This window comes from Methanomassiliicoccus sp. (assembly GCA_012719175.1).
GTDB lineage: Archaea > Thermoplasmatota > Thermoplasmata > Methanomassiliicoccales > Methanomassiliicoccaceae > UBA6.
The window spans coordinates 1-57671 of the sequence record JAAYAX010000008.1; the positions used below are offsets into that span (position 1 = coordinate 1).

The window sequence follows — 57671 nt, forward strand, 5'->3', positions numbered from 1 at the left end:
CCGAGATTTCCACTCGTGACCACAAGTGTCGCATCTGAGCATAACAGAGTCTTGAGCGGTCATTTCTCTGAGCCCCCTAGAAGGGGTTCAAACCTGTAGGCTAGGCCATAGGGATAATATGCGGACCGGCAAAGGGTACTTTGTAAACTGAGAGTATGGGCATGAGATAAGCGAGTTGAACTCGCGTTATGCTCGATATATTCACGCTTGCCTCGTACGTTAAGCTCGTCATACGCTCGTTCTAAGCTCAATACGACCAGTTTTTCGACCATGCTATGCTCACCTCATATTTTCAATCCATGTGCGAATACGTGGCTGCGAGGGAACGCGCTTCTCTCTTCGTTGGATAGGGTGATTCGTCGAAAGGAAGGCATACCCCTCTTCAAGCTACCAATCGGCCACAAGCAAGTCAAGGACCGGGTGAAAATTCGTCATCAAAAATTAGCACGATTGACCTGACCTAAAGCTGAGCGATGCCCCATCGGTCCCGTTTTTCTCCAGAGGTTGCCTTTCATGCCTATCCTCTTCAAATCGTCGGCGCTTATGGTCCCCAGTGATTCCAGCATATCGATCCGCGACTGAATCTCTGACAGTAATCGATCGTAAAAAATCATCACTTGCATCCTGGCCGCAGGATCGGCCAGCTCGGAGGAGAATTCGAAGTATCTTTGGCCGACGATCCCAACATCCTGGGCACACTTGATGAGCCGCTTGTGTTTGGTCTTATCATTCAGCACCTGATATCTGAAAGCATATTGAGTGATGTTCTCGGAGGTCTGGCGGAAGAATCTACCAAAGTTTTCGGCAATCTCTGGTCCCTGGTCGCTGTACGCGATGGATCGTGAAAAATTATTCACATTCCAGTATACCTTGAGGAGTTCGATCGCAGCGAGGCGGTCCTTGATTATTTCATCGAGAAGGCTGCTACTCCTGAAATCGTCGAACGCGCCGTTGTGGAACCTGATGACCTCCGGCAATGGCCCCGAAAGCGGCTGGAAGCGCTTGGGCTTCGAGCGTTTGTTCACGCTGTTCACGGGCACGAGCATCTGTTTGCCGTTGAGGTCGATCGCGTCGACGGCGTTCTCCTCCTTTTCATGAAATAAGATGATGTTGATCCACTTCTCCCCATCAGCTTCATTTTTAGTGATATTGACTAAGTCTTTGACGATCTGCTTTTTGAATGCGTATCTCAGCTCCGCTTTGCCCTCGCCGGTGATGAGCTGCAATTCTTCGATTGTAAGCCCTCTTCCTATACTGTTGCACAAGGTGCGCAAGTATCCGTTGGAAAGAATGAAGATCTTGGTGGTCGCGTCCAAATCATCAACGAGGCGCCTTCTGTCCCTGGCTGCCAGGGGCTTTATTCCCACCAGCATCCCAGAGATACTGAACATCTCGCGCTTGACCGCTTCGAGGGCGTCCTCTTGCCCTATTTTGGCCTGAGGATTTGATATTTTAAGGTTTGTGCAATTTTTCGCTGCCATTTCTACCGTTGATCACTTTTCAAGGTCTTCTTGTTTCTCCTTCGTAGATCAGAATCGTCCGAAATGGCGACGACAATCCAGCAGGTCAAGCTGACGAGGAGGCGAGGATGCCAGGCGGAGCGGGGCGGGGGGGTCGAGCGGTCGGAAAGGGTCGCTCGGACGACGAAACCTTAACGAAGCGGCAGCCCCCTCTCCGCTCCGAGGGCGCTAATGCTACGCACGGTCGCAGCGGCAGCAGCTCCTCCGTCAGCAGAAAGAAGGGCAGACCGGGCAGAAAGAGGGGGGCGAGGTCAACGGGCCGCTATCCCTTCGTAGCCTGGATCAACAAATATCTTAGAAACTGTGGATTGGCCGACGAGACGATAAAAGAAAGGAGAAGAAGATTGACGCGAATATTTCACGATCTCCAGCTCCTGGAATCGGACGGCAAGATTGGCACGACCAATCCGGAGAAGATGACCGAGAATGAAGTGGGTGCTTTCGTGGACTCATTGATAGCGAGGGGGAAGAAGGGCAAGGACTTCGAACATGATGTCACCGCCCTGAACGGCCTCTTGAAAAACGCCAATAATTTGGCGATCGAGTCCCTGAAGAACCGGTACCCGGCCAAGTTCCGCAAATCGATCAAGACCGGAAGATATCCTCCCTTGAACGGAGAGGAGTTCAACTTCATCATCCAAGGTGCCGAAAGGGTCGATCCCGCGAACTGGTACAAGATGGAATCCTACGCCATCGTCGTTCTCGGTCTGGCCTCGGGAGCGAGGCACAAGGAACTGAAGGAAGGAAAGGTCCACGACCTCTGCCTCAGGAGCGGGGACGAACATTACCACATCGAGCATCCCAAAGGCGAGGATTCCTACGGGGAAACCAGAGACCCGCCCCTGAGACCCGAGTGCCAACCATTCCTGAGAAAATATCTTCAGAAAAGAAAGGAGATGCTTGTCAAGCGACCGGATAACGAGTTCCTGTTTCCTGCCCTCAGGGACAAAGCCGATGGCAAGCTATCGTCCAACAGCATCACTCGGATGGTGCGGTTCGTAGGTCAAGATGCTCAGGTGGTCAAGCTCGACCTCCACAAGTGCCGGAGAACCTTCGGCCAAATGCTCCTTGACGAGGGAGTGAGCATCGAAGTGGTGAGCGTGCTCATGGGGCATGCGAGCACTGCAATGACGGAGAAGTTCTATTGTCGCCGAAGGCAGCAGCAGGCATCATTTAGCGTTCGGAACATATGGAGCAAGAATGTCCCGGAGCCGACGCCAAAAACGATGCCAGATGTCAAAAACCCTCTGATTGACAAAAATAGTTGGAATGCTGGATACGCTTGATGGTGCGGGGGGAGGGATTTGAACCCACGAACCACTAAGGACGGGATCTTAAGTCCCGCACCGTTGGCCAGGCTTGGTTACCCCCGCGGTGACTGGGGGCACTTATCAGGTCGCTTCATTTAACCTTTTTCCTTCATGGAAATGGATCGTCCAGCTCGCCTAACCAAATCTTTTCATCTTGATCGAACGGATACCTATATCCTATCTCATAGATCGATGCTCGCCCATGAAAGCAATCTCACACATGCTCATCTTACCATCTATCATAGATGAAGGCAAAACCGATTATGCCGATGAATGCGATGACCGGCAGAATGGGAGCCCAGGCGGGTGGTTCAGGATCCTTTGTAATGCCGCCACCTGTCGTGCCTATGTAGTACTGAACACCCGAGGCGTTGGCATATACGCTGTAGAGATACATCGAGCCCTCCCCGCCCGGCTCTACGACCTCGAAAGCCGGCTCGCTCAGCCACAGATACGGGAGGAAGTCGCTACCGTTCACCGAGCGGTAGACGGTGTAGCCAGTTATCTTCGATAGGTCGCTCCCGGCCATCGTGTAATTCATGGAGTTGATGATGGAGCCGTTCGCTGTCGAGCCGCTCGAGCCATAGGATGAGTTCGAATAGATGTTCAGTATCTCCAGGTTGAGCACTCCTACCGCCACGATGCTCGTCCCGTTCAGCGCTTGCACTATGAACTGGTAGGTCCCACTGCTCAGGGCAGGTATGACCGCGACCGAAACGTCGATCGTCGCCCCTTCCGCGTAGCGGACCAGAGTGCCGTTCGGACCCTGATAGAAAACGGAATAGCCCGAGGCAGGGTGGTCCCAGATCAGTTTGACCGTATAGCTCGAAGCGCTAGTTATCTCAACATGATCCACCGTCACCTCGAAGTGTTCCATTTCGCTCATCACCTCATCCGCTGAGACCGGTGGCATTGTTGCTATGCATGCTACCAGCACGGATACGAGCAAAGAGAGAACGGTCACGAAGCTCGACCATCTGCTCATAAATTTCGTTCTTTAGAATGAAAACATTGCATATTTACCACTATTGTCCCAAGTAAGAATGCTCACGAGCAGGCCTGAGGTCCTCTTCAATATGATTGTTGATGAGCATCGGTGCTATCGATGGCAAGATATCACCCAACGCCACACCATCCCTGCTTCCATTGAAATGCTAGGTATCGTCATTTCGGCCGCTGCCGACGATTCTCAATTCTTATTGTCACGTTTGATTTGCAGATGTGCACCTTTTTTAAGGTAGTTCGGTCCGTCAGCGAATACGGTGATGCCTCCCTGTTGACCTACACGCCCCTCATTTGGCTGCCCCTGCTGGCAGCGGCCGGTGCGGTCGCCTTATATGTCTTCAGCCACAGGTATTCTGACGTTCCCGAGACTAGATATTTACAGTTCCTGATAATAATCACCGCCGCGTGGTCGGTGCTGCAGGCGGTGAACCTTTCCTTCACGGACATGGAGAGCAAGGTGTGGCTGACGCGGCTGAGGTTCCTGTTCGCGCCCTTCGTGTGCGTGACCCTGTTCTGCCTCATGATGACCCACTGTGGACGGGGCTCGTGGATCACCCCCCTGCGGTTCGCGCTGCTGTGCGTGGTGCCCCTGCTGACACTGGTACTGGCGGAGACAGGCGACCTGCACGACCTGTTCCTCACCGCTCCAAGCATGGGCGAGGGCGAGAGCATGGTGCGGTTCGAGACCGGTCCGTGGTACTGGGTGTACCTCTCCTACGCCCTGGGCCTGATCTTCGCTTCCGTGGTCCTGGTGATAGATTCCATGCGCGGGGCCAGCAGGCTCTACCGCAAGCAGTCCGTGGTCCTGCTGTTCGCGTTCGTGCCGCCGGCGGTGTACAACTTCACCGACAACTTCCGCCTCCTGCAGCCGATGAGCTTGGACCTGTCCCAGCTGATGCTCATCATCTCCGGCGCCATCCTCGCCTGGGGCCTGTTCCGCTATCGCATCCTGGACGTCAAGCCGATAGCGCGCGGCGAGGTCGTGGAGCACATGACCGACGCCTACCTGGTGCTCTCCCCTGACGGTAAGATAGTCGATTACAACACCATTGCCGGGGACCTCATGGTGCAGCAGGGTAGGGACGCCATCGGGCACAGCATAACAGAGATGCTGCCGTTCGGCACCGATATCGTGAACATGATCACCTTGGGCAAGAGCAAGGGCGACGTCTCCGTCAGCGGTGCCCAGCCGAGGTCCTACGAGGCGTCGATCATGCCCGTATCCGTCAGGAACGAGAATGTGGCGCACGTCGTCCTGCTGCGTGACATAACCGACCGCAAGAACATGGAGGAGGCGCTGCGCACCGCCAACTACCGCCTCGGCCTGCTTTCCACCATAACGAGGCACGACCTGCAGAACAAGCTCACCGCCATCAACGGCTACTCCATGCTGGCCCGCCGGGCCTCCGATTCGGAGAAGACGGACAAGTTCCTGATGCGCCTGGACCAGGTGTCCGCGTCCGCGAGCGAGATGATCCAGGCGACCAAGGAGCAGGAGTCCCTGGGCCTGAAGCCGCCGACGTGGTACGCCGTGGACGATCTCTTCGTCAAAGCGGCGCACCACATGAACATGGAGAACGTGAAGGTCCGTTCCACCGTGGGAAACGTCAGCGTGCTCGCCGACCCCATGATCGAGAAGGTCTTCTACAACCTTCTGGACAACTCCCTGCGGCACGGCGAGAAGGTCACGTCGATATCGCTGGAGCGCCACGAGACCGATGAGGGGCTGCTGATCGAGTATACCGATGACGGCGTGGGAGTGCCCGATGAGAACAAGGAGCGGATATTCGAGAGGGGGTTCGGCTCCAACACCGGGCTGGGCATGTACCTCATACGCGAGATACTCATGATCACTGGCATCACCATAGTGGAGCGCGGTACCCGTGGCGCGCGCTTCGAGCTCCGGGTGCCGCACGGGCGCTACCGCTTCTCCACCTGAGCGTCGTTAGGTCACGCGCATCCATGCTCCGTGGACGGTCATCGGCCGACATTCTCATTTTTCACATTTGATATGTGGAGGTGTGCGATTTTATAGCTAGCTCGAAAATCCGATGACGGGAGAGGGTTCCTGTAGCGTTCACGTTCACACCCTACGTGCTGATACCCGTTCTGGCGGCGATCATCTCCGCGTCCCTGATAGTGTACACCAGGAAGCACGCGGCCCTCGCGGTGACCAAGTACTTCACCGTCATCGCCGTCATCGGACTGGCGCTGTCCCTCCTGGGCGTGGTGGACGTATGCCTCACCGACGTGGGCGAGAAGTTCCTCATCCTGCAGCTGAAGTTCCTGTTCACCCCTTTCCTGTGCGTGGCGGCCTTCTGTATGCTGGCCACGCACAGCGGGCGGCGCTCGTGGCTGTCCCTTCCGCTGATCGTCCTGCTGAGCGTCATACCGGTCATCTCGGTTCTGCTGGCCATGACCGCGCAGTGGCACGACCTGTTCTTCTATGACCCCGTCATCCAGGGCACAGGGCCGTTCACCCTGAGCTACAGCGGCGGGGTGATGTACACCCCCTACATCTACTACTCCAACGTCCTTCTGTTGATCGCCGCCATCCTGCTGATAGACTCCATCCGCAGGGGCGACCGCCTGTACCGCATCCAGGGGCTGGTGATCCTCCTGGCGTTCCTGCCCCCGTTCACCGTGGACATGCTGGACAGCATGAGCACCAATCTGTCGAGCAATATCGACCTGTCCCCGTTTTCCATCGTCCTCACAGGCTCCATCATGTTCTGGGGCCTGTACCGTTACCGCATCCTGGACGTGAAGCCGGTGGCCCGGGAGGAGGTCATCGATAACATGTCCGACGCCCTGGTGGTGGTGGACACGGACGACAGGCTCATCGACTATAACAGCATCACCGCCAAGCTGCTTGTGGGAAAGGAGGGCAAGGCCATAGGGTCCCCTCTCTCGGAGGCGTTGCCGTTCGGGCAGCAGCTGGAGGACATGATCTCGAGGCGGGAGAACAAGGGCGACATCACATTGAACGGGGAGAAGGTCACCAGCTACGAGGCGTCCATAATGCCGGTCAGCGTGCAGGGACAGGACCTGGCGCGGATCATCATGCTGAGGGACATAACCGACCGGAAGCTCATGGAGGAGGAGCTGCGCACCGCCAACGCCCGCCTGAGCATCCTATCCAGCATCACCCGCCATGACCTGGGGAACAAGCTGACGGCCATCGAGGGTTACACCATCCTAGCACGCGAGACCAAGGACCGCGCGCAGTTGGACGAGTACCTGACGAGGCTTAGGCAGGTATGTGCCTCGGCCAACCAGCTCATCCTGTTCGCGCGAGAGTATGAGAAGGTGGGCATCGCCGCCCCGGGGTGGTTCTCCCTTAGAGACCTTTTTTCCCACGCCGTGGCGCAGAACAGCGTCGGCGACGTGAAGGTGGAGTCCAACATCGACGGCATCCGCGTGTACGCGGACGCCATGATCGAGAAGGTGCTGTACAACCTCGTGGACAATTCCTTGAGGCATGGCAGGGACGTCACCACGCTGTCCCTGAACCGCATGATGGACGGCAGCACCCTGGTCATCGAGTACACCGATGACGGGGTAGGAGTGCCGGCAGAGAACAAGGAGCTGATCTTCAAGCGCGGCTTTGGCTCCAACACCGGGCTCGGTCTCTTCCTTACACGAGAGATCCTGGCGATTACGGGCATGGAGATCGCGGAGACCGGCGTCAACGGCGTGCGGTTCGAGATCAGGGTGCCCCCGGGACGTTACCGCATCGACACCTGATTCAGTACGGCACGTGGTCCTGGCGTGCTCGTCTCAGCCAATCGTCCAGTATCTCTTCGAGGTCCGGCCTCCCTATTTCCGCGATCTCGTACCTGGCGCGCACCAGGGGCTTGTTCACCGTGAGCACCCGGCGAAGGTCGATGGGCGTGCCCGTGACCACGACGTCGCAGTCCGTGCTGTTGATGGTCTCCTCCAGCTCCCTGACCTGCTCGGGCGTGTACCCCATGGCCGGTAGTACCCTGGTGAGGTGCGGGTACTTCTCGAAGGTCTCGGCGATGGAGCCCACCGCCGTCGGCCGGGGGTCCACGATGATCGCTCCCTGGTCCTCCGCGGCGATTAGACCAGCGCCGAAGGACATCCCGCCGTGCGTTACCGTGGGACCGTCCTCCACCACCAGGGCACGCTTCCCCCGCACCTCCTCCGGGCGATCGACGCTTATGGTGGACGCCGCCTCCATGATCCTCGCTCCGGGGTTGAGGCGCTTGCAGTTCTCCTTGACGGTGAGTATGTTCTTCCTGTCGGCCGTCTGCACCTTGTTGATGATTATCAGGTCGGCCATGCGCACGTTGACCTCGCCTGGATAGTAGGAGACCTCGTGGCCTGGACGGTGGGGGTCGGCGATGACGATCTTCAGGTCGCTGCGGTAGAACGGTGTGTCGTTGTTCCCCCCGTCCCACACGATGACATCGGCCTCCTTCTCCGCCTCCCGTAGGATGCGCTCGTAGTCGACCCCGGCGTAAACGATTATTCCGTCGTCGATCAGAGGCTCGTACTCCTCCCTCTCCTCGATGGTGGTCTCGTGGCGGTCCAGGTCCTCGTAGGATGCAAATCTCTGTGATATTTGCTGACACAGGTCGCCGTAGGGCATGGGATGCCGTATGGCCACGACCTTCAGGCCCTTGGAGCGCAAGATCCTACAGATCTTTCTGGTGGTGGGGCTCTTTCCCGAACCGGTGCGCACCGCGCACACGCTCACCACCGGAACGACGGAGCGCAGGACGATACGCTCGTTACCCATGAGACGGAGATCGGCGCCGGTGGCCAGGACCAGGGAGGCCTTGTGCATCACCTCATCGTACGACAGGTCGGAGTACGCGAGGACGACCTGCTCCACCCCTCGCTTGCGTATTAGCTCGGGAAGTTCGTCCTCCGACAGGATGGGAATGCCCTCAGGGTAGCGCTCCCCGGCGAGCTGCGCTGGATAGCACCGCCCCTCGATGTCCGGTATCTGCGCGGCGGTGAAGGCCACAACCTCATAGCAGGGGTCGTCCCGGAAGTAGGTGTTGAAGTTATGGAAGTCCCTCCCCGCCGCGCCCATGATGATCACCTTGGCCGTCCTCATTACTGCACCGCCTATCAATTCGCACCAGCGGTTTATCATACCTTTCCCTTGGCCGGTCGAGGAACGGTCCCATGGAACGGCCCAGGGAAAGAATGAATACCGTCAGAGAGAATGCTGATGCGTTTCCGCCATGGCGGCGGTGAGGAGGACCGAGGATGAAGGGGATGGTGGCCTATGACAGCGTTAACGGGAACACTAGGCAGGTGGCCGAGGCCATCGCTGAGGTGCTGAAGGATGGAGGTTTGGACGTGGAGATCTTCTCGGTCAAGGACCGGGCACCGGCAGAGGTCACTGGTGACGTGCTGTTCATCGGCTCCCCCACCCGGGGAGGGAAGATGACCAAGCCCACCAAGGTGTTCGTGGAGGGCCTGAACGCGGAGGTGTGGAGGGGCAAGGAGGTCATCGCTTTCGACACCCTGGGGCCGCTGTCCAAGGATGCGGAGAGGAGGAGGAAGCAGCTTGAGAGCATCGACGTCGGGAAGAACGCGGCCACTACCATCCGGAACGCAGGGGAGGAGCGGGGGATCAACTTCCATCCCCAGCTTCTGCACTTTGCGGTGGTGGGCATGTGGGGCCCCCTGGCCGATGACGCGTTGGATAAGGCGAGGGAAGTCGCTCGCGAGATAATGGTAGGACTGCGGAAGCCTTGATCAATCGCGGGAACGCGTGCAGATAAGGTGTTCCACACCCGCACGGTGCTAGAGGCTAGGAAAAAGGCTATTACGCCCATTGGCGTATTGTGGGTCCATGAGCTATCGCCTTCCGCCGGCAGAAGTGATAGCGATAGCTATTTGCGACGTCCTGCGGGAGCACGGGCCCATTGCCTCGCAGCGCCTGTTCACCGATTTCGTCCGTGAGAAGCTCAGGTACATCAACGATGAGTACACGGTGACCGAGGAACGAGTGCGCAAGATCGCCCTGCAGTCCGGGCTGGTGCGGGTGGAGATCGCCACCAGGGACACGGGCATCAAGATCAAGGGAGGCCGCTGCCCGGTGTGTAACTCCCGCCTGCGCAGGGTAAAGAACGAGACCATCTATGGAGGCACCGTCACGTTAGGGTTCAAGTGCGTGTCCTGCCCCCTCACCATGGGCGCCACCCGCCGCGTGCCTACGAGATACACTTTCCATGAGGCCAAGCCCCGCGGCCCCTGTCGCCAGAGCAGGCACACCCAGCACCGGCTGTGAAGCACGTTCTTTATAGTCCTGGGACCGATGCCCGGTACATGTGCGAGTCCACGGTGTTCCTGGAGGAGGGCGGAAAGGTCAGGGAGATCATGAGGGACGTCACCAGGATCGTCATGAGGGACGGGGACGCGGTCTGCACCGACATATTGGGGGAGCAGATGGTCCTGGAGTCCGTCGTTCTCATGGAGGCCAATCTGCTGAGCCATGGGATCGTGTTCGTCAAGGTGGTCTGAGCACAGCTCGATGTTGCCATTGCCTTGAAAATGTGACATGTCCAAGTGGACGTTTAGCTGTCCTAAAGGGCCTTGTGAACCTAACTGTCCCAAAACGATCCTTAACTCCAGAAAAGGAAAAAAGAGAGCGGGTGGGACCCGCATTTTCTCATAACGCTTCCGAGGTCTCGGCCTCCGACCTCGCCTCTGGGGGGATTTTGATCATTATAGGTGCGACCATCTTCCCAAAGGTGGTGTTCAAGGTTATTGCGCAACCCAGATAGATAGCCATGGCGCCTACGAGAAGACCCCACCATCCGGATACGGTCGCCAAGAACTCGCTGCCGGTCAGGACCTGCAGCCCCACGAGGAGGAACATGACCGATGCGAAGAATATGGTGATCGTCAGCAGCCGGCAGGGGTGCTTCAGGGTGATCACACCGAGAGATAGCACAATGATAGCGAACATCAGCATGAACGTACCGAGCTCGTTCGCCGTGGGCATGTCGGAAAGTCCCACTCTGGGCATCATCATCAGAGCTGAGAAGGCCCATGCGAACACACCTATCGCTCCGAAGGCGAAGAGCGTGAACAGCTCACCTCTCTTCCAGCCCATGTACGCCACGAGGATGAACCCGAAGCCGGAGAAGAATACCATCGCCAGCACCATTCCGCCAAGCGGATATATCTGCAATGAGCTCAGGGACAGGAGGACCGCGAGCCAGCCTAGGAGCAAAGCTCCCAATGCCTCAGGACCCGCTGTTGTTTCCACGATCCGAACCCTAGTTTCCACTACCTTTTCATCAATCATACAGATCCTCTCGAACCGATCTCTGGTCCAAATCGGACCAGTTGGATTATACATCCAATATGGGCGTCAAAGAGAAGGGGGATATATACCGATTGCTCGTGCCTTTATTGATTGGATTAAACATCCAAGTACTTCTGGAGGTTGGTAATCGTTCTGGGGAGGTGCCCTGAGGACACAAGGTGGTCTCGGTCACTACTCTCACTAGTGTGAATTGTATGGACAGAAAGGCAGGTACGACTTCGATATCGTGCTGCGAAGCTTGAGACCCTGGGCCGTCTATGTGATGACGATAGGGAAGAGGGTCCGAAATGGATGGAACCATCGGATCTTACATAAGGGGAACCGGAGCAGGAAAGAAGGTTGCCGATAATGTTCGTACCCGATTGCCAATCTTTATCAATGTCGATGATATTTGGCGTCCCGGTCAGCTCATGAGACTCTGGCAGTTCGGAAGGTTGCACGGGAACAAGATCAAGATCAACGAGGAACTGGGGCAGGCACTGGGATTGGTGAACGGAAGCCAGGTCTTCAGCGCCATGTTCCGGTATGACTACAACGGATCTACATCCTACGAACTGGTGCTCTCCACGTTCGGGCCGGAAAACTACCGGCAGCTGTGCCAGCTCACCATCCAGATGATCGACAAGCCGGGCGCATGCGCTCAGGCCTCGAACTTCCTGGCGGACCGTAACGTGGACATCCTCAACTCTGTATCACTAAGCAACATCTCCGGCGTGTCCATGACCTGGAAGATGCTCGCCGACCTCTCGTACTACGGGGAGCCCAGCGAGCTGAAGGCCGAGTTCGATTCACTGAAGAAGGCGAGGACCTCGGCCGTGGACCTGGTGGATACCATCGACATCGAGGTCTCGCACATCGCGGACCGTTATAACAAGGGCGCTGCCGCCGGCTCCAAGACCGTCAAGACTAAGCCCATAAAGAGGAAGCACAAGACCGCCACCATCATCGCCCATGATGAGTTCGAGGTGCCCCAGGAGTTCCTAGACGAGATAAAAGACCTGAAGGACGGGCAGCCTCTGATGTTCGTGGGAGATATGGAGTCGTACGTCCTCTCGATCACGTTCCTGGAGCCGGAGGCCGAGCTGGTGCGCCTCTCCCTGGTCATACCGGACAAGCCGGGCGCCATCGCCCGGGTGGCCGATACTTTGGGAAGGCATAACATTAACATGGTATCGCTGCAGAGCGAGGTCCTGGTGTTCTATGAGTCCATGACGTTGGACATCATCGCCGATGTCAGCAAGAGCACCGTGGAGGAGGGCAAGCTGCGCTCCTCGCTTGAGGAGGTCCTGGCCCTCCAGAAGGGACGGTACTTCGTGGACGAGATCGAGAACATCGTCCTATAGCCGCGGTCCGGGGTTGCAGGCGAAGGGTTCAAGAGGCCTGGAGGGATGTGAATGTGCTCCCATGGCACATGCGACCGTGAAGAACGCGGCCTGAGCGCATGTGACCGAGAGATCAGGCAGGAAGGACCTTGAGCACCGACACCACCATTCCCAACCAAGACGTATTCGCACTGGCTATCGAAGGCTCGCGCCTCGCACTCGACCTGGCGGAAACGATGGTACGGGAGGCCATAACGAGGTTCGGGGAGGACCGGGCGGTGGAGTTCCCGGAGACCTGCTACGAGCTGCCGGCCATATTCGCCTGGGACGGGCGGGACACGAGCACGCTGGGAAAGCTCCTGCCGATAGTGACATCGTATAAGGAGAAGGTCAGCGGGACCGTGGACATCGCCAACGCCCTGGCCGCGGGGGAGGCCACCATGGTGGCGGCGGAGATAATCGAGGCCGTGAAGTACGTTAACAATCCTGAACCGTACGACGGCACCCCCTATTCTGGCTTCCTGCCGGATCGTATCATAAGGGAGCTGGGCTTCGCCTTCGTGGACGACACCATCCCCGGGGCGGCCGTGATCGTGGGCAGGAGCCCTGATGCCGATGCGCTCGCCCGCACCGTCCGGGACCTGCAGTCCAAGGGGCTGATCATCCTCGCCTGCGGTGATGTCATCGAGCAACTGCTGGCCAGCGGCACGCAGGTGGGGGAGCGCTTCCGACTTTACCCTGTAGGCACGGGCACACAGATCGTGCACGCGCTCAACTTCGCCATCCGCGCCGGCCTGTCCTTCGGCGGCATCCAGAGAGGCGATCGCGAGGGCATCGCCTCCTATCTGGCGAAGCGGCCCAAGATCGTTGTCCTGGAGTATGGTTCGTTGGATCCCGTCCTCGCGGGCGCGGCCATGGCCGCGGTGCTCAATGGTGCCACCATCGTCACCGACCAGCCGGTGGAGGGCGTGCCCGAGAAGCTCATCCACGTCAAGGAACTGGACAAGATGGTGCAGGAGGCCATAGAGGCTAGGGGCATCAAGGTCCGACTGGCCCCGGTGGACATTCCCGTGGCCTACGGTCCCGCGTTCGAGGGTGAGGTGGTGCGCAGGCCGGACACCTATGTCGAGGCGGGGGGCGCGGCCAAGACGCTGACCTTCGAGCTCCTGCGGATGCGCGACGAGGAGGACGTGGAGGACGGCAAGATCACGGTCATCGGTCCCGACGTCGACTCCTTGCCGGAGGGCGGCAGGACCATGCTGGCCATCCTCGTGGACGTGTACGGCAAGAAGATGCAGGAGGACTTCGAGGGCGTGCTGGAGAGGCGCATCCACCTGTTCGTCAACTACGCCGAGGGGGCGTGGCACACCGGGCAGAGGAACGTGCTGTGGGTTCGCCTCAGCAAGCGTTCCGTTGCCGCCGGATTGAGGTTCAAGCACTTCGGGGACATCCTCATCACCAAGCTCAAGGAGGAGTTCGGGAACATCGTGTCCCGGGTGCAGGTGACCATCGTCACCGACGAGGACGAGGTACGGAAGCGTCTTCCGGAGGCGCTCGATGTATATGCGAAGCGCGATGGACGCATGGCCGACCTCACCGACGAGAAGGTGGACACTTACTTTACATGCCTGCTCTGTGCTTCCTTTGCTCCCGATCACGTGTGCATCGTCACCCCCGAGCGCCTGGGGCTGTGCGGGGCGGTGAACTGGCTGGACGCCCAGGCGGCGGTGGAGATCGATCCCCACGGCCCTAACCGGGCCGTCGTCAAAGGCGAGTGCATAGACCCGGTGAAGGGTCAGTGGAAGGGCGTCAACGAGGCGGTGTACGAGAACTCCCATCACAAGGTGGAGAGGTTCAACGCCTACACCATGATGGAAGACCCCATGACCTCGTGCGGGTGCTTCGAGGTCATCGTGGCCATGACCGCGGACATGCAGGGCGTGATCGTCGTGAACCGCGAGTACCTGGGCATGACGCCCATAGGTATGAAGTTCTCCTCCCTCGCCGGTTCCGTGGGCGGGGGGCATCAGACCCCGGGGTTCATCGGCGTGGGGAGAAAATATATTACCAGTCGAAAGTTCATCCCCGCCGACGGAGGCTTCCTGCGCATAGCATGGATGCCCCGCGAGCTGAAGGAGACGCTGCGCGATCGCCTGCAGAAGAGGGCCGAGGAGCTTGGGGAACCAGGCTTCGTGGACAAGATCGCCGACGAGACCGTCACCACCGAGGCCGATGGCCTCACAGAATGGATGGCCAAGGTCGATCACCCCGCGCTGAGGATGCCCCCGCTCATATCATGAAGAAGGAATGGTCCCTATGGTAGAAGTGCCGGTCCCCAAGGAGAAATGGTCAGGTAAGGTCGGAACGGTGACGCTGGGTGCGTCCACCGCCGATAGTGGAGAGAGAAAGGTATTGTCCATCGGCGGGGAGACCGGAATGCCCTTCCTATCGTACGAGGGTCTGGGGAACAGGCAGCTCATCGCCGGAGAGGTCGTCGACGATACCACCGACCTCATAGAGGTGGCGGTCCGCCCGTTCGGCGATGTCATCAACGATCCGGCCGCATGGGCCAGGAAGTGGGTGGACGAGTTCGGCGCGGACCTGGTGTGCCTGCGGCTGCGCTCCACCAACCCCGAAGGGAAGGACTCGTCACCGGAGGACGCGGCCCAGACCGTCCTCAAGGTACTGGCGGCCGTGGACGTTCCCGTCATCGTCTACGGCTGCGGGCACGAGGAGAAGGACGCCAGGACCATGGAGGCGGTGAGCAACGCCTGCGCCCAGGTGCGCTTGCTCCTGGGCCAAGCGGAGGAGAACGCCTACAAGACCATCTCCGCGGCCGCCATGTCCAACCACCACGCCCTCATAGCGTACTCGAACCTGGACATTAACCTCGCCAAGCAGATCAACATCCTGCTGAGCGACTTCGGGGTCAAGGCCGAGAACATCGTGATGGACCCCCTGATGGCCGGCCTGGGCATGGGCTTGGAGTACTCGTACTCGGTCAACGAGAGGATACGTATGGCCGCCCTCATGGGCGACCGCATGCTGCAGGTGCCCATGCTGTGCGACGTGACCTCGGCCTGGGAGGCCCGGGAGGCCTCCGAGGAGAACGCCGCCTGGGGCGACGTGGTGGAGAGAGGGAAGTGGTGGGAGGCGGCGACCGGCCTGGCCGCGCTGCTCTCAGGCGCGGACCTGCTCATCATGCGCAGCCCCCTGGCAGCAGTGGTTCTGAAGGATGCCATCAACGATCTGAGGGGTGAGTAACATGGCCACGGCCATTGAGATCTTCAAGCTCCTGCCCAAGAAGAACTGCGGAAAGTGCAACTTCCCCACGTGCCTGGCCTTCGCCATGCAGCTAGCCAGTTCCAAGGCCAAGCTGGCCGACTGCCCCTACGTGACTGAAGAAGCAAAGGCCAAGCTGGAGGCGTCCTCCGCTCCGCCCATACGGCTCATAACCATCGGAGCGGGTGAGAGAAAGGTGGAGATCGGCGATGAGACCGAGCTGTACCGCCATGACAAGAAGTTCTTCCATGCCACCCGGTATGCCATAACCATCTCCGACCAGGCCTCCGAGAAGGATATCGTGGCCAAGCTCCGCAAGGCTGCGGACCTCAGGTTCGAGAGGGTGGGGCAGATGCTGTCCCTGGACATGCTGGCGGTCCGCAACGATTCCCATGATCCGGTGAAGTTCGCAGAGGTCGTCAAGCGGGTATCGCGCGAGAGCGCCCTGCCGCTGATCCTCATGTCCCACGATCCTGAGGCCATTCGCGCCGCGGCATCGGCCACGAACCTCTCCCGACCCCTCATCTACGCCGCCACGACCGACAATATCGAGGGGATGGCCGCGGCCGCCAAGGAGCTGAAGTATCCTCTAGCCGTGAGGCACGACGACCTCAACGGGCTTGCGGACCTGGTGGAGAAGGTCAAGGCCGCAGGGGTCGAGGACCTGGTCCTGGACCTGGGCGCGGAGAATCTGCAGGAGACGCTGGAGAGGAACACCATCGTCCGCAAGAACTCCATCAAGAAGACGTTCCGCGGGCTAGGCTATCCCATACTGACGAACGTCATCGGGAGGGAGCGGGGCCTGGCCATGGCGCTTATTTCCACCATGAAGTACGGCGGCATCGTGCTCATGGAGGACCTGGACCCGGCGCATGCGTTGCCCCTGTTCGTGATCCGGCAGAACATCTACACCGATCCCCAGGTGCCGATACAGGTCAAGGCCGGACTGTACCCCATCAACAATCCGGGGAAGGACGCGCCCATCCTGTTCACGGTGAACTTCTCCCTGACGTACTTCACCGTGGCCGGGGACATCGAGAAGAGCCGCATGCCCGCCTGGTTGCTGGTGGTGGATACCGAAGGACTGTCCGTGCTGACCGCGTTCTCCGCCGGTAAGCTTACCGCAGAGAGCGTGGCCGAGGCGCTGAGGTCCACCGAGACCATGGCCAAGAGCGAGAAGGGCGTGCTCATAATCCCCGGTATGCTTTCCCGCATGTCCGGGAAGCTGCAGGAGGCCACCGGCCTCAAGGTCATCGTCGGTCCGAAGGAATCGTCCGGCATCCCCAAGCTGCTGAAATCGCAGTAAGGTCTGAGAAGAGGTGTGATTATCGTCCCGCCCTCATCTAAGGTCATGGGCCGAAGAATGATAGCCATTCGACGATGAAGGCTGATCTCTTACAGCACGGGTGGTAGCCCTTTGGATGGTGATCAACGCCACGATCCGCTAGCTGGACGGCGCTGTGCTGGTAATGTAGGCATACAAAGCCAGGACGAACACATCACTGCCTGGATCACTTCAGCTCAGAGATGAGACGCTGCACCGCTTCCCGCAGCATGCTGTCCTGGGGGAGCGACGTGAGCTGCGAACTGCCCATGGCCAGTTCCTCCAAGGCAGCGTCGTGCGGCAATAGGAACGTCTTGGAGAAGCCTGGCGGAACGACGTCCTTGACCTTCGCCGGTAGCTCCCCGCGGATGCGGTTGATGATCAGAACGCTCTTCCCGATGTCGATCTCCATGTCCTTGGATAAGGACAGTATCCGGGAGGCGGTCTCCAGTCCCATCTTGGTGGCGTCCGATACCACCATGAGGACGTCCATGCGCTGGCATGTCCTCCGGGAGAGGTGCTCCATCCCTGCCTCGTTATCTATCACCACGTGACCGTACTGGCTCATGATCTCGTCGAGGAAGGTGCGCAGGAGGTTGTTCACGTAGCAGTAGCAGCCTCGGCCCTCGGAGCGGCCCATGGTCACCAGGTCGAAGTCCGTACCTTCCTCCATCGCCAGCCGAAGCTGGTACATCGCCTCCTGGTGCTTGGAGCCTGTTACGTCCTCGGACCGCCTTACCAGTTCCTCGCGAAGGTCGCCGATGGTCCTCTCCACAGTGATCCCAAGCTTCTCGCCCAGGTTGGAGTTGGGATCGGCGTCCACGGCCAGTATTACTTTCCCGGTTCGCGCGGCGAGCTCCTGCACCATAAGGGCAGATAGGGTCGATTTGCCGACCCCTCCCTTTCCTGCCACGGCGATGATGAACGTCATGTCACTCCAGGGAGTGCCGTGTCCGAAGCTCCGCCGATGTCTCCACCAACAGGTCCAGGACCTTCGCTCCGACCTCGGCGTCAAGGCCGCCCAGACCGCACTGCGGCGTGAGCAGCGACTGCCGCAGGAGCATCTCGCGGTCCAACCCCTTGTTGACCAGGGATGTCATGAGCTCCTCGACCTTATCTGCCAATGATGACGCGTTCTCCTGGAGGAACGGCTCCTCATGGTTGGGCACGATGCCCCAGGCGAGGCTCCCACCGTTCTGGAGGAAACGGTCCACCTCCTCCGGGTAGAGGGATATGGTGTAGCCGTAATCGTAGGCGTCGAACGACAGGACGTCGATGCCCATGCTCATCACGAACGGCCAGTCGGTATTGGCGCAGCAGTGGATGCCCGTCATCCCCTCCAGGCCGGTGGTGACCTCCGCTATCCACGAGGTCACGTCCGCCTGCGAGACGGAGGCGAAGGGCGTGCCGATGATCGAGAGGTACGGCTCATCTATGAACAGGATGGTCTCCGGGCACTTCCTGCGCAGCTCCCTCTCCTGCCATCTGGCCATGAGGTTCAGGCTCTTGCGTATAATCTCCGCGTACGCCTCGTCGTAGATTACCGGCTTGTCGTCCAGGTCCGTTACCTGTAGGCCCAGGGACACTGGTCCAGTGATCTGTCCTTTGACCGCACGCGCCGATGACGGCAGCTCCCGGGACATGAACTCATGGAAGCCGGAGAAGCCGTACTGGGGGAACGCGAACAGGTCCACGTTGTCCTCCAGGATCTTGGTGTAGATGGCCTCGGGATCGTAGTCCGCAAGGTTCACCCGGATCTTCTTCTTGTCATTGTCCACCTGCACGCCGGGCAGCCCGCTCATGAACTGGACGTACATGTTCTCCTGGAACCCCACCTGCGGAAGCTGGGGCCACGTGGGCACGGTGACGAGCTTCTCCAGGACGAGGTCCACGGCTTTCGCTGGATCGGTGCAGGGAAGGGATCCGATAACGGTGGGAGCGCAGTTCCAGGCCACGCTCTTTCAATATACCGAGCTTAGATAAAGTTTCTGTGAGGCGGAGGATGGCACCTTTACGCGAGGGATACGATCCGCTGGAACAGGGGGAGCAGCTCGTCCAAGGCCTGGAAGATCCTCTCCTTGATCTCAGGAGTGATGCTGCCCTCCGGCCATACCTTGGTCAGGGTGGCGTCCATGCCCCAGTGGTATTCCCCGCCGTGGGAGCGGAAGGAGGGGTTGAGGAAGCCGTTACTGGACAGCGCCCAGGCCATGGACTTGGTCCTCTGGTCCTCGAGCACGCCCTGCACGAACTGGCTGCGGTCGCCCTCGGGAGAGGAAAGGTAGTGGAAGCCGCAGCACACACCTGGGCTCAGGTTCCCCTGCCGGTCGCGAACCATGCCGACCTCAAGGAACATCTCCGGCTCCACGCGGGCCTCGCCCCTGTAGAAGTCCTTCCTGAGCATGACCGCGGAGCAGCTGGCCCCCACCGCGCCGTGATAGTTGAAGGGGGAGCCCTTGATCACGAAGCGCTCCTCCAGACCGCGGGAGCGGACATATTCGTTCAGGGTCGCTTTGAGGTAGCCCCAGTAGCTCGCCTCATGCTCCGACGTGAACGCCTGGTCGGCAGCGCCGATGATCTCCTTTACGGCCCTCTCCGCCTCTTCCTTGGAGGATTTGGGACCGGTGCGGCCGGATTCCAGGATCTGCTTGGCCATGACGATGATGGAGTTAAAAGGGGATGTGTGAGGGGACATGGATGACACCTTTTCTCGATTTTGATTATACTATGTTTTGTGGACCTTTGAACGATATTTCAATCCTTTTACTCTTCAGATTAATATTGGAATCAACGATGCTAAATTGACCTGAAGAATGTAAGAAAATGGCGCGTGATGGACCTAACGGTCTAATCCCTTACTTGCAGCCCCCGGGCGGCCTCGATCCTCTTCCGCACCTCGGGGAACAGGTCCATATCGGTGTGTGGCAGGAACAGCGCTGAGGAGTACTGGTCGAAGAACGCTTGCGAGGAGGACAGGTCCACGTAGGTCGTGGCGCGGTATATGTCCAGGGCCTCGGCCCTCATCCTCTCGGAGAGGAGGCACAGCTTGGAGCCTCCCAGGGAGGCGTTGCCTAGGAACTGGAAGCGATCGCGCGGCACGTCCGGAAGGAGGCCGATGACCTGGGCGTTGTCGATGTCGATGTGCTGACCGAAGCCGCCGGCGATGTACAGCCGGTCAACGTCGCTAAAGGCCTTGTCCACGCTCTGAAGAAGCACGGAACACCCGGCGTAGATGGCCGCTTTTGTTCGGATGACGTTGGCGATGTCATCGTCGCTTACGGCGATGTCCCTCTTTCCCGCCTCATGGTGGACGACGAACTCCATGCCCCGTCCGGAGGACCGCACCCTCTCCGAAGCGGCGGTCTCGATCCTCCCCTTCTTATCGATGTACCCTCGCAGGAACATCTGGGCGATGAGGTCGATGAGGCCCGAGCCGCATATTCCCCGTGGGCGCTTCTTCCCTATGATGGTGATGTCGATGTCCGTCTCTGTTATCTTGATAGTGTCTATGGCCCCGCCCATGGCGCGCATGCCGCAGGAGACCTCCCCGCCCTCGAAGGCCGGCCCCGCGGAGGTGGAGCATCCCACCATCCACTCCTTGTTCCCCAGCACCACCTCGCCGTTGGTGCCCACGTCGATCAGGAGGGACAGCTCGTCCCGGAGGTGCATGCCCGAGAGCAGTATGTCCGCGGTGATGTCACCGCCCACGTAGGACGCTCGGCCGGGCACGCAGTACAGCGGAGCTCCGGGAAGGGAGCGGATGCCGATGTCCGATGCAGGCAGGACAGGCGGCACGTTGGTGGTGGATATGTATGGAGCGTAGCGGATGCTCGTGGGGTCCAGGCCCAGCAGCATGTGCACCATGGCGGTGTTGCCCCCCACGGCGATGGAGGCGATGTCGGTGTCGCAGGTCCCGGAGTGGAAGCGCCTCCTCTTGTCCCTCTCCGCGCACAACTGGGTGATGAGCCCGTTGACGGTGTCTAGCACCAGCTCGTTGAGCCTCCCCACTCCCTTCTCCTCGGCGTACGCGATTCGGGACAGCACGTCCTCGCCGCATACCAGCTGGCGGTTGTAGTCGGACGCCTGCGCCACCGTCTTCCCGGTGTTGAGGTCCACCAGCTCCGCCACCACCGTGGTGGTGCCGATGTCCACGGCGATGCCGTAGTTGGCCAGGGTCTTGGACCCTTTCTCGATGGCCATGAGCCTGTGGATTTCGTCCCATCGGGACATCATCAGGGAGAGCTGCCAGCCGCCCTCCCGCAGTACCTGGGGCAGCTCCCGCAGCAATGTAAGGGGCACCTCCAGGGAGGGGGTCTCCAGGGCGTCGATTACCCTCTCCAGGTCGCCGCGGTTGTCCTCCATGCTGGGGTCGGAGAGGTCCAGGCGGCGGCACACCGTGAGGGGTGTCAGCTCCCCGGCCTCCCGGCCGTTGTACGCGGCGAGGATCTGGTGCTCGCTGATCTGTGATTCCTCGGGGATGAACACCGACACCTCGCCCCTTATCTTGGTCTGGCAGGCAAGACGGTACCCCAGATCGTACTCCTCCCTGCTGAGCTTGCCCAACTCCGATTCGCTGGGACCGTCCACTATGACCAGGCACTTGTTGCAGGTCCCCTTCCCCCCACATACGCTGTTGATCTGCGCGCCCATCGCCACCGCGGCGTCCAGGACCGTTTCCCCATCCTCGACCTCGGTCATCATCCCGCCCGGAAAGAAGGTCACCCTGTGGGACATGCGCTCAGGACCTCCTCAGGGAATGATGTAGGTTTTGGTCGATCGACAGCATCGGAGGAAGTTCGAGGGAGGGAGCGCCTGCCATGGTCATGCCCTCATCCCAGGAACCCACGGAGATGGGCGGCCCGGAGCACGAACTCTCCCATGCCCTTGCCCGTGCTGTTCTTGAGGTTGTTCATGATCTGCGAGGTTATCTGGCGGTGCATCTCGTCCACCTCGTAATCGATCTCCAGATTGTCCACGGCCATGCGCACCTTGAGGGGCAGCATCTTCATGGAATCGGGGTTCATGTACCGCAGGGCGTCGCGCATGTTGTCATCGAAGTGGGGGCTGAGCTGCCGCAGGTAATCCAGGTCGGTGTCGTCCAGGGCGTCCAGGCCCAGGACCTCGGGCGGTATGCCCAGGGAGTAGAAGGCACAGCAGAAGCTGATGGCCCGCGGCAGCTTGATGCCCTCGAGGCTGCGGGAGTACCCGAACAGACCGATGTGCAGCTTCCTCTTGCGGCGTGCCGGCACATAGTTGGCGGCCTCGTTGACCAATGGTGCGAGCTTTATGATCTGCTCCCGGTAGGAGTTGGCACACCTCTCGACGATATCCTTGCACCTCCCCACGTCTACTTCGACGGCCGGAGAGCGTGTCCCCTCGTTGATCCTCTGGATCCCGCTGCGAACCTCGTCGTGGGAGTAATCGTACTTGAAGGCGGACTGTACCGTGAACGTCTGCACGGAGGGGTACTCCTTCATGAGGGCCTCCACGTTGGTAGGCTTGAGATTTCCGCGGAAGGGGGCGGAGCCCACCCCGATGATCGGCTGAATGCTTACCCCTGTCTCCTCCTCCAGGAGCTGGAGGTTGTACAGCGCGGCCTTGTTCATGAGGATGGCGCCCGCCTGGCCATAGTTCATGGCCGGGTCCGACCGTGCCAGGAACACCCTCTGGTACTCCAGGTCCTTGTCCTGCATGTACTTGCGGGTGATGTGGTGCGCGTCCAGCATGTGCTCCAAATCCTCGAAGAGAGGTATGACATTGATCTCGTCGGGTTCGAAGGTGCCTATCCACTTGGAGAGCTCTACGCTGTCCTTGCTGAAGGTCATGTGCTGCTTCCCCACCACGAAGTCCTTGTAGTAGTGGTACACGCGGTCCAGGGAGGCGGCGGAGGCGGTCATGGGGAGGATGACCTCGAAGATCGGAGGGACCTCGTTCTGGTAGAACAGCTTGGCGGTATCGAACGATCGAGGTATGGACTCCAGCGTCTCCAGGAGGATCTTGGCGTCGTCCTTCTCCACGCTGGGGTTGGGGACCCTCAGGGTGAGGAAGACGTCCTTCCCCAGCTGCTTGTCCCGGAAGTACCAGTCGTACTTCGACAGCAGCTTCTTGATGACATAGTTGTCCACCTCCTTCCCCTCACAGTCCCACATCTGCTCCTCGCAGTCAAGGTGCGAGAACACATAGTAGGCCTCCTGGATCTCGTCCTCGCCTCCCAGCTCCGAGCTCTCGGAGAAGAATGGAGCGTTTACGTTGTCCGGATGTTGGGTGCTCATGCATCGGGGGATTTTTCGTTTCATGATATCACTTTCTCTCTGGTGCGAACTAACCTATGTACCCTGTTCTTCATTGGACTATCTCCTCATTTCTGAGATCTGATAGCACAGCCTTTCCCTTCTCCGTCAATATGTACCGTTTCCAGGTCTGTTTCTCCGGGGTCAGGCACTTCAACAGGCCTTTCTCCTCGAGCTCATGGATTGCACGACTGACGTTCTGAATGGAGCGCCCGGTTCGCTGGGATATCTCCGTCGCACTGAACGGCCCTACTCCTTCCAATGCCCTCATGACGTCCAGCCTTCTATCTATGCTCAGTATCCATTGGGTAAGATCCTTCAAGGCGCTCCCTCACCTCTGTCATATCGCTTAATTTCTTTGATGCTCTCCACCGAATAACCGGTTCAAATCATCCGCTCTTGATCTTCGGTACATGGATGCGAGCTCGATGTTCATCTCCCGCACGGACTCGGCGAACCGACGATAGTGCACCGGTACTTCTGGAAGATCCTCCCCCGCCGGAGCGCCATCGAGGATGGCACCATTGCAGACGAGGCGGGAGCGGGGAACGTTCGTGTTGATGACCAGTGCACGGTGCAGGACCACGCAGCCATCCATCAGGATGCAATCGAAAGCTATCGATCCAAAGCCGATGAAGCAACCCTTCCCGATCGTGCACGGCCCGTGGACGATGCAGCCATGGGCGAGAGTGCTGCCGGCGCCGATATGCACGGTGGAGCCGCTCAATGCATGGACGATGACATTGTCCTGAATGTTGCACTCATCCTCGATAACTATCTTTGAACCGGGCTCATCCGCGCGGATCGATGAGTTGGGAGCTATGTAGACCCCCCGGCCTATGGTCACGTCTCCCAGTATGGAGGAGGACGGATCGACGTATGCTCCCTGATCAATTTTCGACTCCTTCAGCATCAGCATGCGTACTTACCTTGTAACAGGTATCGATTCTAACTATATGAAACAATATGAAAGATTATGAGAAATTATCAGGATGTTCCATCTCCATGCTTCCATCGTGCCTCACGTGGCGCATGGTTGCTCCTCCTTATGGAGAGGTATCGGTCTTTGATGTGATCCTGCACCGATCGTCTCTCGCTGCTACTCACGATCATCACTGGATCGGTTGGACCGACGTCATGATCTTAGAGTACAGGATTATCTTGCCATCGACTATCTCTGGAGTCCTGGTGTAGATCTCGATCATGGGGCCCAGTGCTCGGTGCCCTTGGACCTGGATGAACTCCGACAGCACCATATGGGCACTGCCCAGTTCGCTGCCCGTGCCCTTGAAGGAGAGGGTGGCCACCTTCATTGCCGGCAATGTCCTGGTCTTGATGCCACCGGAGGCCTTCCCCGGTCCCCTGAAGGTGATGGCGATCTCACTTCGGCACTGCTCCCGGGGGACTCTCTGGGGATCATCAAGGTAAATGCCCATGGGGCAGTAGCCAGGCTTCACCCCGTTCTCCTTGGCCCAGGCGAACAGCTCTCCCATATGGTCGCCCCAGGGTATGTCATCGTAGGGTCCCCGGTGCTCGATGTAGGCGATCTGGGCCTCCTTCCTATCCTCGAACTTGGGTTTCACGGTCCGTTCTCCGGGCCTACCGTAACCCGAACATGGGGATAACGGTTGCCTGCCTGCCTCTGTGTTTCGACTTCATAATGGATAAATAGGGACTCTTGAACCACGCCCCAGCCACCGAAGACATGATCGTCGGTCCTTCTCGCGAGACCTGTGTGCATGGAGCTGAGATGCCCGAACACCCTATGACGGCGCTGAATGTCCGATGTGGGCAAAACTGGCATGGTCTGGATGAAACTTACTCCTCGTGAGGGGACGTCTGCTGATCAGCGAGATCCTCCACATCCCGCCTCTTCCGTCGGATCAGCACGAACGCCGCCACGATGGCCCCTACCACCACGGCGATGGCGAGGATGACTGGGACGACATCTCCGATGTCCAGGGTGTTGAGGACATCATGTGCGGCCGCGCTCCCCTCATGGGGATAGGGGCTCTCCGACGACCAGTCGCTCCATTCATTGCCCTGTCCCTCATAGGTCCAGGCGTTCACGCCTTGATCGAAGGCCTGGGGGTGCTCGGTATGGTAGCTTGCGCCTGCCCCATTGTTGTCGATGAAGGTGTTTTCAAAGATGGTGTTCCCATCGCTGCTGGAAAGGTAGAGGCCGTAGTCCCCGGACCTCCCCACCGTGTTGCCGGAGATGGTGTTGCCAGGGGACGTGCACAGCTCCATCCCATTATACAGGGAATCGGTGATGGTATTTCCGGCGATCGCGATGTCGCACGACGATATCAGCAGCAACCCCGTCTGGCAGGAGGAGATGGTGTTGTCGGAGATGGTGCAGTTCCTGGATGTGTACATGAAGAAGGCGCAGAAGCAGCCATCCATCGTTGAGCTCCGGATGGTCACGTTGGACGCTCCGGTCACCTCGATCGCATAACTGGATGTGCTACTGATGGTGCAGTTCTCGATGACAACATGCTTGCTCGTCCCCGAAATGAAGATCCCCAGCCCGTTCGGTGGGTTGTCGATCACAATATCAGATATGACGTACGGGTTCGAAGGTGTTCCATCCCCCGGCCAGCCCCTTGCGGTCGCCTGCGTTGCCAGCTCGGAATCGCTGATTATTGATATCTGGCTGGTCGTGGACGCGTTGACCGTGGCCACGCTCATCGTCGATGCTAGAAGAGCGACTGACAGCAGCAGCAAGGTCAGGGAAAACGCAGAAGCTGTGATCTTCATGGCGGTCCTTCGGGCACGCACGGCCCCATTCCCCATTTTTTCTTGGAGGTACGGGCGCCGTGCTTAGGACCCATAACGTCCAGGTATAAGATTTGGGTTTTCCTCGTTATCAATTCCAGTAATGACGTATGGGTCTTGCGCTCCTTTATGCTCTCCAGGGGCACATAACGGTTCGAGGTGACGTGAACATGGGCCGCAGGGATAGCACAGGAAAGGATCACCGCAAGAAGTTGCGAAGAAAGCTGGGGAAGCGCGTGGACATATTGGAGGCGAGGGTCGAGCGCCTGGAGGCAGCAGTGGGGCTGCGGGACAGCGTCGAGGATGGGCGTTCGTGCTGCGATGACCTCATCGGGTGCCTGGACGATTGTGTGACCGACGTCAAGGAGCTGCGCCAGAGGGTGAGAGATGCCCGCTCCTAGGGTCGTGGTCATCGATACCAACGTCATCATCGATGCGTTCGTCCGCTCGGGTGACGGCCGCAGCCTGGGCTCCATCGAGCTGCTGAGGAGGGTGGAGAAGGGAGATCTCATTGGTGTCCTCCCCACCCCCGTCCTCGTGGAGATATACTATGTGGTGCTGGACACGACCAAGGACCCCGGCCGCGCCCAGAGGACGCTGAGAACGCTGCTGCAGCTTCCGAACATCATGGTCCAGGCGGTGGAGGGACACCATGCGATGGCGGCCGCTGAGATAATCCAGGAGAGCAACTATGTTCGCTTGGGGAAGGGGGACAAGCTCGGCCGCAGGTCCCAGGGGCTCTCCACGGTCGACGCCCTGGTACTGGCAATCGGTCGCAGTATCCCGGACGCAGTGGTTTGTTCCAACGAGGGGCGCTTCTCCCAGGTGCGATCGGTCCGCACCATGCGGCCGCGGGAGATCGCCGGAGTGCAGGATCGGGGATACCCGCTCAATGGCGGAAGACCCTGACGCCAGTGAACACCATGGCCATCCCGTGCTCGTCGGCGGCGTCGATCACTTCCTGATCACGTATGCTTCCTCCAGGCTGGATGATGGCGGTGGCCCCGGCCTTGGCGGCCTCGTCGACCCCGTCGCGGAAGGGGAAGAAGGCGTCCGAGGCCATGACCGATCCCTGGGCATTCTCCCCGGCCTTGTGGGCCGCGATGAAGGAGGAGTCTACCCGGGACATCTGACCGGCCCCTATGCCCACGACCCTCTCTCCCTTCGCCAGGATGACGGTGTTGGACCAGATGTGCTTGCAAACGCGGTTCGCGAACAGCATGGTCTTGATCTCCTCCTCGGTGGGGGCGCGCTTGCTCACCACCTTTAGGTTCTCCGCCGTGACCTGCCCATTGTCCGCGGTCTGCACCAGCATGCCTCCCTTGATGTACTTCATCTTGACCTTGGGAGCATCCTCGAGGGTGATGGGTCCGGGCGTGGTCATCAGACGGATGTTCTTCTTCTTGCTGAGCAGTTCCAGAGCTTGAGGGTCGAAGGAGGGGGCGAAGACTATCTCCACGAAGTGCTTGGATATCTCCTCCGCGGTCCTGAGGTCGCACTCACGGTTCAGCCCGATGATGCAGCCGTAAGCGGCCAGGGGGTCGACGTTATAGGCCACCATGAACGCATCGTAGATGTGGTCATCGCAGGCTATGCCGCAGGGATTGGTATGCTTGATGACGGCGGCGCATGCGCGGTCCTCGAACTCCCGCAAAAGGGAAAGCGCGGACTCTATGTCCAGTATGTTGTTGAACGACAGCTCCTTGCCGTGCAGCTGCTTCATGCGTGCCACGGCCACCCCGGTCGCGAACGGGTCCCCGTAGAACGCCGCCTGCTGGCTGGGATTCTCCCCGTAGCGGAGGTCCTGCACCTTATCCATCCCCACGTTGAGGGTCTGGGGGAACATGGGGCCCGGGAAGGTCCCACCCAGGTGCTGGGCGATGAGCGCGTCGTAGTTTGCCGTCGCCCGGAAGGCCTCCAGCATCAGCCCCTGCAGCGTCCCCTCGCCCAGATGGCCCTGGGAGGCGCTCATCTCTTCCAAGAGGGGTACGTACCGGGAGGGGTCGGTGACCACCGCCACTGACCTGTAGTTCTTGGAGGCCGCGCGAATGAGGGAGGGACCGCCGATGTCGATGTTCTCTATCACCTCCTCCAGGGAGACGCCGGGCTTGAGGACCGTCTCCTTGAAGGGGTAGAGGTTCACCACCACCATGTCGATCTTCTTGATCTTCATTCTCTCCAGCTGATGCATGTGCTCGGGCAGGTCCCTGCGTGCCAACAGCCCCGCGTGTATGTTGGGATGGAGGGTCTTCACGCGCCCATCGAGCATCTCCGGGAAACCAGTGACGTCGGAGATGCTCACCGTCCTCACCCCGTTCCTCTCCAGTAGCAGTGCCGTGCCGCCAGTGGAGATTATCTCCACACCGTGCTCCTTAAGTCCGCGTGCGAAATCGATTATGCCGTCCTTGTTGGAAACGCTGATCAGGGCGCGTTCGATCTTGACCAAAGTCTTGCCTCCAGATTCACGAAGGGCCAACTGAGAGAACAGTTGCCGAGGCTATATGTTGCGGTGGTTCATAAACATAACTTCAAGACGCCTCCTCCATGGACGCCGGTGATGACCGGTCCAGCGATGGACGTGTAATTACCAGAACTGATTTATTAATAATAACATTTTAAAATGACTGGTCCGGTTGGTGTCATGATGTCACTGAGGTTGTTGGAGTGGCTCATCCTGGGCATCCTGATCCTGACATGCCTGCTCTTGGCGGCCAAGACGTTCAGGAAGGAGAAGGGACGGCTGCGGTCGCTTTTCATCATCCTCATGCTCACCTTCTGCGGCCTTTTTTCCACGCTGGCCCTGGACCTGTGGGTGGAGAGCATGGATGTCAGGGTCTTCCTTGGGGGCTTGCAGGTCCTGCTGTTCTCCATCGCCTGCATACTGCTGCTCTTCTTCGACCTGGAGTATGCTGGAAAGGGCAGATGGCTCACGGTCAGGAACGTTATCCTGGTATCCCTGGTCCCGGCCGCGTCCATGGCGCTGTACTGGACGAACGATCACCATCACCTCTTCTATAACTGGGTGAGCTTCAACGTCGTGCAGGACACCGTGGAGATGTATACTGACTATGCTACCGTGTTCTTCCTCCTTTATCTGTACATCCATGCGCTCACCATCGTAGGCAGCCTGTTCGTCTTCTACCTGTTCAGCAACACCCCCAGGACGCAGAAGAAGCAGACCGGCATTGTGCTGGCGGCCTCCTGTCTCCCTTGGCTCGTGAGCACTGGAGAGGTCACTTTCTACATGTCAGGGTCTTACATCGACGTACTGATGAACTTCTCATCCCTCACGCTGGCAGCAGTCCTTTATTATATCGGGACCTTCACCTTCAAGCACTCCGACGTAACCCCCCTAAGCTATGACGCGGTGGTGGAGAACATGGACGACGGGGTCATAATCATAGACTCCGACGGCGCCCTGGGCTATGCCAACTCCACGGGCCGTGAGGTCCTGGGCCTCGGCCCTGAGGTCATGGGCAGACCGGCCGAGAACGTGCTGGTACCTCTTGGCTTGGGGCCGTTCTGTGGAGGCCACGCGGCCTCATCCCACGAGAAATGGTTGAACGACAGGATGTTCAACGTGAAGACCCGCCACATCCCCGGGTCCAGCGGTGTGGTCCAGGGTCATCTCATAGTGATACGGGATGTTACCGAGGAGCGCAGGGCCAAGGACTCCCTACGCCTGGCGAACGATAAGCTGGGCCTGCTGTCGATGGTGGCCAGGCATGACATGATGAACAAATTGGTGGTCCAGCGAGGATACCTGGAGCTGGCCGGGTACAACAACGGGGGCAGGCTGACGGAGGAGCGGCGCCAGATAATGCTTTCCAACGTCGAGGACATGGAGAACATCATGATCTTCACCCGCGACTACCAGTGCCTCGGCCTGAAGAGCCCGGAGTGGCAGCCCCTCGGCCCCATGGTTTTGGTCGCAGAGAGGACGGTGCACCCCCCGGGCATCGACGTCCTCATCGATGCCCAGAAAGTGGAGCTGTACGCCGATCTCATGCTGCAGAAGGTGTTCACCAACCTCCTGGACAACTCCGCCCGCCACGGGGAGAGGGTTAGCGTCATCCACGTATGGACGGAGGAGAACCAGGACCTCAGCCTTTCGGTCCTCTACGAGGACAACGGAGTGGGCGTGCCCATGGAGGAGAAGGAGAAGATATTCGAGCTAGGCCACGGCCGCAACACCGGCCTGGGCATGTACCTCTCGCGGCAGATATTGGGCATCACGGGATCGACCATCACGGAGAAGGGACGGCCCGGCCAGGGCTGCACCTTCGAGATCCTGGTGCCCCCTGGTAAATGGAGAAAGGCATCGTGATAGCCCATGCTGACGATGACAACGCATGCCACAGGCGAACAAGGTCAGGGTACGAGCCCTTAGATCTCTTCGTTGTCGGAGATGGCACCGGCGCTCTCGAGCAGGCGGAACAGCTCCATCATGGGCAGGACCACGGTCATCTTATCCATCATGATGTACACCTCGCCGTCGGATAGGAACAGGTCGGCCACCTGACGCTGGAACTCGCCGGGCTTGAAGCTGGAGACCCAGTCGAGCACCCTCTCCTCCTCGTCCCAACCGTCCTCCGGCTCTCCGAAGGCCACGTCGATGACGGCGTTCTCGGACATCACTGGCTCGAGGCCTTCCTCCTCCATCTCCTCCTCGTCGTCCTCTTCGTCGGCCCCTTCTTCTTCCCAATCCTCGTCCTTCTCACGTGCCATGATAGCTCACTCCGGAACGATCTTCCTTCAACCTATAGGCCGTAGGTGCTACTTCTAACCTGCAGGGACCCTCCCGCTCATGGCCTCTCCCTTCTCGAGACGTGCAAAAGCCTTTTATCAGGAGGCGGCCCTCAATGGCCGATACCATGCTGATCATCTCAGAGAGGATAAACGGGTTGTTCACTTCCGTGGGGAAGGCCATCGACAAACGGGACGCCAAGTTCATCCAGGACCTGGCCCTCCGGCAGGTGGAGTGCGGGGCCCAGGCGCTGGACGTAAATGTAGGTCCCGGTCGCGATGATGGCCCCGCGGCAATGGAGTGGCTGGTATCCACGGTGCAGGAGGTGTCCTCTCTGCCGCTGTCCCTGGACACATCCGGTCCCAAGACCATGGAGGCAGGCCTCAGGGCCGCCAAGAACCATGTCATCATGAACTCCACCACCGCCGAGGAGAAGAAGATGGCCAAGTTCTTCCCTCTGTGCAAGGAGTTCGATGCGGAGATCATCTGCCTTTGCATGGACGAGAAGGGCGTTCCCAACTCTGCTGAGGCCAGGGCGGAGATGGCCATGCTCATGATAACTAAGGCCATGGAGTACGATATCATGCCCGAGAGGCTCTACCTCGATCCCTTGGTGCTTCCGACCAGCGCGGCCCAGGACCAGGGAAGGAAGATAATCCAGGCAGTGCAGATGTTCCAGACCCTAAATGAGCCGGCCCCCCGCACGGTGGTGGGCCTCAGCAACGTGTCCAACGGTACCAAGCAGCGCAGCCTGCTAAACCGCACCTTCCTGGCCATGCTGATGGGCTCCGGCCTCAGCGCTGCCATCTGCGATCCCGAGGACCAGGAGCTCATGGACATCATCAAGGCAGGTCAGGTACTCATGAACGAGAGGCTATACTGCGATGATTTCCTCCGGGACTGAGAGCAGGACAATCCTGATGAAAGGATCGAGAATTGGGAGATCTGCGTGAGCTGGTCATCGTGAACTGTGATCACAAAACACCGAGGGTCTATTCCCATTCCTCCCTGAGCTGCTTCGAGCAATGCCCTCACAAGTATCAGTATAGGTATATTGAAGGCTTGGAAGCGGAGCGCAGGGGCATCGAGGCCTTCTCCGGCTCCATAGTGCATCTGGCCCTGCAGCACCTTCATCAGCGGGCAGATGAGGGCGAGGTGCTGGGAGAGGAGGACATTATCGCCTTCCTCCGGGACAGGTGGGAAGAGAACATGGGCGATGATGTCGTCATAGTGAAGAAGGACATGACGAGATCTGATCACCTCAGGAGGGCGGAGGCGGGGCTCCGTGCCTATCACCGCCACTACCACCCCTTCGATCGCGGATGCACCGTAGGGCTGGAGCACGGCATCAAATTCAAGGTCCAGGGGGACAGGGAGCACTCTCTCGTGGGCTACATCGATCGTCTCACCGAGGCTGGCGACGGGGTGTTCGAGATCCATGATTACAAGACCGGTAAGAGGCTGCCCACCTCCGCCGACCTTAAGAATGATCGCCAGCTGGCCCTTTACGAGATAGGTGTCCGTCAGAACTATCCTCAGGTGAAGGAGGTTCGCCTGGTGTGGCATTTCATATCTCACGACAAGGAGATGACATCATGCCGCACCGCGGAGGAGCTGACCGACCTAGAGCGGGGCGTGGGAACGCTTATCGATAAGATCGAGAGCTGTCAATGCTTCCCCTGTCGTGCCGGTTCACTCTGCCGATGGTGCGAACACAGTGACCTCTGCCAGCATTAATGCGAGGCAATAGGAATTTATATAAAATCATAGTTCTATTTTATTAATATTATACTATAGTTACAGTTATCTTTTTTGATATAATTATTACTATTTAATAGAAAAGTATATAAATAGAAAGGTACCAAAGAGGTACCAAACCTTTTGGGGGGTTTACAACACGAAGAATGCAACGAAGATACTAGCACTAGCGCTCGCGCTAGTGGTGATGACCAGCGCCGTCGCCTTGGTAGCTTTACAGGGAACTACGACGACCGGTGCTGCTGACCAGGGATCCGACGATCTGAACACGTCGACCCCGGTCTCTGAGGACCAGAATCCTGAGTTGGTAGACCAGACCCCGGCTGAGAATGAGGAACAGAACGATATCCCAGCAACCACCACAATTTCTGCGGATAAGACCGCCGATGGTTTCTGGACTAAGACCATCCTGTATACCTGGACCATTGACAAGACCGTGTACGAGAACGACTACGTGGTTCTTGCCGATGACTGCAATGGGTATGACCTCATGATCGAGCCCGGCGAGTGCGCTGTGATCTCTTACCTGATCACCGCTGACAGGTCCTGCCCAGTTGTGACCGAGAAGATCGGTGTTATGGGGACCATAACGGTAACCAACACTGGCTGCGCGGACACCCAGAGCCTGACCATCGTGGACACCATACAGATACTGGTGGATGATTGTGTCGGATACGAGGACTACGTGAGCTTTGCCGTGGATATCTCCAGCCACCCCATCCTGGCGGCCGGTGAATCCTACTGCTACAGCTACTGCTTCGAGTTCGATGCTGTCGAGGGTGCATGCTACCGCAATGTCGCTGACGTGACCATCTGCAACTTCGAGGGTTATGCTGGCGAGATGTACGGCGTTGAGGCCATGGACGGGTTCAACCTGCCCTGCGAGCCCGAGGTCACCATAATCGATGACAACGCCTGCATCGTGGACGAGATCGGTGCCATCCCCAGCGGCTTCTGTGTCGAGGCCCTCACTGGTGTTGGGCCCTGGTTCGTGAACGGTGACGAGTGCTCTCACTTCGAGGTCTCCGTCAACCTGCAGGTGACCAATGTCGACGCCTGCCGCGACAAGATCTACACCATCTGCAACACGGCCATCCTGAGCCTTGAGGATTCTTGCGGGGAGATCTCCGACAGTGAGCCCATCGTGATCTACGGTGGCTACCTGGAGACCACCCTTGCCGTCTGCAAGACCGCTGATGTGTCCTGGAGCGAGTACATCCAGCTAGGCCTGAACTTCCCCGACGCTGCCCTGGCAAGCCAGGTCAGCCAGGAGGACGTTGAGTTCGCCGAGACCGCAGACCCCGTCCTGATCGATCAGGTCGTGCTCAGCGATATTGGTACCTTCACCGTCGTCGGTGGCATCACCGTTGTCAACACCGGTGCCTACGCCACCCAGGGCCTTGTGCTCACTGACACCATCCAGATATGGAACGGTGAGTGCTGGATCGATGTCGCTTCCATCAACGTTGACACCTGCGCTATGCCCATTCTGTGCCCCGGTGAGAGCTACACCTACGCATATGAGGTGACCTTCACCCTGGAGAACGTGGCCTTCATCGACTTCGATGAGACCCCGCTGCAGAACGTCGCCTACGCCAGCATCTGCAACTACGATGACGACGCTGAGGTGGATGGAGTTTACTTCTATCTGCCCCTGGAAGTGCCCTTCCTGCCCACCATGCTGACCATGGAGACCTCGGTGGTCTATGGCGCCAGCACCATTGCTCCCCTGAGCGATGACTGCAACGGCCCCCAGATGGAGTTCGCGACCGAGCTCAACTACCACCAGATCGTCCAGATCGTCTTCGGTGAGGAGACCGTTATCAGCACCATGACCGACATCTCTGTCGTCACCACCGTGACCTACACCAACCAGTGCGACAGTGTCTGCAAGGAGCTGAAGACAGCCATCTACAACGAGGGCACCACCAAGATCCTCGGTGACGAGAAGTGCGGCCAGATCGGATTCCAGACCGTGACCCACGACGACGAATGCATGACCATCTGCCTCAACGGCCAGGAAGTGGAAGTTGACATGAGGGCTCTGCTCGCTGCCTGCAACCAGGTCTCTGTCTGCATTGGTGATGACGGCTTCGCCATCACCAACGACCAGATGATGTTCTACGGAGCGTACGCATGCTTCGTGGTGGCCGAGGAGCCGGTCGAGCCTAACAACGACTTCTGATCAGAGGTACGATCAGGCTGACCGTCCCAAACCCTTTCCCCTTTAACCTTTTTATGTTTTTATTGAGAGATGAGGATTGTCCTAAGAGATAATTAAATTGCAAATAAAAATACATCATTATCTTCCAGGATTATTTGTATCTGGCTAGAATATATTTTGATAATAATCTAAAAAGATAAGAATATATACTACTTGCTCCAAAGAGTATTTGAGGCCCCTAGGGGGGGTCAAGAACCACAGGAGGTGAAACTAGATGTTTGAGATGGTGTACTTCACTGGATCCGTAATCTTCCTTGCGGCCAGCTTCACCTACATGAAGATCAGATCGGGCAGGCGCCACTAAATGTGTGGGTGTGCCCTTCTTATCGCAAACTCAACAGGGGGCTCGCAAGGGCTCCCAATAAACCGATTCCCATCGAGATGCTTTTTACAGTTTCTCATGATAGGGTATAACGTTCGACAGGGCCTATCTGCGATCAATGGCCCCGTCGTCACTTGTTAATCAGCGTTCTTGACACGATCTAGCCTCCTCTTTACAATAAACAGCCTTTCTGAAAGAAGAGGCGATAACTGGATCTCCTTCTTCTGGCTCGACGATTCGAGCTGAAGCTGTCCGAGTCTTGAATGAAAAGAATCCACGATGATCTGCAGCTCTAACGGACCAAGATGGATATCGGGATGTTCGTGGCATCTAAGATCTAATGAGAATGGGCAATCCTTTCCCGAAAGAATATTTTCATGAAGGTCATCTAGAAAGTGCATCAATCCTCTTTATAGAGATACATTATCTCGTTGGGGGGTTGTTCAAACTATCATTAGATGATGCACCATGAAGCCGCATCTGAGTTCCATTCAACGCAACTAGTGTCGGCAATCGAGCTATCTGAGAACAAAAAATATCATTAATGGTTATCTGTCAATACTTTCCGCTCGACCACTTATAGTGATAATGCATAACACGGTAATTGTTTACATATAGTAATAATTATCATAATTTTTTAACATTTGATTAATCAAACAAATAATTATTTTATTATTATGTAATAAGATAATGATAAATACACCTTATTGCCAATTAGAACAATAGCCCTTGGGGGGGTAATGAACCAAAGGGAGGTGATGACGGATGGAATGGGTATATTTCACCGGATCAATTATATTCCTGGCAGCCACCTGGACCTACATGAAGTTCAGCAGCGGCAGGCGCCGGTAGGCGTGCAGTGTTGGCTTCCATACCAAACACGACCGAGGGCCTGCAAAGGCTCTCTACGCCCTCTATATTATTCTCTTCCTCACTTTTTTACTTGATCTCATATCCAAAGTAATCTACGCATGATCGCATCTGTCACGAGGTCACGGCTTTCAGGGCCGTGGAAGCAGCCCGCTCTGCTCAGCTATGGTGGGCACCATCTCCTCCCAGCCGATGGCCATTATGTGGACGCCGTGAACACCGGGGATGGTCCTGAGATGATCGATCGTCTCCACGCAGATCTTTATCCCTTCCTTCTTGGGATCGGACGCGGACTTCATCCTCTCCAGCACCTCATCGGGCACGCTCATGCCCGATACCTTGGTCTTCATGTAGCGCGCGGCATTGGCGGACTTCAGCGGCACCACTCCTGCCAGGATGTGCACCTGCTCGTCCAGCCTTCTGGCTCGAACATCGGTCATGAAGCGCTCGAACCGTTCCAGGTCGAAGATGGCCTGGGTCTGAACAAAGTCCGCTCCGGCCTTGACCTTCTTGGCCAGGCGGGCCACACGGTACTCGAAGGGGTCGGCGAAGGGGTTGGCGGCGGCCCCCAGGTAGACCTTGGGACGCTCCTCGATGGTATCTCCCCCCCATACCAATCCCTGGTCTCTCATCTGGCGGAAGACCATTAGCTGCTGAATGGGATCGATGTCGTATACGTTCCTTGCTTCCTTCTGGTTCCCGAATGTCTGATGGTCACCGGAGAGGCACAGAACGTTCTTTATGCCCAGGGATGCCGCCCCCAGAAGGTCGGACTGCATGGCGATGCGGTTGCGGTCGCGGCATGTCATCTGCATCACCGGTTCGGCTCCCTCCTGCAGGCACGCGACGGAGGAGGCCATGGACGACAGTCGCACAATGGCTGTCTGGTTATCAGTGAGGTTGAAAGCCTCTGCGCATCCCATCAGCGCCCGGACCTTCTTCCTCATGCCCTCAGTGCTGGTCGACTTCGGAGGGGCTATCTCCGCTGTCACGGCGAAGGTGCCGCTCTCCAGTACCCTCTCGAGATTGCTGCCAGACTTCATGGCGATCCCTCCCTCGCCCTCATCTCCTCCTCGCCCTGAACGACCAAGGGGCGGACTATTCGCCTTGGCCCTCCGGAGCGGGATGGAAGCCAGTTCTTGGGGGGTATGTTCTCCTCCAGAAGGTCCAGGCGGCCCAGTCGCTGGAGGCTATGGAAGATGAGGTCCCAGGCGCAGGCGGTGTCCAGGTTCACCTCGCACTTGCCGTTCTGGGAGCCACCGCAGGGGCCGTTCAGCATGGACTTGGAGCAGCGGGCCAGGGGGCAGATCCCCCCAGTGAGATGAAGTACGCAGTCGCCGCAGCCGGCACACTTTTCCAGGTAGATGCCCTGCTCCTCCAGAGCCCCCATGTTGGAAGTGTTGAGGCCCGGAACGACCATGGTCATGGGGTACATCTCCTGCACCACCTGCGCTCCCACCCCGCAGGCGAGGGAGAGTACGATCTCCTGGTCCTGCAGGTGAGGTGCCATCTCCTGCACCCACTCCTTCTCGCACTGCCGCTCCAGTGTCATTTCGGTGACTTCGATGTGGCGCCCCTCTGCCGCTGCCTTGAGGCGAAGCGCCTCGGCGGTGGCGGCGACCTCCTTCTCTCCCCCCGCATGGCATATGGCCACGCATGAGCGGCATCCGGCGATCAGGACCTTGCTTCGTCCTTCCAGCATCCTCAATATCTGACCCAGGTCCTTTCTCTCGGCGATTATCATCGGTCCCCCTCCAGTATCCTGATTGGCCCCAGAGCTTGTGCCAGCTCCTTCGTCTCCTTTACCGCCTCCAGCCAGTATGAGTTCTGGTTCGAGGCCAGGTTGAACATGACGATCCTTCGAGGGTCCAGCCCCAGCTGTGAGAGCAGGGAGCGGGCCTCGTCCACCCTGCGCCGGGCATGGTAGTTGCCCGTCCTGTTCTTGCAGTTGCCTTCCAGGCAGGCGATGACCATCACTATCTGAGATCCAGTACGAAGCGCCCGGAGCATCATGACCTCGTCGATCCTTCCCGAACAGGGGATCTCCACCACGCTCACGCCCTCGGGCAGCTCCTCATCACCGTTCGGCTGCAGGGCCGTCCAGGCGTTCTGGCAGCAGAAGCAGGTTATATTCGACGTGTTCATTCCCCTCCCTCCCTTTGATGGGTACTTAACCCCATGGTTTTGTCCTCAGGTAGTGAGAGGGCCCTGCTGGGGCATCCCCCCACGCACACTCCGCAGGCCTGGCACAGGATGCTGTCGATGACCGCCTTCCCCTCGTCTCCGGGCCGGGCGGCGAGGAAGGGGCAGATGCGTGCACAGGTGAGGCAGGCGGAGCACTTGTCCCGGTCGACCACCGCCACCAATCTCGTCGGGGGGTTCAATGCCAGGGTGACCGCCCGAGCGGCCGCGGCTCTCGCCCTGATCCTGGTCTCACCCTCCAGCAGCCCGCCTTCTGATGAGGAGCAAATGAACACTCCCTCCTTCATAGTAGATACCGGACCCATGCTCACATGACCCACGGTGACTCCGTAAGATGTTGATCGGGGCCTGATATGGTCCACCTTATCAGGAACGCCGTCCAAGACCACAAGGTGGGGATTGATGTTCATGGGCACTTCCGAGGGCACGTCCAGTGCGCTGACGGTCAGAGGATCGGTGGTGATGGTGACAGGGGCATTAGTGCGAACGAAGGTGGCGCCCGCGGCCTGGGCGTCCGCGTACGATAGCTCATCCTCCCCGTATGCCAACATCTCCTCGGAAAACAGCCAGACCCTTGGATGCGCAGGCTGAGCACAGGCCTTGATCGCAAGCTCGACAGCCTTGGCGAACGAGGACCGATCGGCCTCCGGGCCCAGGACTATGGCGAGGCTTTCGACCTCATCCGGTAGCCCATCACAGCAGGCCTGGTGAAGCGTCATGACGTCAGCCTCACCAGACGAGATTGGCGGCAGGGGCTCGCTGGCCATGACCACCGCAGAGCAGTGGACCTCAGTGATCTTTTCTGAGCTGACAAGAACGGCGCGGAAATTTCCCGGACCTCCGTCAAGACGCAACAGCTCGTGGTCTGAGAGCACATCAATACTGAGCAGCTCCTCGGACAGACCGGCACACTGACCCTTAGGTCTCGCCAGAACCGCCCGCACGCCCTGGTCCCGTACCTCCGTGGCCGCATCCACAGCGGCCTTCCCGGGTCCGATAATCAATATCGTGGGGGCGCTCAATCCTCCGCCTCCAGCAGTCTGGCGGCCATCCCCGCCGCGGCCGTCCCTTCCTCCACGCTCTCCCGGAGGTCCTTCGGACCGCCGCTGGTGCCGGCGATGATGACCCCCTGTCGGTCTGATCGCAGGTAGCCTAGGGCGTCCAGCTCTATCCCGAAGAGCTCTGCGAGGCGAGAGTTGGCGGAGCATGGGACCATGCCCACGGACAGCATCACGATGTCGAAGCTCTCTTCCTCTATGCTCTCCCCCGGAGCGGCGTAGCGGAGCGTGGGCCTCCCCCCGGGGATCACCTCGGCCGGCCGGGAACGCACCAGGTGGACACTGCTGTCTGCGGCGGACCAGGCCTCGAGGGCCTTCCCAGAATCCTCCAGCGGGCGCCAGTCCATGAAGAAAAAGGTCAGCTTGAGGTCGGGATGCAGATGCCGCAGCCGCAGCCCCAGCTTGTAAGCGTACTTGCAGCATGCCTTAGAGCAGTATGGTACGCCGCGTTTGACATCGCGCGAGCCAACGCACTGGACGATGGCCATCTCCTGAGGGGGCCTGCCGGTCGAAGGCACCATGAGCCGATTACATGTGGCCAGAGCTCGCTCCACGTCCAGCGAGGAAAGGACGTCAGGGCATTCCTGACTATGGAGCCGGGGGTCCGCGCCGGGATCGAAGGGGGTGCAGCCAGTGGCCAGGATCAACGCCCCGGCCTCCAGCATCGTCCTTCCCTCAGGCGTGCATACCCTTACAGCTGCACCAGATGGCGTCCAACTGACCTCCTCGACCTCAGCCCCCAGCATGATGCGGACCCTATCGCTCCGAGAGGCCTCACGGCGAAGGTCATAAGGGTAGCAGGCATCGCAACGCACACAGGCTGGAGAGCCTTTGCACGCAAGCTCAAGAGATCTCCCTCCAAGGGCCGGAGACCGCTCCACGATGGTCGAGGCCAAGCCCCGGCGTGATAGCTCCACGGCAGCCGCCAGTCCGGCCGCCCCCCCTCCCACGATAACCACTTGCTTGATCGGAACCACCCTCAGGGACCAACGTTCCTAATGTTTTACCATATTTAAGTGTTGGCGGGTGTATGGCCCAAGGCGTTTATACATCAGGACTTATGACTAAGCATGCGCTGCGCGGCCTTCACAGTGGACGTGGACCGGGATGTGAACGAGCCTCGGGAGGGTGCGGTGGAGGCAGCGTGCAGGGGCAGCCCGGTGCCACGGTACTCCTCCACCCGGGAGGGCTTGGAGATTATCGTGGACATGCTCGACGAACTAGGTGTGAAGGGCACCTTCTTCATGGAAGGGGAGGCCGCAGAGGTCCTATCCACGGACATTGACCTGCGGAACCTTCTGAACGGACACGAGGTCGCGGCCCACGGATATGCGCATGAGGACCTCACCGGCGAGAGCACCGGGATCATCCCCTCGGAAGAATGGCTGGACGCCATCATCGGCCGCTCCCTGGCAGTGATCGAGGATGTGACCGGGGTCCGCCCCCAGGGGTTCCGGGCCCCTTACCAGCACATCAATGAGCAGGTGGTAGCGGTCCTGCAGCGCCGGGGCCTGATGTACGACTCGACCCTGTTCGCGGAGATGCCCTCCGGCCTCCATCCCTACCTGCTGCCTTCTGGGCTCATAGAGGTCCCACTGGCCCAGGGCAGGGATGCCACGGGCAGGCGCATGCAATCGTATCTGTGGCCGCTGCACGAGGGCAGGAGGGAGGTCAACGACTACCTCCAGCTCATCGACGGGCACGAGGACGGTCTCTTCGTTCTGGCGGACCATAGCTGGCATATTGTGGAATCGCTGAGCGGAGTGAGGTCGCCCCAACGGGCTGAGACGGAGATAGGCAAGGTGCGGCACATACTCCAGGGTACTCTGGACCGGGGGGTAGAGATCGTGACCCTGAGCAATTATATTCGGATGGAGGGAATGCTATGAACAACGAGGAGTGGTGTCCGGGGATCAAGGAAGAGGTCTACGAGGGTGCGCTGGGGGAGGCCTGGGAAATGCTCAACAACAAGGACCTGAGAACAGTTGCCGAACGGTCTGGAGCGACCCTCCGCGACCGGAGGTTGTACCTGCCCACCTTTGGCAGGGAGTGCATCATCGATCCAGTTTGCCGCTCCATAACCATGGGGGGCAAAGAGGTCAAGCAGCTGGGCGCCATCCTGGTGCTCCACTACCTGGCCAACGCCCTCAATGTTCAACCCTCGGGGAGGACCGTCCCTTATCGTCAGCTACCGGGTGGGAACCTCCACTACCTGTCTTTCCGAAGCCGGGTGACGGAGGTCATCGGGAGCATGTTCCGTGAGAACCCCAAGCTGCTCCTGGGCGCGGTGAAGTTGCTGGGGGCCAAGAAGAGGGAGTTTGGTATCACTTCCGTCACCATTCCCGTGTTCCCCATGCTTCCGGTCACGGTGATCCTGTGGAGCGGTGAGGACAAGGTCAGGGGCAGCGCCAACCTGCTCTTCGACGATACTGCCTCCCAGATCATGAGCACCGAGGACCTGGCCGCAGTGGGCTCGTTCGTGGTGACTCAGCTCCTCAAGGTCAAGGCACATATGCTGAAGGACATACGTTCCGTCAACACTCTGTGATCAGCTCAGGCCGATGAACCTTCCCTCATTGGTATAGTCCATCCTCTCGGCCGAGGGCTCTGACGGCAGTCCTGGTATAAGCATGATCTCACCACACAAGGGGATGATGAAACCCGCTCCGGCGGAGACCAGGACCTCCTTGACGTTGAGCGTCCAGTTGCGCGGGGCGCCCTTGAGCTTGGGGTCGTCGGTTATGGACAGCTGGGTCTTGGCCATGCATACCGGGAGGTTGTCGTTTCCGGCCAGCTCGATGGCCCGGATGTCCCTCTCCGCGGTGCCGATGTACCGGACATCCCTGGCCCCATAGATCTCGGTGGCGATGATGCGGATCTTATCCTTGATGGTGAGCCCGACGTCATACAGAAAGTGGAAGTCGCTGGGTTCGTTCCTGAGCACTTCCATGACCTTCTCTGCGAGCTCCCTCCCTCCCTCTCCGCCATGAGAGTACACATCGGAGAGGGCGCAGGGGATGTCGGCCCGGGCGCAGTGCTCCATCACGGCCTGTATCTCCTCCGGATAATCGCCCTTGAAGTGGTTGAGGGCCACGACCACCGGCACCCCGAAGCTGCGCACGTTCTGGATGTGCTTGTCGAGGTTGGCGAAGCCCTTTCTCAGTGCTCCCAGGTCGGCCTCCTCGCAGGTCAGAGCGTCCGCCAGGCAGGCCCCACCATGCATCTTCAAGGCCCGCACCGAGGCCACAATGACCGCGCAGTCCGGTCTTAGGCCCCCTTCGCGGCACACGATATCGAAGAACTTCTCGGCCCCCAGGTCCGAGGCGAAACCGCTCTCGGTGATCACCACATCGGCCATCTTGAGAGCGTACTTAGTGGCCAGGAGGCTGTTGTTTCCATGAGCTACATTGGCGAAAGGGAATCCGTGTACGAAGACGGGCTGACCCTCCAAGGTCTGCACCAGGTTAGGCTTGATGGCGTTCTTGAGCAGCATGACCATAGCCCCGACGCAGCTCATTTGCCCTGCCAATACTGGATTGCCCATGATGTCATAGGCCACGACGATCTTTTCCAGACGGCTGCGCAGGTCCTCGACGGACGTGGTCAACGCCAGTATTGCGCTGATCTCGGAGGCGGCGGTGATGATGAAGCCGCTCTCATGAGGGGTGCCCCCCACGGTCCTCCCTCCCAGCCCTACCACGATGTCGCGAAGTTCGCGACAGTTCATGTCGATGGCTTTCTTCCATACGATCCTTGTCGGGTCGATCTTAAGCTCGTTGCCCTTCGAGAGATGGTTCTCCACCATCGCGGAGAGCAGGTTGTGGGCCGAGGTCACCGCGTGGATGTCCCCGGTGAAATGAAGGTCGATCTCCCACATGGGATACACCTGGGAGCGCCCCCCTCCCGTGGCCCCGCCCTTCAGACCGAAGACCGGCCCCATAGATGGCTCGCGCAACGCGCCCATGACCTTGACACCGATCTTGCCGAGGGCCTGCATGAGCCCGATCGATGTCACAGTCTTTCCCTCTCCCGCCTTCGTGGGAGTTATGGCCGTGACCAGGACCAGTTTGCCATCCTCCCTGCCCTCCCGTCGGCGGAGGACCTCCAGGGGGATCTTGGCCATATAACGGCCGTGCGGCTCCAGATCATCCTGGGACAGCCCCACCTTGGTAGCGATCTCCCCTATGGGCTGCATTATGGCATCCTGAGCGATCTCGATGTCGGCCTTCATGTGCTCCTCCCTGGAAAGGTAACAACCTTAAAAAACAGTTCGGACCTAGGGTAGGTTCACGCTCAGATTGCTGATGGTCTCCCCTGTCGGGGAGTGGGTCACGATGAGCACGTAGATGCCATCGGCCAATAAACCGCTTACGGCCTCTATCATCATGAAATCCCCCGCCGTGAGGGTTCCGCTCCCATCCACATCATAGAACGACAGAGTATTGGTCCCATCGGAGGCGGCTGGCAACTCCACAGGCGAGCTGTTCACACTGCTATTCAGCCCTATATGGCCTGCAGGCGCCTGGAGGCCGATCAGTACGCTGGAAAATGATAAGCCCTCGACGGGGGATGCCGAGGTCACGTTGATCCTGATGCCCGAGGACGTTGCGTTACTAGGGGATAACTCCACCGTAGGGGCTGAGCCCTGGCTTCCAGAGGTCAGATCGTAGAGGACGTACTCCAGGACGAGGGACGCGATCAATATGACGGTGACAATGAGCACGACGATGAGCACAGTGCGGTCCTTCCTGGGCGTGGCGACGGCAGATGTCCCAGGTTTGGACTTGGTAACGACCGATGTCCCAGGAGTGAAGTACTCGCCGCACCCGTGGCAGAAGCTGGCATCATCGATGGTCTCCTTCCCACACTTGCTGCACACGACCATCTTGGACCCCTGTGAGCATCATCGCCTGGAAGATATAAAACCCTGACCACGGGCAGGGTTATATCCGAATTCACCTCTACACCGGGACGGTACCGAACATGGTCGCCACAATTATCCACGGTCCAGATGTCGCTGCGCAGATCAAGAAGGAGCTGAGAGAGAAGATCGCCGAACTCAGGGGGAGGGGCGTGACCCCGGGCCTGGCGGTCGTGATGGTAGGAGAAGATCCCGCATCCAAGCAATATGTACGCAACAAGGTCAAAGGCTGCGAGGAGCTGGGCATATACTCGCGTTCCATCATCCTGCCGGAGAGCGCCTCGGAGGATGAGCTGCTGAAGGTCGTGGACGAGCTCAACGCCGACCCGGCCATTCACGGATTCCTTGTCCAGCTGCCCATCCCCCAGCACATCGATGAGAACAAGGTCCTGATGCGCATCGATCCCGAGAAGGACGCGGACGGGTTCCACCCGATCAATGTGGGCAGGATGCTCATCGGAAACCCCCAGTTCCTGCCGGCGACCCCGCATGGGATACAGGAGATGCTCATGAGATCGGGGAACGACCCCGAGGGCAAGCACGTGGTGGTGGTCGGCCGCAGCAACATCGTGGGCAAGCCGATAGCGGCCATACTGATGCAGAAGAAGAAGGGCGCCAATGCTACGGTCACAGTGTGCCACTCACGAACACGGGACCTGGCATCCCTGGTCAGAATGGGTGACGTGGTCATCGCGGCCATAGGCTCGCCTGGGTTCATCACTGCGGACATGATCAAGCCGGGCGCGGTGGTCATAGACGTGGGGACGAACCGCGTGGACGATCCCAGCGACAAGAGGGGCTACCGATGGGTGGGGGACGTCGACTTCGAGAACGTAAAGGAGGTCGCATCCGCCATAACCCCCGTACCCGGAGGGGTGGGGCCCATGACCATCGTGATGCTGTTAAAGAACACCGTTACCGCCGCATGCCGGGCAGCCGGAATGGACATCTAGTCCGGCAGCACCGCTCTCTCCCGGGGGACTCCCAGGCCGGTCATCCAGTGCCCATGGGCATACGCGCCCATCCCCCGCTCCTTGCGTGGTACCCATAGAAAACTATTAAGAATTCGCGTTCATTCCCTTAATGGATGCTGAGAGAGTGTGTTGACCACGGCTACTTCCGGGGAGAGAAGTGCCCGGTTTGTGATGAAGCGGGCAAGTTCCTGATGAGCGAAGAGGAGCTTAGCCGCATTGGGAGGACCATGGCCGGGGCCCTCCGTCACTTCCCTGAAAAGTTCGATCTGAAGATGGACGAACAGGGTTTCGTGTACATGAGGGACTTCATCTCCGCTATCAAGCGGTACAATCCCCGTTACCACTGGCTGAGACCACACCACATTGTCGCTCTCATCGAGACCGACCCCAAGGGGCGCTACCAGGTCAGCAACGACCTCATCAGGGCAACCTACGGGCACACATTGGAACTGGACCTGCGTCTGCCCACCGATAACATCCCGGAATGTCTTTACTATCCCACCACACCGGAGGAGGCGGACATCATACTGGAGACAGGGCTGAAGCCTTCCGACAGGAAGCTTGTCCACCTCTCCAAGACATATGCTGATGCCCTCAACGCCGGTCGGGTCCGCACCGAATCCCCGGTCATCCTGGAGATCGACACCGTAGCGCTGATCGATTCCGGCGAGGAAGTGCAGCGGGCGGCGAGGACCGTGTACCTAGTGCGTTCCGTTCCCGCAGAGTTCCTCCGAAGGGCGGAGGAGCAAGAAGTCGTCGAGGCCGAACCCACTGAAGACGAGTGAGGACAGGTCATCAGGTTTAGGTCCGCCGAGGCGGACGTGGAGCATGCTCGATCAAGGAACTGGCTCATCGCGGTCTAATGGGTTGGACAAGCATGTCCTATCCTTCTATTGGGATGATTTCCAACCCCACCTGCTGTTCTTGGACCGTGTGACCGGGAATGTCGACTCATTGCCCCTGGAACGACTGGCGATGGAGGTGGGGGAAGGCCGCACATGCGTGGGACGTTTTGACGGAGAACTGTACGTCCCCTGCCCCTCGTCCCGTAAGGTCGGCCGCATCACCTCCTGCAGGGAGTGCATGGCCCCCTGGATACCGGTGCAGAGCTGCATCTTCGAGCCTCAGTGCAGCGGCGACAGGTGCGATCACCCGGAGTTCTGCCAGCGTCAACATTATGTTTACCTGGCCTCGTTCAGCAACATGATAAAGGTGGGCATGACCAGCGTGGGCAGGCTGAGGGAGAGGGCGATAGAGCAGGGGGCGGATGCGGTACGGCCTCTGTTCATGTGCCGCGACCGCAGAGAGGCCCGGGAACTGGAGAAGGAGACCTCGAGGCGGTTCAAGATCCCACAGGAGGTTAGAGCCGCCAGGATCGCCGGCACCTGGACCTCGCCCCCCTCCCGAAGCTCCATCGAACATGTCCAGGACCACTATGTCAGAAGGATCGGACGGTGGAAGGAGCCGCTGAACGAGGACGTGGTGTTCCTCGATCAATACCCCATCAAAGAGCTCCCGCGGACCGCCCCCCGGCCGGTGGTGACCGCGGGAAAGCATCAGGGGAAGGTCCTGGGGATAAAGGGCCGCTATATGATGTTCCGGGACGAGACGGGGACATCGCGGCTGCTGGACCTCAGCGACCTGCCCTCCCGGAACATAACCGTCCTGGAGTGAGGACGTCGACTGGCCTGCAGGTGCCGCGAGGTCCCACGAACGCGGGGCAGAAAGTCATATTTATAAGCACCCTCATTATCGGCCGCTCATCCATCTGGAGCGTTGATCATGTCCATTGTCCTAACCCCTGATGAGGTCGCTCAGAAGTATGGCAAGCTCTTCTGCAGAGGAGTGTATACCCTGGTCGACGAGAAGAACGGTGTGGCCACCATCATCGAGGAATGCATGGCCAAGGGCCCTGTGGAGTGGGATGCCGCCAACCGGAAGCGGGCGGGGGGAGCCCTTACCAATGTGAGGGTGGAGGGTACCACTCTCATAATGGATGCCATCATCGGGGAGGGCGATGTGAGCTTCGGCCCGGCCTCCAAGACCGTGGGCGGGCAGGGGCTGAAGGCCTTGAGGGTCGACGGCGACAGGGTCATCACCACCTGGGTGGGGCTGGCAGGTGCCAGCGTGGGGATCGGAGCGTGCATGCCTCAGGGCCCCGGGACCATCGAGGCCATATATCCCGACGATGTCAAGATCGGCGGCGCCCACCGCGTGGAGGTCAGCGTGGTAACACCTAAGCTGGTGAGGATGATCTATGCCGTTGATGATACTGACACCAAGGAGAAGGGCGCCTCCTGGGTGCTGATGTTGCGTTTGGCCCGAGAGGCCCCTGTGGGCCATTACCTGGAACACAAGATCGTGCAGCTCAACCCCAATGTTCCCGAGAAGACCACCAACTGCGTGTCCGTGGGCGTCTCCTTTGCCGTGGCGGAGAGGGATATCCCCGCTCTGACTGATTTCGTCGTCGACTTCATCAGAAAGAACACCTACAGCGAGAACACCACCCTTGCCATATACCAAGGTCTTAAGGTCCCCCAGGAGGTCCAGGACTACGGCCGGGAGGCCAAGGAGCGCATCTTCAAGATAAACGACGCGCGCGAGGTGGCCAATCGTAACGGGATCCAGCTCATAGAGATCACAGGCAAGAGGGGGACCATAGGGGCGGTCGCGGGAATAGGGTGCTTCGACATGGGGTGGAAGGCGGCGGCCCTGCCCGAGGATATCCTCTAAATAGCGTGGCACACCATGTCTAATGACAACAGCGAGGGGGCAAGGCCCATCAAGGACGAGATCTCCCGGGTCATCGCCAGCACCGCTTACAACACGTATGAGAAGCGGCTTCTGAAGGAGGTGCGGGAGAACAGGATCCCGCATCATGTAGCGGTGATTATGGACGGCAACCGCCGCTTCGCCAAGGAGTTCGGCCTCACCACCGCCGAGGGGCATATCCGGGGGAAGGACAAGCTCGAGGAGCTTCTCGATTGGTGCATGGAGCTGGGGGTGAAGGTGCTCACGGTCTACGCCTTCTCCACGGAGAACATGAACCGCGACGCGGATGAGGTGGAGAGCCTCATGAAGCTGTTCGAGGAGAGCTTCTACCGCCTGGGTGACGATGAGAGGGTCCATCGCCACGAGATCAAGGTCACGGTCCTGGGGCAGAGGGACATCCTGCCGGACAGCGTCAATGAGGCGATCGATTACGCTGAGAGGAGGACCGCCGCCTACTCCAACTACTACTACAACATCGCGACGGCCTACGGCTCCCGCCAGGAGATAGTGCAGGCGATCAAGCAGATCGCCCAGAAGGTGAAGGACGGGGAGCTGAAGGTGGAAGACATCACGGAGAAGACCTTCTCCAACCACCTGTACACGGCGGACTTCCCCGACCCCGACCTCATCCTCCGGACCTCGGGAGAGGAGCGCATCTCCAATTTCCTGCTGTGGCAGCTCGCCTATGCCGAGCTCTACTTCACCGATGTGTATTGGCCTGGCTTCCGGAGGATCGACTTCCTGCGGGCCATCCGCTCCTACCAGATGCGGCGTCGGCGCTTCGGGACATGACAACATTTTTGTAGAGTACGCCCTTTGCTCCTCACTGCCTCGGAGGCGGCCCCTTGCGCAAGGAAGACCTCATATTCTTACACGCTCCCAGCGTTTACGATTTTAGGAAGGAGTCCATGTTCTACGGCCCGGTCAGCGACCTGGTGCCGTCCACACCGGTCTTCGAGATGTACCCCTTCGGGTTCACCACCATGGCCAACGCCCTGCACAAGGCCGGGTACAAGGTCCGCATCGTGAACATTGCCAGCATGATGCTGAACGACAAGAAGCTGGACGTCGAGGCCCTCCTCCAGAAGCTGGACGCCGACGTGTTCGGCATCGACCTTCACTGGCTGCCTCACGCCCACGGGTCGCTGGCGGTGGCGGAGATAGTGAAGAGATACCATCCCGACTCCAAGGTCCTCTTTGGCGGGTTCTCCTCCTCCTACTATCACGAGGAGCTTATTACCTACCCGCAGGTGGACCTAGTGCTGCGCGGAGACTCCGTGGAAAAACCGCTGGTCACGTTGATGGACGCCCTGGCCCAGAAAAGGGACCTGTCCTCCGTGCCCAACCTCACGTGGAAGGATAAGGGAAGGAGCGTGGTCAACGCCCTCACCCACGTGCCCAATGACCTGGACTACTTGGACATCGACTACGGGTGGATCATACGCTCCGTCATCAGGCACCGGGACCTGGAAGGGGCCAAGCCGTTCAAGGACTGGGACCGGTACCCCCTGACCGCCATATTCACCGTCCGGGGCTGCTCCCAGTGCTGCGCGGTCTGCGGCGGGAGCTGCGGGGCCATGAAGCGGGTCCTGGGCAGGACCAGGCCGGCCTTCCGTAGCCCGGAAAGGGTGGCCCAGGACATCTTCGATGTCCAGAGCTACCTTGACGCCCCGGTGTTCGTGGTAGGGGATGTCCGGCAACACGGAGAGAAGTACGCGGAGAGTTTCTTCCGCGAATGCAAGTCCCTGGGCATCGACAACCACGTGGTCCTGGAGCTGTTCACCCCCGCTCCGGAGCAGTACTTCCAGAACGCGAACGACACCTTCGATCGCTACTCCATCCAGTTCTCCCCCGACTCCCACGAGGAGAGGGTGCGTTACGCGCTGGGCCGGAGGTTCGACAACTCATCCATGGATAGGAGCATCCGGCATGCTCTGGGAAATGGCTGCCAGCGCTTCGACATGTTCTTCATGATCGGCCTGCCGGAGCAAACCCCGGCCTCGGCCCTGGGATCAGCGGAGTTCACCCGGAAGTTGTACTCCGACAACAAGAACGACGGACGCCTCTTCGTGTACACCTCCCCATTAGCACCTTTCCTGGACCCCGGGAGCTTTGCCTTCGAGAACCCTGAGAAGTATGGGTACCGCCTCTTCGCCCGCACCTTGGAGGAGCACCGGAAACGTCTGGCTAACCCCAACTGGAGGGACGTCCTCTCGTACGAGACCATCCACATGACGCGAGGCCAGATCGTGGAGGCGTCCTATGAGGCTGCGGACCGGCTCAACCAGGTGAGGGTGGAGGCGGGCCTCATGACCGTGGAAGAATTGAAAGCACGGCAGGAACGGTCCCAGAGCGCAAGACAGCTCATGGCGGAGGTCGATCAGGCCCTCGCCCTGGACGGAGATGCAAGGAGGGAGAGGCTTGCCTACCTCAAGGTCAAAGCGGACGAACTGATGGAGTCCACCATCTGTCAAAAGAGGGAGTTGGAATGGGACACTCCGGGGGTGCTGCGCAGCGTCCCGCGGGTGGTCCGCTCCCTGGTGTGGAAAAAGAAGGGCCGTTAAGGTTAGCTTTTACCCAGCTCTTGGGACCTCTTGGTCGCAGCCTCCACCGCTTTGATGAAGGCACCGCGCACGGCCGATTCCTCGAGCACCTTTATTGCCTCTATGGTCGTCCCTGCGGGGGATGAGACCATGTCCTTGAACTGAGCAGGGTGCCCCTTCGTCTCGAGTACGGTCTTGGCCGCTCCCAGAACCGTCTGCGCCGCTAAGATCTGAGATACATCGCGAGGGAGGCCGGCCAGGACGCCGCCGTCGGCCATGGCCTCTATAACCATATATATGTAGGCAGGCCCGCTGCCGCTTAGGCCGGTGACCGCATCCAATAGCTTCTCGTCCATGGCAAAGGCCACACCCACGGAGTCCAGTATGGTCTGGACAGCGTCCTTGTCCTCCTTCTTGGCTGATTTGCCGAGAGCGAAGCCGGATGCGGAGGCGCCGACCAGGCAGGGCTGGTTGGGCATGACCCTCACGACACGGACGCCCCAGTTGAGGTGAGCCTCGATGAACGATATCTTTACTCCGGCGGCGATGGAAATTACCAGATGCTCCGCTGTGAGGAGGGGTTTCAGTTCGTCCAGGACGATGGACACGATGTTCGGCTTCACCGCCAGGATTATGGTCTTGGCCTCCTTCACTACCTCCACGTTATCCGTGGTGACGACCATCCCCAAGGTCCTCGCCATGTACTCCCGCCGCTCAGGCACGACCTCGCTGGCGATCAGGTCATCAGCGGTACATAGTCCTGAAGAGATCATGCCCTTCATCAACGCCTCAGCCATGTTACCGGCACCAATGAAACCGTACTTTTTGCTCATCCTTTCACCTCAAGACGCCCAGGGCGTGCTAACGCGTCGCTAATGGTGACGCAACTAATAAACATGTTACCCCGGCCCTCCAACAGCTTCCCTCGCATGTACGGGTGCCGGCGAGCCCGTCTTCGCCATATGCACGACCCCCATCGGACTCGCCGAAATATCAAACTATGAAATGTGATAATCAGGGATTTCAAATCCGAGAAAACATCGGTTTTTCATTTAGTTTTTCGTCTGGCCAGATAACCAGAAAATCGCAATTTTAGCTAACGTATTTATAGAGGCTTACTATTCTCGCTTCAATGCTCTTGGACGCCTATTTGCCAATAGCAATCTTTGCCGTGATTGCACTCGGGGTCCCCATCTTCGCCTTCTGGCTTAACCGGTTCTTCAGACCGACCAAGAAGACGGCCTTGAAGACGGAGACCTACGAATGTGGAGAGGTACCCATCGGTACGGCGAAAATTCAATTCCACTTCCAGTTCTACATGTTCGCGATAATTTTCGTAGTTTTTGATCTAGTCACTGTTTTTCTAATGATCTGGGCTTTGGACTTCGCTAACCTTTCCTTCGACGCAAAGATGCTTATGCTTGCATTCTTCGGATTACTTCTGGTCGGGGTCTTCTATGCCCTTCGGAAGGAGGAGAGAATATGGATCTAAGCATGTATCCTCATGCCTTGGCGATGAGCGCCAAGGAGTTCATCGACTGGTCCACTAACGTAATGGACGACCTGGTCCGGGCCACAGGTGTCAAGAGGGCACTGGACAAGGTGAGCGACCCCCTGATGAACTGGGGGGTAAGGAACTCGATGTACCCGCTTCACTTCGGTATCGCCTGCTGCGCTCTGGAGATGGCAGCATGCTCAGGCCCCCGTTTCGACAACGAGAGGCTGGGTCTGGTGTTCAGGTCCTCCCCGAGACAGTGCGACGTTCTGCTGGTCAACGGGTGGGTCACCAAGAAGCTTCGTCCAGGCCTAAGGAGGCTGTATGAAGAGATGCCCGAACCGAAATGGGTCATTGCCATGGGCGAGTGCGCCATTTCTGGCGGCCCGTGGTACGATTCCTACAATGTGGTACAAGGCGTCGATGAGTTCATTCCCGTAGATGTTTACATTCCCGGATGCCCACCGCGGCCAGAGGCTATGATCGATGGGTTCCTCAAGCTGCACCTCAAGATCAAGGGTCAGGGGATCGGCAAGTTCATGGATGACTGAGGTGGGAGATTTGTCAGAGAGCACCATATTTACTATAGAACAGGTCAAGAGCAGAATCGCCGAGGCGTTCCCCACCGCGGTCAAGTTCGAGAGCAAGGAAAAGCCCCGTCGCCTGTTCATGAGCGCGGACAAGGGTTCCCTTTTAGAGCTGTGCAAGCTGCTCAAGGACCAACTGGGTTTCGAACACTGCACCATGGTATGCGGTGTTGACCGCATAGATCGCTTTCAGTGCGTTTATCACATATCCTCCATCGCCAACAGGATCGTGGTGGAGATAGTAATCGACCTCCCCAAGGACAACCCGGAGATCGATTCTGTAACGCCCTTGTGGGAGGGGGCCAACTGGCACGAGAGGGAGACCTACGATATGTTCGGTTTCATCTTCGTAGGACATCCCAAGCCAGAGAGGATACTGTTGCCCGAGGATGTCACCTTCTTCCCGTTGAGGAAGGATTTCAAGGTAGGGGGGATCTAAGATGCCAGAGATGTGGATCAACATGGGTCCTCAGCATCCCATGACCCACGGGTTGTGGAACTTGAGGATCAAGGTCGACGGAGAGACCATTACAGATTCTGAGCCCATCATCGGCTATCTTCACCGCGGCTGGGAGAAGGAGGTCGAGAACCGTACCTACCCTCAGATCATCCCCATGTCCGACCGCCTCTGCTACGGCTCCTCGTTCACCTGGAGCCATGTCTACTGCATGGCGGTTGAGGACCTCATGGGTCTGGAAGTGCCGGAGAAGGCCAAGTGGATCAGGGCCATGTCCGATGAGCTTCAAAGGATCGGTAACCACCTGATGTGGCTGGCGGCCATCGGTCCGGACCTGGGTAACCTGACCATCTTCCTGTACGCGGTCAGGGAAAGGGAGATGTTCCTAGATCTCTTCCAGGCCCTGTGCGGCGCCAGGATGACATATAACTACTGCAGGATAGGCGGCGTGAGGAACGATGCCCCGCCCAACTGGGAGAGGGACGTCCTCCGCACTCTGGACTACTTTGAGAAGAGGATCAACGAGTACGAGGACCTAGTGGACCGCAATGCCCTCTTCCGCATGAGAATGGAAGGGTTGGCATACATGTCCGGCAAGGATGCCGTGAACCTCGGGGTCACTGGCCCCAGCCTTAGAGGCAGTGGTGTAAAGTTCGATGTTCGCGAGAACGATCCCTACGAGATCTATGATGAGATCGACTGGCATATGTGCACCCGTGATGAAGGCGACGTTTACGCCAGATACCGGGTCCGCATCGACGAGATGCGCATGTCCGTTCATATCGTAAGGGAGATCCTCAAGAATATGCCCAAGACCGGACCTATCAGGGTCAAGACGCCACGCAACGCGCCTGAGGGAACCGGTATCGGGAGGATGGAGGACCCCCGGGGAGAGAGTTTCATGTATGTGATCGGGGACGGATCCGACAAGCCTTACCGTCTGAAAGTGAGAAGTCCGTTCTTTGTTACCCTCTCCGCGGCACCTCACATGCTCAAGGGTTACAAGGTCGCGGACGTTCCTGCGATCATGGGAATGCTCGATGTATGCATGGGTGAGACGGACAGGTGATCTAGATGTACCTCGATATTTGGCAATTCCTCGGCGGCCTTGTTCATTGGCTCCACGTGGACATAATCGGACCCATCCTCGGATGGATAGGTTTCCACGGACTAGAGAGCTGGTTGGGCAGCCCCGGGGTACTGAACTTCGTTACCATCTTGCTGGTCGCACTGATCGTTTTCACGGTCGGCATGTTGGTGGCGATCACCCATATCTGGCAAGAGCGTAAGACGCTAGGTCGTCTGATGGACCGCCGCGGTACCCAGGTCGGACCTATCGGTCTTTTCCAGAACTTCGCTGATGCCCTTAAGGTGCTGGTCAAGGAGGCCATCATCCCTGATGCGGCCGATGCCTTGGTCTATAATGCGGCACCGGTCATCATCATCGGCGTTTCCCTGTTCTTGTTCGTGACCATCCCCTACAGCCCGGGATTCTATGTGGCCGATCCAGAAATGAGCGTCCTGCTCACATTGGCCATCTTCAGCCTGGTCCCCTTCGGAGTACTTATCGGAGGATGGGCTTCCAATAACAAGTACACGCTCATTGGTGGACTCCGTGCCGCCGCGCAAATAATTGCGTACGAGATACCATTGTTGCTATCCGTTGTCGGCGTCATCATACTGGCCGGTAGCCTGAACTTCATGGACATCGTGGCCTACCAACAGGCCCATATCTGGATGGTTGTTCCGATGATCCTGGGCTTCGTAACGTTCATAATCTCTATGAACGCCGAGCTGGAGAGGGTTCCCTTCGACCTTCCGGAAGCAGAGGCGGAGCTCGTAGAGGGATGGATGACCGAGTTCGGAGGCATGAAGTTCGGTCTCATCATGATGTCCGAGTATGCCCGTGGCTTCGTCGGAGCATCGATCGCAACGTTGCTGTTCCTCGGTGGCTGGGACATGCCTTCCTTCCTGCAGTTCATTCCCAGTGAACTATGGTTCCTGGCCAAGGTGTTCGCGGTCTTCGGTCTGTTCATCTGGATCAGAGGCGCGATGCCGAGGGTCAGGACCGACCAGATCCTGTCCATAGGCTGGAAGAGGTTACTGCCCTTGGCGACGATCAACATCTTCATCGCAATAATATTCAAAACCCTGGGGTGGTTCTAAATGGCAGAAGCCCAGAAGACTAGGAAAGAGAAGGAGCTGGGGCTTACTGGATTCATCCTTAAGCCGATGTTGCTCACCCTTAAGCAAACCATAAAGGCGACCATCAACCGGCCTCAGACCGTCCAATACCCGTGGGAGAAGATCATTCTGCCTGACGTGTTCCGCGGCCGACCGGGGCTGTTGTTCGACAAATGCATCGGCTGTGGCATCTGCGTACGCATCTGCCCTACTCGCTGCATCGACCTAGTGAGTGTTGATGACCTCAAGAAGGAAGAGGACAAGCCAGCAGGAAAGGTCAAGCGGCCCCGGGTGAACGTGGGTCGGTGCATGATGTGCGGATACTGCGCGGAATACTGCCCAACCAACGCCATGATAGTCACGCCAGAGTACGAGTTGGCATCATGGACCAGGGAGGATATCATCTACGATCCGTACAAACTGCAGTTCCCCGGTGTTCCCGGGAACGAGGTCCACATCATTGAAGTGCTACCCTCCGAGCTGAAGAAGGAAGGTGTTGTTCCCCGGCCCAATACTGAGAACAAGGACCTTCCGATATTGGAGGATAAGAAGTGCATCAGCTGCTCGCGATGTGCTAAGGACTGCCCGACAGAGGCGATTGTGATGAAAGAGTTCGGAGTGAATGAGAAGGGCAGGCCGATCAAGCGGCCGGTCATCGACAAGGAGAAGTGCGTCTCCTGCGAGACCTGTGTGGAAGTATGTCCCAAGGATGCCCTCACCATGTCGGAGGTGTTGTAATTGCCGCTCGAGTGGGACCTGATCATATTCCTGTTCATCTCCGCTGTGGCCATCGGGGCTGCCCTCGCAGTCGTCTGGTCCAAGGAGGTCGTGCGCAGTGTGGTGTTCCTAGCGCTGGTGTTCCTATGCATCGGTTTTACCTATATCTTCCTGAACGCTGAATATCTGGCAGTGGTCCAGATCATGATCTACGTCGGTGCGGTGTCGGTCCTGATGTTGTTCGGGATCATGTTGACGAAGCGCCGTCTGCTGGGAGGTGACCGCTGTGAATAAGCGTAATGCGCTTCTCGCCGGCACCCTCGTGTTGTTCCTGGTAATGATCCTGGGATCCATACTGGCGGCCCAGTGGCCGGCCGGGAACCTTGGTTCGACCAACACCAACGATCTCTCTGACCTGCTCTTCAACGAGTACGGCATCGTGGTCATGATCGTCGGCATCGTGCTGTTCGTCTCCATGCTGGGAGGCGTATATCTGGCCCAGGAGGAGGATAAGAGATGATACCAATAGAGTACTTCCTGGGTCTATCTGCGATCCTTTTCGCGATTGGGGCCATGGGCGTGCTTGTGAAGAAGAACGCCATCGTGGTGCTGATGTGCATCGAGCTGATGCTCAATGCGGCTAACATCAACTTCGTGGCCTTCTCCGCCTATTACAATGACCTGACCGGACAAGTGTTCGCTCTCGTGTCCATCGCCATCGCGGCGGCCGAGGTCGCGGTCGGTCTGGCCATCATAATGAACCTATACAAGACCCGGGACACCATCGGCCTCGATGAGGTCAGCCTCCTGAGGTGGTAATAGTGTATTGGAGCGAGTTAGCCTGGTTGATCCCCATATTTCCGCTGATCGCGTTCGTGATCGTCGGGTTCCTGGGGAACAAATTGTTCAAGAAAGCTGAAGGAGGCGGGTATGTGGCGATCGCCATGGCGGCGATTTCCTGCTTCATATCCCTGATGGTAGCTTACGAGATACTTAGCGGCGGATACCCTGGTGAGGTTTTCAGGCAGAGCCTGTTGTGGATAAACGTCCCCGGACAGGACATCAGCTTCACCTTCAACATGGGCATCTACATCGATACCTTGGCCGCCCTGATGCTGATCGTGGTGTCCTTCATATCCACCCTGGTAGTCATCTACTCCGTCGGGTACATGCATGAGGAGGGAGAGAAGAAGCGCCGCTATTACGCGGTCATCTCCCTGTTCATCGGTGTGATGCTCGGCCTGGTCCTGGCGTCCAACTACCTGCAGATGTTCATCTTCTGGGAGCTGGTGGGCCTGTGCTCTTACCTGCTCATCGGGTTCTGGTACACCAAGCCCTCCGCCGCCTCCGCGGCCAAGAAGGCCTTCCTGGTCACCAGGGTTGGCGACATAATGTTGATGCTCGGCCTGTTCATCTTCTTCGTCGGCTTCGGCGGGAATCTGGACTACGAGCACATATTCAACTTTAACTTCGAGGACTTCGTCGGCGGGAACAGCATGCTGACCCTCGGCACCTTCTTCATCTTTGGAGGTGCGGTCGGTAAGTCCGCCCAGTTCCCCCTGCACGACTGGCTTCCTGATGCCATGGAGGGCCCGACCACGGTCTCGGCCCTTATCCATGCTGCTACCATGGTCAAGGCCGGTGTGTACCTTGTGGCCCGTTCCTACCCCGTGATGGTAGAGACCCCGGACACG

The 57671-nt window shown here is 58.7% G+C and carries 57 protein-coding genes and 1 tRNA gene (1 of these 58 running past the window's edge); 34 read left to right on the forward strand and 24 right to left on the reverse strand.

The genetic code is table 11. The annotated features are described in order from the left end of the window. Nucleotides 1–434: 434 nt before the first annotated feature. Nucleotides 435–1481, reverse strand: coding sequence for a hypothetical protein (locus tag GXX95_06570; protein ID NLT37804.1), 1047 nt, complete (start codon nt 1479–1481; stop codon nt 435–437). 107 nt (nt 1482–1588) lie between these two features. Between GXX95_06570 and GXX95_06575 the strand changes: the two genes are divergently transcribed. Beyond that, on the forward strand, nt 1589–2806 hold the full coding sequence (locus GXX95_06575) for a site-specific integrase (GenBank protein ID NLT37805.1): 1218 nt from the start codon (nt 1589–1591) through the stop codon (nt 2804–2806). Here GXX95_06575 and GXX95_06580 read toward each other — a convergent pair. Together GXX95_06580 and GXX95_06585 are read right to left on the reverse strand one after the other, a co-directional pair. Next, nucleotides 2807–2893: transfer RNA gene (locus GXX95_06580), tRNA-Leu, on the reverse strand. 166 nt (nt 2894–3059) lie between these two features. Next, nucleotides 3060–3716, reverse strand: a complete 657-nt coding sequence (locus tag GXX95_06585) for a fibronectin type III domain-containing protein (GenBank protein ID NLT37806.1) — start codon at nt 3714–3716, stop codon at nt 3060–3062. Between the two features lie 390 nt (nt 3717–4106). Between GXX95_06585 and GXX95_06590 the strand changes: the two genes are divergently transcribed. Both GXX95_06590 and GXX95_06595 read left to right on the forward strand, forming a co-directional pair. Then, complete coding sequence (locus GXX95_06590; GenBank protein NLT37807.1) at nt 4107–5774, forward strand: PAS domain-containing protein; 1668 nt, start codon at nt 4107–4109, stop codon at nt 5772–5774. Nucleotides 5775–5929: 155 nt separating this feature from the next. Continuing rightward, entirely contained in the window at nt 5930–7582 is a 1653-nt protein-coding gene (locus GXX95_06595; GenBank protein ID NLT37808.1) for a PAS domain-containing protein, read from the forward strand. Between the two features lies 1 nt (nt 7583). Here the strand turns inward: GXX95_06595 and GXX95_06600 are convergent, their stop codons facing one another. Further along, nucleotides 7584–8924 carry a GTPase gene (locus GXX95_06600; protein ID NLT37809.1) on the reverse strand — a complete coding sequence of 447 codons (1341 nt, stop codon included), beginning with the start codon at nt 8922–8924 and terminating at the stop codon, nt 7584–7586. A 155-nt stretch (nt 8925–9079) separates the two neighbouring features. On the opposite strand from GXX95_06600, the gene GXX95_06605 reads away from it, so the two are divergent. From GXX95_06605 to GXX95_06615, 3 genes are all read left to right on the forward strand, one after another. Then, entirely contained in the window at nt 9080–9574 is a 495-nt protein-coding gene (locus GXX95_06605; protein ID NLT37810.1) for a hypothetical protein, read from the forward strand. Nucleotides 9575–9671: 97 nt separating this feature from the next. Continuing rightward, nucleotides 9672–10109 carry a hypothetical protein gene (locus GXX95_06610; GenBank protein NLT37811.1) on the forward strand — a complete coding sequence of 146 codons (438 nt, stop codon included), beginning with the start codon at nt 9672–9674 and terminating at the stop codon, nt 10107–10109. Beyond that, nucleotides 10106–10342 (forward strand): CooT family nickel-binding protein, encoded by a 237-nt coding sequence (locus tag GXX95_06615; protein NLT37812.1) that lies wholly within the window; start codon nt 10106–10108, stop codon nt 10340–10342. The genes GXX95_06610 and GXX95_06615 overlap by 4 nt, the downstream gene beginning before the upstream one ends. A 148-nt stretch (nt 10343–10490) precedes the next feature. Here GXX95_06615 and GXX95_06620 read toward each other — a convergent pair whose 3' ends face one another. Beyond that, entirely contained in the window at nt 10491–11132 is a 642-nt protein-coding gene (locus tag GXX95_06620) for an acetate uptake transporter (protein NLT37813.1), read from the reverse strand. 308 nt (nt 11133–11440) lie between these two features. On the opposite strand from GXX95_06620, the gene GXX95_06625 reads away from it, so the two are divergent. The 4 genes from GXX95_06625 to GXX95_06640 all read left to right on the forward strand — a co-directional run bounded on the left by GXX95_06625 (nt 11441) and on the right by GXX95_06640 (nt 17063). Continuing rightward, nucleotides 11441–12496 (forward strand): hypothetical protein, encoded by a 1056-nt coding sequence (locus GXX95_06625; protein NLT37814.1) that lies wholly within the window; start codon nt 11441–11443, stop codon nt 12494–12496. Between the two features lie 146 nt (nt 12497–12642). Beyond that, nucleotides 12643–14775, forward strand: coding sequence for a CO dehydrogenase/CO-methylating acetyl-CoA synthase complex subunit beta (gene cdhC, locus GXX95_06630; GenBank protein NLT37815.1), 2133 nt, complete (start codon nt 12643–12645; stop codon nt 14773–14775). A gap of 16 nt (nt 14776–14791) precedes the next feature. Further along, nucleotides 14792–15739: an acetyl-CoA decarbonylase/synthase complex subunit delta gene (locus GXX95_06635; protein NLT37816.1), complete on the forward strand. Its 948-nt coding sequence runs from the start codon at nt 14792–14794 to the stop codon at nt 15737–15739. A 1-nt stretch (nt 15740) separates the two neighbouring features. Continuing rightward, complete coding sequence (locus GXX95_06640; GenBank protein ID NLT37817.1) at nt 15741–17063, forward strand: acetyl-CoA decarbonylase/synthase complex subunit gamma; 1323 nt, start codon at nt 15741–15743, stop codon at nt 17061–17063. 205 nt (nt 17064–17268) lie between these two features. Here GXX95_06640 and GXX95_06645 read toward each other — a convergent pair whose 3' ends face one another. The 9 genes from GXX95_06645 to GXX95_06685 form a co-directional block, all read right to left on the reverse strand. Then, nucleotides 17269–18012 (reverse strand): AAA family ATPase, encoded by a 744-nt coding sequence (locus GXX95_06645; GenBank protein NLT37818.1) that lies wholly within the window; start codon nt 18010–18012, stop codon nt 17269–17271. Between the two features lies 1 nt (nt 18013). Continuing rightward, nucleotides 18014–19036, reverse strand: a complete 1023-nt coding sequence (locus GXX95_06650) for a methionine synthase (protein ID NLT37819.1) — start codon at nt 19034–19036, stop codon at nt 18014–18016. 56 nt (nt 19037–19092) lie between these two features. Beyond that, nucleotides 19093–19773, reverse strand: coding sequence for a hypothetical protein (locus GXX95_06655; protein ID NLT37820.1), 681 nt, complete (start codon nt 19771–19773; stop codon nt 19093–19095). A gap of 152 nt (nt 19774–19925) precedes the next feature. After that, entirely contained in the window at nt 19926–21812 is a 1887-nt protein-coding gene (locus GXX95_06660) for a DUF4445 domain-containing protein (GenBank protein NLT37821.1), read from the reverse strand. Nucleotides 21813–21907: 95 nt separating this feature from the next. Continuing rightward, nucleotides 21908–23374, reverse strand: a complete 1467-nt coding sequence (locus GXX95_06665) for a phosphoenolpyruvate carboxylase (protein ID NLT37822.1) — start codon at nt 23372–23374, stop codon at nt 21908–21910. Nucleotides 23375–23420: 46 nt separating this feature from the next. Continuing rightward, on the reverse strand, nt 23421–23639 hold the full coding sequence (locus tag GXX95_06670; GenBank protein ID NLT37823.1) for a MarR family transcriptional regulator: 219 nt from the start codon (nt 23637–23639) through the stop codon (nt 23421–23423). A gap of 78 nt (nt 23640–23717) precedes the next feature. Then, nucleotides 23718–24287, reverse strand: a complete 570-nt coding sequence (locus tag GXX95_06675; GenBank protein NLT37824.1) for a carbonate dehydratase — start codon at nt 24285–24287, stop codon at nt 23718–23720. Between the two features lie 193 nt (nt 24288–24480). Further along, complete coding sequence (locus tag GXX95_06680) at nt 24481–24951, reverse strand: GyrI-like domain-containing protein (protein ID NLT37825.1); 471 nt, start codon at nt 24949–24951, stop codon at nt 24481–24483. Nucleotides 24952–25186: 235 nt separating this feature from the next. Then, nucleotides 25187–26149, reverse strand: coding sequence for a hypothetical protein (locus GXX95_06685; GenBank protein NLT37826.1), 963 nt, complete (start codon nt 26147–26149; stop codon nt 25187–25189). 167 nt (nt 26150–26316) lie between these two features. On the opposite strand from GXX95_06685, the gene GXX95_06690 reads away from it, so the two are divergent. Continuing rightward, nucleotides 26317–26547: a hypothetical protein gene (locus GXX95_06690; GenBank protein ID NLT37827.1), complete on the forward strand. Its 231-nt coding sequence runs from the start codon at nt 26317–26319 to the stop codon at nt 26545–26547. After that, nucleotides 26534–27055, forward strand: coding sequence for a type II toxin-antitoxin system VapC family toxin (locus tag GXX95_06695; protein NLT37828.1), 522 nt, complete (start codon nt 26534–26536; stop codon nt 27053–27055). Before GXX95_06690 ends, GXX95_06695 begins: the two co-directional genes overlap by 14 nt. Here GXX95_06695 and purH read toward each other — a convergent pair. Continuing rightward, nucleotides 27036–28592, reverse strand: a complete 1557-nt coding sequence (purH, locus tag GXX95_06700; protein ID NLT37829.1) for a bifunctional phosphoribosylaminoimidazolecarboxamide formyltransferase/IMP cyclohydrolase — start codon at nt 28590–28592, stop codon at nt 27036–27038. The two genes, GXX95_06695 and purH, sit on opposite strands and share 20 nt — an antisense overlap. A gap of 198 nt (nt 28593–28790) precedes the next feature. On the opposite strand from purH, the gene GXX95_06705 reads away from it, so the two are divergent. Beyond that, nucleotides 28791–30473, forward strand: a complete 1683-nt coding sequence (locus tag GXX95_06705) for a PAS domain-containing protein (GenBank protein NLT37830.1) — start codon at nt 28791–28793, stop codon at nt 30471–30473. 59 nt (nt 30474–30532) lie between these two features. Here GXX95_06705 and GXX95_06710 read toward each other — a convergent pair whose 3' ends face one another. After that, the gene (locus GXX95_06710; GenBank protein NLT37831.1) at nt 30533–30874 is read right to left on the reverse strand and encodes a hypothetical protein; all 342 of its coding nucleotides are present in this window, start codon (nt 30872–30874) and stop codon (nt 30533–30535) included. 146 nt (nt 30875–31020) lie between these two features. Here GXX95_06710 and GXX95_06715 point away from each other — a divergent pair, with 146 nt between their 5' ends. From GXX95_06715 to GXX95_06725, 3 genes are all read left to right on the forward strand, one after another. Continuing rightward, complete coding sequence (locus GXX95_06715) at nt 31021–31797, forward strand: dihydropteroate synthase (protein ID NLT37832.1); 777 nt, start codon at nt 31021–31023, stop codon at nt 31795–31797. A gap of 32 nt (nt 31798–31829) precedes the next feature. Beyond that, nucleotides 31830–32630, forward strand: coding sequence for a PD-(D/E)XK nuclease family protein (locus GXX95_06720; GenBank protein ID NLT37833.1), 801 nt, complete (start codon nt 31830–31832; stop codon nt 32628–32630). 208 nt (nt 32631–32838) lie between these two features. Continuing rightward, entirely contained in the window at nt 32839–34836 is a 1998-nt protein-coding gene (locus GXX95_06725) for a hypothetical protein (GenBank protein NLT37834.1), read from the forward strand. A gap of 1362 nt (nt 34837–36198) precedes the next feature. Here GXX95_06725 and GXX95_06730 read toward each other — a convergent pair. From GXX95_06730 to GXX95_06750, 5 genes are read right to left on the reverse strand one after another with little or no spacing between them, the layout of a single operon-like run. Continuing rightward, nucleotides 36199–37110, reverse strand: a complete 912-nt coding sequence (locus GXX95_06730; protein ID NLT37835.1) for a methylenetetrahydrofolate reductase — start codon at nt 37108–37110, stop codon at nt 36199–36201. After that, a complete protein-coding gene (locus GXX95_06735) occupies nt 37107–37811 on the reverse strand; it encodes a hypothetical protein (GenBank protein NLT37836.1) in 705 nt (234 codons plus the stop codon). Before GXX95_06735 ends, GXX95_06730 begins: the two co-directional genes overlap by 4 nt. Then, nucleotides 37808–38212: a hydrogenase iron-sulfur subunit gene (locus tag GXX95_06740; protein ID NLT37837.1), complete on the reverse strand. Its 405-nt coding sequence runs from the start codon at nt 38210–38212 to the stop codon at nt 37808–37810. Before GXX95_06740 ends, GXX95_06735 begins: the two co-directional genes overlap by 4 nt. Then, nucleotides 38209–39291, reverse strand: a complete 1083-nt coding sequence (locus tag GXX95_06745; protein ID NLT37838.1) for a 4Fe-4S binding protein — start codon at nt 39289–39291, stop codon at nt 38209–38211. The genes GXX95_06740 and GXX95_06745 overlap by 4 nt, the downstream gene beginning before the upstream one ends. Then, a complete protein-coding gene (locus GXX95_06750) occupies nt 39288–40304 on the reverse strand; it encodes a CoB--CoM heterodisulfide reductase iron-sulfur subunit A family protein (protein ID NLT37839.1) in 1017 nt (338 codons plus the stop codon). The genes GXX95_06745 and GXX95_06750 overlap by 4 nt, the downstream gene beginning before the upstream one ends. Nucleotides 40305–40397: 93 nt before the next feature. On the opposite strand from GXX95_06750, the gene GXX95_06755 reads away from it, so the two are divergent. After that, nucleotides 40398–41216, forward strand: a complete 819-nt coding sequence (locus tag GXX95_06755) for a polysaccharide deacetylase family protein (protein ID NLT37840.1) — start codon at nt 40398–40400, stop codon at nt 41214–41216. After that, nucleotides 41213–41875: a DUF3786 domain-containing protein gene (locus tag GXX95_06760; protein NLT37841.1), complete on the forward strand. Its 663-nt coding sequence runs from the start codon at nt 41213–41215 to the stop codon at nt 41873–41875. The genes GXX95_06755 and GXX95_06760 overlap by 4 nt, the downstream gene beginning before the upstream one ends. Here the strand turns inward: GXX95_06760 and GXX95_06765 are convergent, their stop codons facing one another. Then, entirely contained in the window at nt 41876–43558 is a 1683-nt protein-coding gene (locus tag GXX95_06765) for a formate--tetrahydrofolate ligase (protein NLT37842.1), read from the reverse strand. A 45-nt stretch (nt 43559–43603) separates the two neighbouring features. Continuing rightward, nucleotides 43604–44212: a zinc ribbon domain-containing protein gene (locus tag GXX95_06770; GenBank protein NLT37843.1), complete on the reverse strand. Its 609-nt coding sequence runs from the start codon at nt 44210–44212 to the stop codon at nt 43604–43606. Between the two features lie 98 nt (nt 44213–44310). Here GXX95_06770 and folD point away from each other — a divergent pair, with 98 nt between their 5' ends. The 6 genes from folD (at nt 44311) to GXX95_06800 (ending at nt 50558) form a co-directional block, all read left to right on the forward strand. Next, nucleotides 44311–45201 (forward strand): bifunctional methylenetetrahydrofolate dehydrogenase/methenyltetrahydrofolate cyclohydrolase FolD, encoded by an 891-nt coding sequence (gene folD / locus GXX95_06775; protein ID NLT37844.1) that lies wholly within the window; start codon nt 44311–44313, stop codon nt 45199–45201. A gap of 134 nt (nt 45202–45335) precedes the next feature. After that, nucleotides 45336–46007, forward strand: a complete 672-nt coding sequence (locus GXX95_06780; GenBank protein ID NLT37845.1) for an RNA 2'-phosphotransferase — start codon at nt 45336–45338, stop codon at nt 46005–46007. Between the two features lie 43 nt (nt 46008–46050). After that, on the forward strand, nt 46051–46896 hold the full coding sequence (locus GXX95_06785; protein NLT37846.1) for a DUF2797 domain-containing protein: 846 nt from the start codon (nt 46051–46053) through the stop codon (nt 46894–46896). A 108-nt stretch (nt 46897–47004) separates the two neighbouring features. Beyond that, nucleotides 47005–47955 (forward strand): DUF1743 domain-containing protein, encoded by a 951-nt coding sequence (locus tag GXX95_06790; GenBank protein NLT37847.1) that lies wholly within the window; start codon nt 47005–47007, stop codon nt 47953–47955. Between the two features lie 15 nt (nt 47956–47970). Beyond that, complete coding sequence (gene uppS / locus GXX95_06795; protein NLT37848.1) at nt 47971–48786, forward strand: di-trans,poly-cis-decaprenylcistransferase; 816 nt, start codon at nt 47971–47973, stop codon at nt 48784–48786. Between the two features lie 71 nt (nt 48787–48857). Beyond that, nucleotides 48858–50558, forward strand: a complete 1701-nt coding sequence (locus tag GXX95_06800) for a TIGR04190 family B12-binding domain/radical SAM domain protein (protein NLT37849.1) — start codon at nt 48858–48860, stop codon at nt 50556–50558. A 2-nt stretch (nt 50559–50560) separates the two neighbouring features. Here the strand turns inward: GXX95_06800 and proC are convergent, their stop codons facing one another. Beyond that, the gene (proC, locus tag GXX95_06805; GenBank protein ID NLT37850.1) at nt 50561–51370 is read right to left on the reverse strand and encodes a pyrroline-5-carboxylate reductase; all 810 of its coding nucleotides are present in this window, start codon (nt 51368–51370) and stop codon (nt 50561–50563) included. Nucleotides 51371–51669: 299 nt separating this feature from the next. On the opposite strand from proC, the gene ndhC reads away from it, so the two are divergent. The 10 genes in view from ndhC to nuoL are tightly spaced (at most 10 nt apart) and all read left to right on the forward strand, a layout consistent with a single transcriptional unit that may run on beyond the window. Next, the gene (gene ndhC / locus GXX95_06810; GenBank protein ID NLT37851.1) at nt 51670–52029 is read left to right on the forward strand and encodes an NAD(P)H-quinone oxidoreductase subunit 3; all 360 of its coding nucleotides are present in this window, start codon (nt 51670–51672) and stop codon (nt 52027–52029) included. Further along, nucleotides 52020–52583, forward strand: a complete 564-nt coding sequence (locus GXX95_06815; GenBank protein ID NLT37852.1) for an NADH-quinone oxidoreductase subunit B — start codon at nt 52020–52022, stop codon at nt 52581–52583. The genes ndhC and GXX95_06815 overlap by 10 nt, the downstream gene beginning before the upstream one ends. A gap of 10 nt (nt 52584–52593) precedes the next feature. After that, on the forward strand, nt 52594–53058 hold the full coding sequence (locus GXX95_06820) for an NADH-quinone oxidoreductase subunit C (GenBank protein ID NLT37853.1): 465 nt from the start codon (nt 52594–52596) through the stop codon (nt 53056–53058). 1 nt (nt 53059) lies between these two features. Then, nucleotides 53060–54145: an NADH-quinone oxidoreductase subunit D gene (locus GXX95_06825; protein ID NLT37854.1), complete on the forward strand. Its 1086-nt coding sequence runs from the start codon at nt 53060–53062 to the stop codon at nt 54143–54145. Between the two features lie 5 nt (nt 54146–54150). Continuing rightward, entirely contained in the window at nt 54151–55242 is a 1092-nt protein-coding gene (gene nuoH, locus GXX95_06830) for an NADH-quinone oxidoreductase subunit NuoH (protein ID NLT37855.1), read from the forward strand. Next, nucleotides 55243–55998 (forward strand): 4Fe-4S binding protein, encoded by a 756-nt coding sequence (locus tag GXX95_06835; GenBank protein ID NLT37856.1) that lies wholly within the window; start codon nt 55243–55245, stop codon nt 55996–55998. Continuing rightward, nucleotides 55999–56271: a short chain dehydrogenase gene (locus GXX95_06840; GenBank protein ID NLT37857.1), complete on the forward strand. Its 273-nt coding sequence runs from the start codon at nt 55999–56001 to the stop codon at nt 56269–56271. It begins immediately after the preceding gene. Next, on the forward strand, nt 56264–56497 hold the full coding sequence (locus tag GXX95_06845; GenBank protein ID NLT37858.1) for an NADH-quinone oxidoreductase subunit J: 234 nt from the start codon (nt 56264–56266) through the stop codon (nt 56495–56497). Before GXX95_06840 ends, GXX95_06845 begins: the two co-directional genes overlap by 8 nt. Then, the gene (nuoK, locus tag GXX95_06850) at nt 56494–56796 is read left to right on the forward strand and encodes an NADH-quinone oxidoreductase subunit NuoK (protein ID NLT37859.1); all 303 of its coding nucleotides are present in this window, start codon (nt 56494–56496) and stop codon (nt 56794–56796) included. Before GXX95_06845 ends, nuoK begins: the two co-directional genes overlap by 4 nt. A gap of 2 nt (nt 56797–56798) precedes the next feature. After that, a protein-coding gene (gene nuoL / locus GXX95_06855) for an NADH-quinone oxidoreductase subunit L (GenBank protein ID NLT37860.1) crosses the window boundary here: on the forward strand, nt 56799–57671 show its beginning. It continues 1116 nt past the right edge of the window; the window shows 873 of its 1989 coding nt (coding positions 1–873); the start codon lies at nt 56799–56801; its stop codon lies beyond the right edge, outside the window.

Bases quoted from the DNA above. Each gene is read 5' to 3' on its own strand.
- GXX95_06765 (NLT37842.1), bottom strand. From the start codon at position 43,558: ATGAAGGCCGACATCGAGATCGCTCAGGATGCCATAATGCAGCCCATA.
- GXX95_06815 (NLT37852.1), top strand. From the start codon at position 52,020: ATGGATCTAAGCATGTATCCTCATGCCTTGGCGATGAGCGCCAAGGAG.
- GXX95_06645 (NLT37818.1), bottom strand. From the start codon at position 18,012: ATGACGTTCATCATCGCCGTGGCAGGAAAGGGAGGGGTCGGCAAATCG.
- GXX95_06780 (NLT37845.1), top strand. From the start codon at position 45,336: ATGCTGAGAGAGTGTGTTGACCACGGCTACTTCCGGGGAGAGAAGTGC.
- GXX95_06575 (NLT37805.1), top strand. From the start codon at position 1,589: ATGCCAGGCGGAGCGGGGCGGGGGGGTCGAGCGGTCGGAAAGGGTCGC.
- ndhC (NLT37851.1), top strand. From the start codon at position 51,670: ATGCTCTTGGACGCCTATTTGCCAATAGCAATCTTTGCCGTGATTGCA.
- GXX95_06640 (NLT37817.1), top strand. From the start codon at position 15,741: ATGGCCACGGCCATTGAGATCTTCAAGCTCCTGCCCAAGAAGAACTGC.
- GXX95_06635 (NLT37816.1), top strand. From the start codon at position 14,792: ATGGTAGAAGTGCCGGTCCCCAAGGAGAAATGGTCAGGTAAGGTCGGA.
- uppS (NLT37848.1), top strand. From the start codon at position 47,971: ATGTCTAATGACAACAGCGAGGGGGCAAGGCCCATCAAGGACGAGATC.
- GXX95_06620 (NLT37813.1), bottom strand. From the start codon at position 11,132: ATGATTGATGAAAAGGTAGTGGAAACTAGGGTTCGGATCGTGGAAACA.
- GXX95_06725 (NLT37834.1), top strand. From the start codon at position 32,839: ATGACCAGCGCCGTCGCCTTGGTAGCTTTACAGGGAACTACGACGACC.
- folD (NLT37844.1), top strand. From the start codon at position 44,311: ATGGTCGCCACAATTATCCACGGTCCAGATGTCGCTGCGCAGATCAAG.
- GXX95_06605 (NLT37810.1), top strand. From the start codon at position 9,080: ATGAAGGGGATGGTGGCCTATGACAGCGTTAACGGGAACACTAGGCAG.
- GXX95_06730 (NLT37835.1), bottom strand. From the start codon at position 37,110: ATGAAGTCTGGCAGCAATCTCGAGAGGGTACTGGAGAGCGGCACCTTC.
- GXX95_06740 (NLT37837.1), bottom strand. From the start codon at position 38,212: ATGAACACGTCGAATATAACCTGCTTCTGCTGCCAGAACGCCTGGACG.
- GXX95_06610 (NLT37811.1), top strand. From the start codon at position 9,672: ATGAGCTATCGCCTTCCGCCGGCAGAAGTGATAGCGATAGCTATTTGC.
- GXX95_06625 (NLT37814.1), top strand. From the start codon at position 11,441: ATGGATGGAACCATCGGATCTTACATAAGGGGAACCGGAGCAGGAAAG.
- GXX95_06585 (NLT37806.1), bottom strand. From the start codon at position 3,716: ATGAGCGAAATGGAACACTTCGAGGTGACGGTGGATCATGTTGAGATA.
- GXX95_06655 (NLT37820.1), bottom strand. From the start codon at position 19,773: ATGTCCCCTCACACATCCCCTTTTAACTCCATCATCGTCATGGCCAAG.
- GXX95_06735 (NLT37836.1), bottom strand. From the start codon at position 37,811: ATGATAATCGCCGAGAGAAAGGACCTGGGTCAGATATTGAGGATGCTG.
- GXX95_06675 (NLT37824.1), bottom strand. From the start codon at position 24,287: ATGCTGATGCTGAAGGAGTCGAAAATTGATCAGGGAGCATACGTCGAT.
- GXX95_06755 (NLT37840.1), top strand. From the start codon at position 40,398: ATGCGCTGCGCGGCCTTCACAGTGGACGTGGACCGGGATGTGAACGAG.
- GXX95_06570 (NLT37804.1), bottom strand. From the start codon at position 1,481: ATGGCAGCGAAAAATTGCACAAACCTTAAAATATCAAATCCTCAGGCC.
- nuoH (NLT37855.1), top strand. From the start codon at position 54,151: ATGTACCTCGATATTTGGCAATTCCTCGGCGGCCTTGTTCATTGGCTC.
- GXX95_06600 (NLT37809.1), bottom strand. From the start codon at position 8,924: ATGAGGACGGCCAAGGTGATCATCATGGGCGCGGCGGGGAGGGACTTC.
- proC (NLT37850.1), bottom strand. From the start codon at position 51,370: ATGAGCAAAAAGTACGGTTTCATTGGTGCCGGTAACATGGCTGAGGCG.
- GXX95_06660 (NLT37821.1), bottom strand. From the start codon at position 21,812: ATGTCCCACAGGGTGACCTTCTTTCCGGGCGGGATGATGACCGAGGTC.
- GXX95_06670 (NLT37823.1), bottom strand. From the start codon at position 23,639: ATGAGGGCATTGGAAGGAGTAGGGCCGTTCAGTGCGACGGAGATATCC.
- GXX95_06760 (NLT37841.1), top strand. From the start codon at position 41,213: ATGAACAACGAGGAGTGGTGTCCGGGGATCAAGGAAGAGGTCTACGAG.
- GXX95_06715 (NLT37832.1), top strand. From the start codon at position 31,021: ATGCTGATCATCTCAGAGAGGATAAACGGGTTGTTCACTTCCGTGGGG.
- GXX95_06825 (NLT37854.1), top strand. From the start codon at position 53,060: ATGCCAGAGATGTGGATCAACATGGGTCCTCAGCATCCCATGACCCAC.
- GXX95_06785 (NLT37846.1), top strand. From the start codon at position 46,051: ATGCTCGATCAAGGAACTGGCTCATCGCGGTCTAATGGGTTGGACAAG.
- GXX95_06705 (NLT37830.1), top strand. From the start codon at position 28,791: ATGTCACTGAGGTTGTTGGAGTGGCTCATCCTGGGCATCCTGATCCTG.
- GXX95_06665 (NLT37822.1), bottom strand. From the start codon at position 23,374: ATGAAACGAAAAATCCCCCGATGCATGAGCACCCAACATCCGGACAAC.
- GXX95_06835 (NLT37856.1), top strand. From the start codon at position 55,243: ATGGCAGAAGCCCAGAAGACTAGGAAAGAGAAGGAGCTGGGGCTTACT.
- GXX95_06710 (NLT37831.1), bottom strand. From the start codon at position 30,874: ATGGCACGTGAGAAGGACGAGGATTGGGAAGAAGAAGGGGCCGACGAA.
- nuoK (NLT37859.1), top strand. From the start codon at position 56,494: ATGATACCAATAGAGTACTTCCTGGGTCTATCTGCGATCCTTTTCGCG.
- GXX95_06790 (NLT37847.1), top strand. From the start codon at position 47,005: ATGTCCATTGTCCTAACCCCTGATGAGGTCGCTCAGAAGTATGGCAAG.
- GXX95_06770 (NLT37843.1), bottom strand. From the start codon at position 44,212: ATGGTCGTGTGCAGCAAGTGTGGGAAGGAGACCATCGATGATGCCAGC.
- GXX95_06690 (NLT37827.1), top strand. From the start codon at position 26,317: ATGGGCCGCAGGGATAGCACAGGAAAGGATCACCGCAAGAAGTTGCGA.
- GXX95_06695 (NLT37828.1), top strand. From the start codon at position 26,534: ATGCCCGCTCCTAGGGTCGTGGTCATCGATACCAACGTCATCATCGAT.